The following is a 55,537-nucleotide window of genomic DNA, read 5'->3' on the forward strand; positions in this document are numbered from 1 at the left end:
TCACCCCTGAGAACCAGCCACGCGCCGTGAGTGTTCAGCGCTCCGCGAGTGGAGCCGGGCCCGGGGTGAACTCCCGGAGGTAGGTCTGGCCGGCCATCGCCGCTCCGAAGATGTGCTGCGGCTCTTCCTTGATCAGCTGGAATCCGCGCCGCAGGTAGATGTGCCGGGCGCCGACCAGGGGGTCCGTCGTCCACAGCCGCATCCGCTCGTACCCGGCGTTCACCGCGAACTCCATGCAGGTGTCGGCGAGGCGGCCGCCCAGCCCGAGCCCGCGCGCGTCCGGATGCACCAGTAGCACCCGCAGCAGCGCGGTGCCCGGCTCGTCCGCCGCCGTGCACATCACCGACCCGACCCGGCGGCCGTCCCGCTCGGCGATCCACCCGGCCTCCCGCCCGGGGTCGTGCCGGTCGGCGAAGTCCGCGACGATCCGGACGACCATCCGCTCGAAGCCGGCGTCCCACCCGTACTCCGCGGCGTAGAGCTCGCCGTGCGCCTGCACCACCCAGCCGAGGTCACCGGGCACCCCGAGCCGCCGAATCGTCGTGTCCATCACGCCACCTCCGCCACTGAAACACTCGTTTCAGTCGGATACTAGCCCGATGGCGGACACCACGGCAGCGCCCTCGGCACGCCACACCGAACTGCTCGAACTCGCCTACGCGTACGTCCGCGGGCACGGCCTGACCGACCTGTCGCTGCGCCCGCTGGCCGCCGCGATCGGGTCCAGTCCGCGGGTGCTGCTGTTCCTCTTCGGCAGCAAGGACGGGCTGGTCCGGGCTCTGCTCGCGCGGGCCCGGGCCGACGAGCTGGATCTGCTGCGCCGGGTGCGCGAACAGACTCCGCCGCTGTCCGGGTTGCCGGCTGCCGGCGTACGGATCTGGGCCTGGCTCAGCGATCCGGTCCACCGCACGCTGCTGGTCCTGTGGCTGGAGGCCTACGCCCGGTCCCTGGTCGAGCCGTCCGGCCCGTGGTCCCGGTTCGCCGCGGACACCGTCACCGACTGGCTCGACGTCCTGGCCGCGGCCCAGCCCGCCGCGGACCGCGACACCCCGGCGGCGCTGGCCCGTCGCACCGCCGTGCTGGCCGTGCTCCGCGGCGCGCTGCTCGACCTCCTGGCCACCGGCGACCTCGCCCGCACCACCGCCGCCGTCCACCAGCAGCTCCACGACTGATCCGGGCGGCGATCGACCGGCCCGCCGAGCCTCCGCCCGGCCGGGCGCGGGCTCTCAGAGCAGCTCCGCGTCGTGCACCAGCAGGGCGATCTGGACCCGGTTGTTCAGGTCCAGCTTGGTCAGCAGCCGGGACACGTGCCCCTTCACCGTCGGCAGGCTCATCCGCAGCCCGGTGGCGATCTCCGCGTTGGACCGGCCGCCGCCGACCAGCACGGCGACCTCGGTCTCCCGGTCGGTCAGGGCGGCCAGCCTGGTCCGGGCGCCGGCCCGGCGGGTGCTCGCGGCCGGGTCGGCGACGTGGTCGATCAGCCGCCGGATCGCGGTGGGGGAGAGGATCGCGGCGCCGGCGGCGACCGTCCGGACCGCTGCCAGGATCTCCAGCGGCGGGGTGTCCTTGAGCAGGAACCCGCTGGCGCCGCCGCGCAGCGCCTCCAGCACATACTCGTCGACGTCGAACGTGGTCAGCACGATCACCTGCGGCGCGTGCGGCCGCTCGCGGATCCGCCGGGTGGCGACGAGCCCGTCGACGCGCGGCATCCGCACGTCCATCAGCATCACGTCCGGCCAGTGCGCCTCGGCGACCCGGACCGCCTCGGCGCCGTCGCCGGCCTCGGCCACCACCTCGATGTCCGGCGACCCACCGGTCAGGATCCGCAACCCGGCCCGCACCAGCGGATCGTCATCCACGACCGCCAGCCGAATCGGCCGCCCCGGCCGCACCGGATCGCTCCCCGAACCCCCGGCACCCGAGGTGAGCCGTGGATCCGAGGCGGCTCCGGCACCCGAGGCGGCTCCGGCACTCGAGGCCGGCCCGGTCACCGCTGCTCCGCGGGCAGATCGGCGGGATCCGCCGGCCAGGGCAGCGCCGCCTCCAGGCGGAACACGCCGTGCTCCGCGCCGTACCGGTACGTGCCTCCCGCCAGTGCCACCCGTTCCCCGATCCCGACCAGGCCCAGGCCACCGGCACCGGCGGCGGGCCCGCCGGACACCGGGTTGCTGATCGTGATCCGCAGGTCCCGGCCCGGAACGCCCTCCACCCGCACCGTCGCGGCCGGCGCCGAACCGTGCTTGCCCGCGTTGGTCAGACCCTCCTGGACGATCCGGTAGACCGCCCGTCCCACCACCACCGGCGGCCCGCCGCCCGGCAGCACGCTGTCGAAATCCACCGCCATCCCCGCCGCCCGCACACTGCCGACCAGGTCGTCCAGATCGCCGATCCCCGGCTGCGGCGGCTCCACCAACCCAGCCGGCATCCCCGACCCGGACAACTCACCCGGGCCGCCCGGCGCGCCGAGCCCAGCCGACTGTCCCGCCCCAAGGCCCGCCCCCGCATCCCGGCCGGATCCCGCGCCCACCACCGCCCGCAGCTCCTCCAGCGCCTCCCGGGCACTCCGCCGGATCGCCCCCGCCGCCACCGCCAACTCGTCCGCCCCCAAAGAAGCCGCCCCCGATGAAGCCGTCCCGAATGAAGCCGCCCCCGATGAAGCCGGCCCCACCGCGGCCCGCACCTCCAGCGCCCCCGCGTGCAGGCTGATCAGCGACATCCGGTGCGCGATCACGTCGTGCATCTCCCGGGCGATCCGCGCCCGTTCCCCCAACCGGGCCTGCTCCTCGCGCAGTTCCTGCTCCGCCTCCAGCCGCGCCGCGTGCTCACGCAGCGACGTGGTCAGCCGTCGATACGCCCGCACGAACGACCCCCACCCCAGCGCGGCCATCGTGACCACGCCCCGGACCACGAAGTCGACCCAGATATCCCGGGCCGGCCGGTCCTGCAGCAGGAAGTAGATCCCGCCGGTGGCCACGTTGACCGCGCCGAGCAGCAGCACCGGCCGGAACGGGAGCCGGATCGCCGCGGTGAACAGCGCGACCAGGATCGGCCCGGTCACCGCCACCGAGATCGCCCCGAACGGCAGCAGCAGCCCGGTCACCAGCAGCGGATGCCGCCGGCGGACCAGCAGCGCGCCGGCGCCGGCCACCCCGAGCGCCAGGTCGGCCTGCCACGGTATCGCCGCGTCCGGCCGGGCCGCGTCACCGAGCGTCATCATGACCGTGCCGTAGCCGAGAGCCAGGACGATCGCGATCGTGTCCGCGAGGCCCCGGGGGCTGCCGGCCTCCGGGACGAGCAGGCGCAGGAGCATGCCCGCGAGCCTAGGACGCACCGCCCGCCGCACGGAACCTTCCAAAGTAGGGTCGCCGCGCCTCCCTGAGCCGGATGCCCGGTCCCTCCCGCGTGGACGACCGTCGGCGGCATGCTGAAAATCGTCGTCGCCCTGCTTCCCGCGGCAGTCTGGGGCGCGCTCGCCGCGCTGTGGACCCCGCGCGGCCCCCTGACCGCCACCCAGGCTCTCTGCTCGATCGTGATCAGCGCCGGCGTCGGCTTCGGCGCCGGGCGGCTGCTGCGCTCCCGGTGGCCGATTCTGACAACCCCACTTGTGTACGTCGTGAGCCTCGAACTGACGCGCCTCCCGGTCACCGGTCCCTCCGTCGACCTGCCGCACGCCAGCCTCTTCGGCGTGCTCGCGCTGATCACCGGCCGGGGTGTGCACGCGCTGCTCGCGGTGGCCCCGATGGCGCTCGCCGCGGCGTACGGATGCGGTCTTCGCCGGCGACGCGGCCGGATCCTGGGCCGCGTGGCGATCCTGGCGCTGCTGCTTCTCGCGGTGGGGGTGGCCCTCCCGGCGCGCACCGCGGCCATCCCCGGGGGCATCGCCGAACTGACCCGGGTGGAGGTGAACGGGCACCGCCTCGGCCTGATGATCCGCGGTCGTGATCTGAACCGGCCGGTGCTGCTGTTCGTGCCGGGCGCCCCGGGCGGCTCGGAGGCCGTCGCGATGCGGGCCCACCTGCCCGCCCTGGAGTCGCACTTCGTGGTGGCCACCCTGGACCGGCGGGGTGGCGGCGCGTCCTACCCGGCCCTCGACCCGACCTCGACCGTCTCCCCGCAGGACGAGGTCGCGGACATCCTGGCGGTCACCGATCATTTACGGACCCGCTTCGCCCGCGACAGGATCGTGCTGCTGGCGCACTCCGGTGGTTCGCTGCTCGGCGCGCTCGCGGTCCGGCAGCACCCGGAGAAGTATTCCGCCTACGTCGGCACCGGCCAGGGCGTCGACGTCGAGGCCAGCGACCAGCTCTTCTACGACGACATCCTGGCCTGGGCGAAGTCCACCGGGGACTCCGGCACGGTGCGGACGCTTCAGCGGCAGGGCCGGCCGCCGTACCGGGACTTCTGGTCCTACGAGCCGTTCCTGCTGCACGAGAACGAGGTCTACGGTCAGCGGTCCGCGCCCCTGGAGATCGCCGGCCCGGAGTTCACGCTGCTGCAGAAGGTGCACACGCTGACCGCGATGATGGACACCTGGTCGGCGCTGTATCCCCGGGAGCAGGGCCTGGACCTGCGGCGGGACGTGCCCGAGCTGGCGGTGCCGGCCTATTTCGTCCAGGGCGAGCGGGAGATGCGCGGCCTGACCGTGCTCTTCGACCAGTGGTATGCCGCGCTGCGGGCACCCGCCAAGCGGCTGGTGGTGATCCCGGGCGCGGGCCACCGGGTGATGTTCGAGGAGCCGGACCGCTTCGTGACCGCCCTGACCGGCCTGCTGGCCGCGTGACGCTCACCCCGCGCCCGCGCCCGGGCGCGGCCCTGACCAGAGCCGCTCCGGGCGCGGGGTGAGCGGCCGGGCGCGGCTGGTCAGACCAGGGCGAGACCCGGATCCGGGTCGGGCTCCGGGGTCGGGCCCGGGATCTTGTACTCCTCGGTCAGCGTGGTCATCGGCCCGGGCCAGGTCGCCTGGGCCACCTCGATCGGCTTGCGGGTCTCGTCGAACGCGACGTGCAGCAGGTGCAGGACCGGGGTGTCCGGGCGGATCTGCAGGATCTCCGCCTCCTCACGACTGGGCTGCCGCGCGGTGATCGTGTCGGTCGCGGACGCGTAGCGCCGGTCGAGCACGTCCTCGGCCTCCTGGTAGAGCGGCCGGCCGAACGACTCCGGGCGTTCCAGGCTGGTGCCGCTCGCGTCGGTGACCCGGAACCAGGACGCGCCGAGCTCCACGGTGGCGTCGTCGGCCCGGACGATGTGCCGCCGGACCAGCAGTTCGGTGCCGTCCCGGACGCCGAACGCGTCGGCGACCTCCGGCGGCGCGGGCTCCCGGCCGACGCCGACGAGCTGCTGGCGGTACCGGGCGGCCAGGTCGGCGTGGTAGCCGCGGTGGGCGCCGTACCGGCCGCGGGACAGGCGGTTGAGGCGGCGGCGGGTGCCCCGGACGTACGTGCCGGAGCCCGGTTTGGTGATCAGGACGCCCTCGACCCGGAGCTGGTCGACGGCGCGTTGCACGGTCTGCTTGGCGACGCCGAACATCTCGGCGATACCGGGGATGGACGGCAGCCGCTCACCCGGCTGCCACTCGCCCCGGCGGACGCGCTCACGCAGCTGAGATGCGATCTGCCGATGCGGGAACTCGGCAGCGCCCGGATTGATCGTCATGAGGAACCTCCAGCGGCAAGCGGCTAGGTTCCTAGGATGCCTCACGGGTGGCGGCGTGGCGAGCGCGACACGCATGAGCGTGCCGGGGCATCGGCATCGGGACCGCGGCACGCGTGGGCGTGCCGGGCGTCGGCGTCGCGGGCGCGACACGCGCGGGCCGGAAATGAAGTGGGCCGCCCCGGCCGGGGCGGCCCACTTCAGAAGATCACCAGGAGCCGGCGGTGGGGCCGGCCGAGCCGCCCCGGCGGCGCAGGTACTTCTCGAACTCGCTGGCGATCTCGTCGCCGGTCAGCGGCTGGATCCCCTCGTCGCCGACCCGTTCCTCCAGCTCACGAACGTATTCGCCGAGCTCGGCGTCCTGCTCGGCCGCGGTGCGGACCCGCTTCTCCCACTCGTCGGCCTGCTCGGCCAGGTCGGCCATCGGCACCGGCAGGTCGAGCACGTCCTCGATCCGGCTGAGCAGCGAGAGCGTCGCCTTCGGGCACGGCGGGTTGTTGGCGTAGTGCGGCACGTGCACCCAGAACGACAGCGCGTCCAGCTCGGCGCGGGACGACGCCTCCTGCAGCACGCCGACGATGCCGGTCGGCCCGTCGTAGCGGGTCGGCACCACCTTGTACTTGTCGGCGATGTCCCGGTCGGTGGCGCTGCCGCTGATCGGCAGCGGCCGGGTGTACGGCACGTCGGCCAGCAGCGCGCCGAGCAGCACGATCTGGGTGACCTCGAGGCTGTGGCAGATCTCCAGCACCGACTCGCAGAACGTGCGCCAGCGCATGCTCGGCTCGATGCCGCGGATCAGCACCACGTCCCGGTCGCTGCCGGGCGGGCTGGCCACGGTGAACCGGGTGGTCGGCCACTCGATCTTCCGGGTCTCGCCCTCGGCCATCGTGATCGTCGGGCGGCTCACCTGGAAGTCGTAGAAGTCCTCCGGGTCGATGGAGGTGACCTCGCGGGCCTCCCACACCGTCTCGAGATGTTCCACGGCCGCGGTGGAAGCATCCGCAGCATCGTTCCAGCCCTCGAAGGCGGCGATGGCCACGGGGGAGCGGAGCAGCGGTAGGCCGTCGAACTCAGTCATGAGAGACAGCCTACGTGCGGTGCCGGAAGCGCACCCGGCGGCCGCGCCGTGACGCGGGTCCGTCGCGTCCCAGCTCGTGACGGGTTTTCGGCATGAAGCCGGGTGAATCCGCGCATAATTCCGGGCATGACCAGCCACGTGGATCAGGTGCTCGGTCCGGCCGACGACACCGTCTCGTTCATCCAGCCGCGCGGCATGGTCTACGTGACCACTCTCTGGGTGGCGGCCGCAGGGTGGACCGTGGTGCTCGCCGTCTACCTGCTCTGTTCGCTGCTCTTCGGGGCCCGTCCGGGCGCCGCCGACATCGCCTTCTACGCCGAGTCGGCACTGATCGTCCCGGTGATCGTGGCGGCGGCGGTGCTGCTGGTGCTCTATCGGCGGCTGGGCTGGCTGCACACCTCGGTGCACGGCATCGACTTCGCGGCGACCGGGCGCAAGGCGGTGCATCTGCCCTGGTCCGGGATCGCGTCGGTGGGCCTGCACGGGTGGGGGCCGTTCACCGAGCTGGTGATCACACCGATCGATGCGGACTACGCCCAGGTGATCGAGGGCCCGGGGCTGGCCGTGCGGATGCGGCACCGGGGCGCGGAGACGTCGTACGTGATCGATGTCGGCCTGATGTCGCCGGGACCGGAAGTCCTTCTCGCGGAGCTGCACCGCCGGATTCCCTCGAAGGTTTGACGCGCGCCGCAGGCGCCGTCTAAGGTCATTAACCGCTCCGTTAATTAACGGGAGGGTTAAATGACCGACCGGCTCAGCGTGATCTTCGCGGCCCTGGCCGATCCGACGCGTCGCGCCATCCTGGCCCGGCTCGCCGAGGGTGAGGCGACCGTGACCGAGCTCGCCGAGCCGTTCGACATCAGCCTCCCGGCGATCTCCCGTCACCTCAAGGTCCTGGAGAACGCCGGTCTGATCTCGCGCAGCCGTTCCGCGCAGTGGCGCTCCAGCCGCCTCGAGGCCGAGCCGTTGCGCGAGGCGACGGCCTGGATGGAGCGGTACCGCCGGTTCTGGGACGCGAACTTCGCACGCCTGGACGCCCATCTCAAGCGCCTGCAGGAGGAGAAACCATGAGCGAGCTAGTGATCACCCGGATCTTCGACGCCCCCCGCCCGATGGTCTACCGCGCCTTCACCGACCCGGACCAGCTCGCCGCGTGGTTCGGCCCGGTCGGCTGGTCGGTGCCCCGCGACACCGTCGACGTGGATGCCCGGGTCGGTGGCAAGCAGGTCTTCACCATGGTCAACGACGCGGACCCGTCGATGGCCTCGCCGGTCAACGCGGTCTTCACCGCGGTGGTCGAGAACGAGCTGCTGGTCGGCGAGGAGGACGTCAGCCACATCCCGGACTTCGGCGCCGCCAAGCTGGTCATGCGCCTGGAGTTCCACGACGAGGAGGGCGGCCGCACCCGCCTGGTGCTCACCCAGAGCCCGTTCCCGGCCGAGATGGAGACCGGCGCCCGCGAAGGCTGGGGCAGCAGCTTCACCAAGCTCGACAAGCTCCTCGCCTAAATCCAACCCTGTGTGGGGAGTAAGGGCGCGCTCCGCACCCAAACTCCCCACGCTCGCGGTGTGACCCCCTTGCGTGGGGACTTGGGGTGCGGAGCGCGCCGTAACTTCACACGCTCGTGGTTGACGCCCGTTGCGTGGGGAGTTGGGGTGCGGAGCGCGCCGCAACTTCACACGCTCGCGGGTCAGTCGTGGGCGATGGCGGCCAGGACGTTGAGGCGGGCGGCTCGGATGGCCGGTACCACCGCGGCGATGATGCCGACCAGGGCGGCCAGCGCCAGGTAGGTGCCCATCCGGCCCCACGGCAGCACCAGGGCGGTGATGCCGTCGTCCTTCAGGGCCCGGGTGACCGCCGCGCCCATGCCGGCGCCGACCACGACGCCGAGCAGTGCGCCGAAGACCGAGATCACCACGGCCTCCACGGTGATCATCCGCATGGTCTGTGCCCGGCCCAGGCCGACCGCGCGGAGCAGGCCCAGCTCGCGGGTGCGCTCCAGCACCGACAGGGCCAGGGTGTTGACCACGCCGAGGACCGCGATCAGGATGGCCAGTCCGAGCAGGATCTGGATCATCGTGATGATCTGGTCGAACTGTGCGGCCTGCTGGTCCACGAACGTCGCCGAGTCGGTCGCGGACACCTCAGGGCTGTCCGCCAGCAGCGCCTTGACCTGCGGCAGCACCGCCGAGACCGCGACACCGTCGTCGAGCCGGACGAAACCGACGGTCGGCTGCGCGATGCCGAAGTCCTTGATCGCCGCGGTCGGCAGGAACAGGTTGCCGGGCAGCGCGTCGTCCGGGTAGACGACCGCGACCGTGTAGGTGTGCGGCTCACCGCGCGAGGTCTGCACGGTCACCTGGGAGCCCGTGTGCCAGCCGTGCTCGGTGGCGTTCGGCTCGCCGATCGCGATCTGGTCGGCGCGCAGGTCGGTCAGGGTCGCGGCGGCCCCGGTGGTCCGGTACGCCTCGGTCAGCCCGTGGAAGTCGTCGGTGGCGCTGGCGTACTCCTGCTTGCCGTCGGCCAGCACCAGGTCGCGGTAGAGGCCGGCCGCCGCCCGTACCCCGGGGATGGTCTTGGTCTTGTCGAGGACCGCCGGATCGTACGTCGGCGGCCGCGCCCCGTTGTCGTCCCCGCTGATCATGATCTCGGCCTTGAGGATCTCCGAGGCGGACGCCTTGAGGCTGCTCTTCGCCGAGTCCATCACCACTGTCACGCCGGTGACCAGGGCGATGCCGACCATCAGCGCGGCTGCCGTGATCGCGGTCCGGCGCGGGTTGCGCCCCGAGTTGAGCCGTCCCAGCCGGCCCGGCACCGACCAGGCGAACACCCGGCCGAGCGCGCTGATCACCGGCTTGCTGATCAGCGGGGTGAGCAGGGCGACCCCGATGAACGACACCAGCACGCCGCCGAGGATCAGCCACAGGGTCGCGTCGCCGGCGTCGGCGAACAGCCCGACGCCGAGCGCGGCCGCGCCGGCCGACAGCACCAGGCCGCCGGCGACGCTGAGCCGGGTCAGCGGCCGGTCCGGGATGCTGACCTCCTGCATCGCGGCGATCGGGGCGATCCGGGAGGCGCGCAGCGCGGGCAGCACGGCGGCCACCACGGTCACCACCAGGCCGACCACGAACGCGCTGAGCACCGCGGAGAGCGGGACACCGACCGAGGCCAGGGTCAGGTCGGCGAACGCGCCGAACAGCGCGGCCAGCCCGGCGCCCGCGCCGACCCCGGCGGCCAGCCCGAGCACCGCCGCGACCAGGCCGATCGCGACCGCCTCGACGAGCACCGAGCCGATCACCTGGCGGCGGCTGGCGCCCATCGCGCGCAGCAGGGCCAGCTCCTTGGTCCGCTGGGCCACGATGATCGAGAAGGTGTTGAGGATCAGGAAGATCCCGACGAACAGCGCCACCCCGGCGAAGCCGAGCAGGATCTGGTTGAAGAAGCTCAACCCCTCCTGGATGCTGTCGGCGCTCTCCTCGGCGAGCTGCTGACCGGTCTTGACCTGGAAGCCGTCGCCGAGCGCGGCGGCCACCCGGTCCCGCAGGACCTCCGGGCTGACCCCGTCGGCCGCCTCGACGACCACCGACGAGAACGACCCGGTCGCCCCGAGCATCAGCTGCTGCGCGACCGGGGTGGTGAACGCGACCTCCTGGGTGCCGCCGATGCTGCTGCGGCCGCCGGAGTAGCCCCAGATGCCGACCAGGGTGAACTGCTTCTTGGGTTCGAGGGTGAGCACGCCGACCCGGTCGCCGAGTTTCAGGCCGCCCAGCTCCGCCGTCGTCGCGTTGACCGCGATCTCGTCGGCGGCCGTCGGGCCCCGGCCGGAGCGCAGCTCCATCAGCCCGTCCGCGCCGGTCCAGTTGCCGCCGAGGCGGGGCGGGCCCATCGAGGTGAGGACCTTGCCGTCGCTGCCGATGACTCGGGCGCCGTCGGCGTCGACCCGGCCGGTGGCACTGCGTACCCCGGAAAGGTCTTTGATTTTGTCGACGGTCGCGGCCGGGAGCGGTGCGGCGACCTCCTCGCCCTCCATCTCGGAGACCGCGACCTTGGGCGTGGCGCTGACCGAGACGTCGGTCGCCGAGAACGCGTCGGCGAAGATCGCGTCGAACGTGCGGTTGAGCGTGTCGGTGACCACGAACGATCCGGACACGAACATCACGCCCAGCACCACGGCCAGGCCGGACAGCACCAGGCGCAGCTTGCGGGCGAGCAGGCTCTTCAGCGTGGCGCGCAGCATCAGAGCATCACCGGGTCGGCGTGCGTGTCCAGGCGCTTCATGGTGTCCAGGACGGTGTCGGCGGTCGGGTCCAGCAGCTCGTCGACGATGCTGCCGTCGGCCAGGAAGACCACCCGGTCGGCGTAGCTGGCGGCGACCGGGTCGTGGGTGACCATCACGATGGTCTGGCCGTGCTCGCGGACCGAGGAGCGCAGGAACGACAGCACCTCGGCGCCGGACCGGGAGTCCAGGTTGCCGGTCGGCTCGTCCGCGAAGATCACGTCGGGGCGGCCCATCAGCGCCCGGGCGCAGGCGACCCGCTGCTGCTGGCCGCCGGAGAGCTGGCTGGGCCGGTGCCCGAGCCGGTCCCGCAGACCGACCGTGTCGATCACGGTGTCCCACCACTGCGGGTCGGCCTTGCGGCCGGCGATGTCCAGCGGCAGCCGGATGTTCTCCGCCGCGCTCAGCGTCGGCAGCAGGTTGAACTGCTGGAAGATGAAGCCGATCCGGTCGCGGCGCAGCCGGGTCAGCGCCTTGTCGCCGAGCTTGCTCACCTCGGTGCCGCCGACGTGCACGGTGCCCTTGTCGACCGTGTCCAGGCCGGCCAGGCAGTGCATGAGCGTCGACTTGCCACTGCCGGACGGCCCCATGATCGCCGTGTACCGGCCGCGGCCGAACTCGGCGGTCACCCCGCGCAACGCGGTCACCTGGGCCTCACCCGAGCCGTAGACCTTCCAGACCTCTTCCGCGCGTGCCGCCGGGCCGCCGGCATTCGTCGCAGTCACGATCGTCTCCCCCTGTGTCGTTCCGGCCTGCTTCATCGGCCGGCCCGCTCAGTCTCTCGGCGGATCCGGCGGCCGGCGTCCGCCCTGTGGAGTAGTCCGACGCGGAGTTTCCGCTGGGGGAGGCCACTTAGGTCGATTCAGGGTTGTCCCTGAGTGCTAGTGACGTTTTGCCGACCGTCGCTCGGGGGGACTTGGCGTCTACCGTGGAATCCCCGGCCCTCTGGAGGACCGTCATGACCGCTCGGATCGCCGCTTTCCTGGTACTGCTCCTCCTCGCGGGGTGCGGGGCGCTCCCACCCGTCGACGACGACCCGACCTCCGGGCCGGCCCCGGCGACCTCAGCCACTGTCGACCTGGACGGCACCGACACGCCCGAGGAGTTCGCCAAGGACATCAAGTCCGCCCAGGCGGTCGCCGAGCAGTACTGGAAGCAGGTCTTCGACCAGATGGGCGAGACGTTCCAGCCGGTGCGGGAGCTCATTCCGTACGAACGGGAGGGCGAGGTGGCGTGCGGCAGTGACCCGCTGCCGCTGAACAACGCGGCGTACTGCTCCCGTGGTGACTTCATCGCGTACGACGTGAACTGGGCGTTCGGGGTGTTCCGCCAGATCGGTGACGCGTTCCTGTTCTACCTGCTCGGCCACGAGTACGCGCACGGCATCCAGGCCCGGCTCGGCATCAACAAGGAGTTCACCATCCAGCAGGAGCTGCAGGCCGACTGCATGGCCGGGGCGTACATCGGTGACGAGGCGCGCGGCGGGGCGCTGGAACTGGCCAAGGGCGACACCGAGGAACTCGCCTCGGGGCTGGAGTCGGTCGGGGACGCGCCCGGCCAGCCCTGGTTCGCCGAGGGCTCGCACGGCTCGGCGCAGCAGCGGATCAACGCGTTCGCCAACGGGTACAACAACTCGCTCAAGTCCTGTGACCTGTGAAACGTTGCGTCGACCGGTCCGGGCGGCACCCGGAGAATGAGGGCTCATCCGACCCCTCGACCCCGGGAGATTCCGCTGAGCGCGACACGACCCACCGCAGTGCTCTTCGACATGGACGGAACGCTGGTCGACAGCGAGAAGCTGTGGGGTGTGGCGCTGGACGACCTGGCCGCGCGCGCCGGCGGCCGGCTCTCGGCGTCCGCACGGCTCGCGATGGTCGGCACCAGCATGCCGATCAGCATGGCGCTGTTCCGGGACGACCTGGGGCAGCCGGACCGGCCCTACGCCGAGGACGTCGCCTGGCTCACCGATCGGGTCGCCGACCTGTTCGCCGACGGCCTGGAGTGGCGGCCGGGCGCGCGCGAGCTGCTGCACGCGGTGCGGGCGGCCGGCGTGCCGACCGCGCTGGTCACCTCGACCGAGCGGCGGCTGGCCGAGCTGGCGCTCAAGACGCTCGGCGCGGAGAACTTCGACGTGGTGGTCTGCGGTGACGAGGTGGCGCGGCAGAAGCCGGATCCGGAGCCCTATCTGACGGCGGCCGGGCTGCTCGGCGTGCCGATCGGGGAGTGCGTGGTGATCGAGGACTCGCCGAGCGGGGTGGGCAGTGCGGTGGCGGCGGGGGCGATCGTGCTGGCGGTGCCGTCGGATGTCGCGCTGCCGCCGACTGCCGGGGTGCACCTGCGGTCGTCGCTGGGTGGGGTCGACGTGCCGTTCCTCGCTTCGTTGCGCGCCTGACGTTCCTGGGTCATTTCTCCTTCCGCTCCTGGCGTCATTTTCTCCTTGCGTGACGTCATCAATGACGTCATAGTGGAGTCATGGACCTGACGCCGTACCTCGAAGGGTTGCGGGCCGATCTCGCCGCAACCGCCGCGCCAGGCGGCCCGGAGATTCTCCGGGCCGCCGAGCTGCTGAGTCATTCCCTCGAACCGTCCGCGCGGCTGGCGCTGCTCGAAGCGCTCTCCGACGCCGCCGCGGAGATCACCACCCGGCTCACCGACGCCACCGTCGAGGTGCGCCTGCGCGGTCGCGACGCCGACCTGGTCGTCACCCGGATCGCCGCGCCCGCTCCGGATCTCACCGAACCCGCCGTCCCGGATCTGCCGCTGCCGCCGGTCGAGGGTGGCGATCTGGCCCGGCTCACCCTGCGGATGCCCGAGGCGTTGAAGACACACGTCGAGCAGACCGCCGCGGCCGAGGGTGTCTCGGTCAACGCCTGGCTGGTCCGGGCGGTCACCACGGCGATCACCCCACGGCCCGCGACGCCGGTGCCGCCGGTGGGCGGTGCGTGGTCGGGCAAGCGCGTTACCGGCTATTTCCAGGCCTGAGCTGCTCTTTCCTTCCTCGGTTCCACTGTCAGGAGAAGATCATGAACTATGAGTTCGACCGTGCCGAGCCGGTCACCGTCGCCCTGCGCGCCATGGCCGGCACCGTCGAGATCGACGCCGGCCATCACGAGACGATCCGCGTCGAAGTGATCCCGATCGACGACTCCGAAGCGGGTCGCCACGCCGCCGAGAACACCCGGGTCGTCCTGGAGGGCGACACCCTGGTGGTGGCCGTTCCGCACCAGGACCGCTGGCGCCTGCGGCGGACCCCGGCGCTGCGGATCACCGCCCGGATCCCGGCCGGCAGCACCCTGACCGGCGAGAGCGCGGCCGCGGACGTCCGGGCCGCCGGCCGGTTCCACGACGTGAACCTGAAGCTCGCCTCGGCAGCCGGGCACGTCGCCGACGCCGCCGGGGACGTGCGCCTGAGCACGGCCAGCGGTGACCTCTCGGTCGGCCGGGTCGGTGGTTCGGCGTTCCTCAAGTCCGCCTCGGGCCGGATCCGCGCCGGCGACGTCATCGGTGACGTCACCGCGGGCACGGCGAGCGGCGACATCACCGTGGGTTCCGGGGGCGGTTCGCTCGAGGCCGGCACGGCGAGCGGCGCGATCGCTGTCGGCTCGCTGTCTCAGGGGCGGGCCCGCATTCGTACGGCCTCCGGTGACGTCACGGTCGGCGTCGCGCCGGGCACGGGGGTGTGGCTCGACTTGAACACCGCGGCCGGCCGCAGCAGCACGGACCTCCCGTCACACGGCGACACCACCCCGGCAGCCGGCGGCCCGGGCCTGGAACTGCGGGTCCGCACCGCAAGCGGCGACATCCGCATCCACCGCGCCACCACCCCGATCGCAGCCTGACCCCAGTCAGCCCACGCCCACCCGCCCTGGCCCGGGCGACCCCCGCTGTGTCTCGGCCACCACCGACCCGACAGCCAGCGCCGCACCCAAACTCCCCACGCCTCGCGGGCCGGCGGCTTGTGTGTGAAGTAGTGGCGCGCTCCGCACCCAAACTCCCCACGCCTCGCGGGCCGGGCGCTTGTGTGTGAAGTAACGGTGCGCTCCGCACCCGAACTTCACACGCATCGGGGGTCGGGGGTTTGTGTGTGAAGTAGTGGTGCGGTCCGCGCCGAAACTTCACACGTGTCGTGGGTTGGGGGTTTGTGTGTTAAGTAACGGTGCGGTCCGCACCCGAACTTCACACGCATCGGGGGTTGGCGCTTGCGTGGGGGTTTGGGCGCGATGCGTGCTCCTTCCCGGCGGGGAGGGGCGGCATGGGTGCGCGATGACCGATCGCGTGCGTTCGTCGCCCCCGGGCGGGCGGTGGGGGTCCGCGTTGCGGTATCGCGTCCTGCTGCCGTCCCTGTGCGGGCGGCGGACGCACACGTGACCCCGGTCGCGTGCTGCAACCGAATTTGAAGCCGGCCGAGCGTGTGTTTTGCCGCTCTGCCGGTGCGGAGTGAGTGCTTCTGCAGTCCTGCCGGTGCCGAGGGCGGTCTTCCGCCGCCCGGTCCCGATCCCGGCCTGACCGGCACGACGGCCCTCGGTGGCGACATCAGCGCCCCGCCGGCCTGGCGTCCGGCCGGGGCCGACGGCGGCTACGAGCGAACCCGAGCAGCGGCCGGACTGGGCCGGGCTGGACCACGCCGGACTGGGCCGGGCTGGACCACGCCGGACTGGGCCGGGCTGGTTGAGCCGGTTGGGGTTGAGCCGGTTGGGGTTGAGCCGGGTCAGGCTGGGGTGGGGTTGGTCAGGTGCCGGGTTTGATCAGGCCGGTTTCGTAGGCCAGGACGACGGCCTGGGTTCGGTCGCGTAGGCGTAGTTTGGCCAGCATGTGACCCACGTGGGTTTTCACCGTGGTCTCGCTGACCTGCAGCAGTGCGGCGATCTCGGCGTTGGTGCGGCCGCGGGCGACGTGGATCAGCACTTCGCGTTCGCGGCCGGTCAGCGTGCGGAGAGCGACGATGGTGCTGGTGTCGGCGACGGCGGGCAGGGTCGCCGCGAAGCGGGGCAGGACCCGGGCCAGTACCTGCGGGGTGACCACCGCGCCGCCCGCCGCGACCGCCCGGATCGCCGCGATCAGCTCCTCCTGCGGTGCGTCCTTGCAGAGGTAACCGGCGGCGCCCGCGGTGATCGCCTCGAACAGTTGCTCGTCGCTGTCCCGCGCGGTCAGCAGCAGCACCCGCACCGGCAGTCGCGCCCCGGCGATCGCCCGGGCGACCGCGATACCGTCCATCCGGGGCAGCGCCACGTCGGCGATGAGCACGTCCGGCGAGAGCCGCCGGGCGAGTTCCAGCGCTTCCGCCCCGTCGCCGGTCTCACCCGCGACGATCAGTTCGGCCCGGCGCTCGCCATCACCCCAGACCCCACCGTCCGCCGGGCGGCCAACGCCTGCCGGGCTCCCGGCCACCGCCGGGTTGGCAATGCCGGTCAGGTTGCCAACCGCCTCCGGGTTGCCAACCCCTGCCGGGTTGCCGAGGCTCGCTGGGCTGCCAACCCCCGCTGGGCTGCCAACCCCTGCCGGGCTGGTGTCACCCGCCGGGCCACCAGCGCCTGCGCGGCCGCCGCTGCCTGCCGGTTTCGGGTCGATTGTCGGGTTCGTGCGATCGGTCGGGTTGCTGCTGCCGGCCGGGTCGCCGATGCCGGCGGGGTCTCTGCCGCCTGCCGTGGTGCTGCCAGCTGTGTCGACCTTGGTGGCGGTCGGGGGGTTCGGGAGCGGTGTGCCACCGGCGGTGGCTTCGGCGAGGGCGGCTCGCAGCCCGGCTCGCTGCAGGGCCGAGGCGTCTGCGAGCAGCAGCCGAATCGGTCTCATCGAGCGCGGACCAGCCGTGCGACTCGCGGGCGCCCGGCCTGGGGCGGGTGCGGCGCGGGGGTGTGGGTGCCCGGGGGATGAGGGTGCGCCGGGATGTGCCGCCGGGGTGGGGGCGGGGTGCGGGGGTGGGGCGGGTGGTCAGGCAACGGGGTCGTCCGTGGAGGAGGGGGAAGGGGCTGCGGGGGGCAGCGTGGTGGGGGTGGGGGCTGACGGGGGCACGGGGGTGAGGGAGAGGACGGCGGGGGAGAGGCGGTCGGGTTCGGAGTCGGCGGGGAGGCCGGCGGTGGGTGACTGGGGGAACGGCGGTGGGGTGCCGCCGAACTCGGGGCAGAACGCCTGGTGGTTGCACCAGCCGCAGAGGCGGCTGGGTTTGGGGCGGAAGTCCTGGGTGCTCTTGGCGCGTTCGACGGCCTGGGAGAGGGCGACCAGGGTGCGCTCGAAACGCTCCAGCTCGTCGGCCTCCGGGCTGTAGTCGAGGACCTCGGCGTCCTTCAGGTACAGCAGGCGCAGCACGCGGGGGACGACGCCGCGGGTGCGCCAGAGCACCAGGGCGTAGAACTTCAGCTGGAACAGGGCGCGGCCCTCGAACGCCTCGCGCGGGGCGCCGCCGGTCTTGTAGTCGACCACGCGCAGGTCGCCGGCCGGGGAGATGTCGAGGCGGTCGATGTAGCCGCGGATCAGCAGCTCGTCGCCGATCATCGTGGAGATCAGGGTCTCCCGCTCGGCGGGCTCGAGGCGCTGCGGGTCCTCGACGGCGAAATAGCCCGGGAGCAGGTCGCCGGCGCTGGACAGGAAGGCGGCCAGCCGCGCGGCCTCGGCGGCGCCGGGCGGGGCGTCGACGAGCGCGAGCTGCCCGGTCGCGTCCACCTCCGCCGCCACCGCCGCCGGGTCACGGACCAGCGGCGGGACAGCCGTGACGGCACCCTGCGACGCAACGGCCGCCACGTCACCGGCGCTCACCACCCCGGCCGCGGGGCCACCGGCGGGAGCCGCCCCGGCCGCGGGGTCGCCGAGGGGAGACGACACAGCCGCGGGCTCACCGGCGGGGGCTGACGAAGGCGTACCGGAAGCGGCGGCGCCGGAGGACAGCGGACCGGATGCGGGCAGCGGGCCGGAAGCGGAGGAGGTGGGCTGACCGGAAGTGGACAGCGGGCCGGAAGCGGAGGAGGTGGGCTGACCGGAAGTGGACAGCGGGCCGGGAGCGGCGGAGGGGCGTGGGGCGGGCTCGGTGGCGAACAGCGAGACCAGGCGCGGGTCGTGGGCGAGCAGGCGGTCCCACTCCGGCGCGACGAGGGCGGCCGCGGCCTGTGGGGTCCGGTCGGCGGCGGGCAGGTCGAACAGGCGCTCCAGGACGGCGTGCACCAGCGTGCCGCGGACCTGGTCGGCGGAGGGCTGCTCGGGCAGCTTGTCGATGGTGCGGAAGCGGAACAGCAGCGGGCAGGTCTTGAAATCGGCGGCCCGTGACGGTGACAGCGACGGCCCGGCCGGCCGATCTCCCAGGCCCGGACGCCCCGCCGACGTCGCGGGGGAGGGGCCCGGACCGCCGGGGCCGGGCTGTGGGGGAGGGAACACCGTCTGTGCCGTCATGCCAGCCAGGCTAGGCCAGAGGTACGACGAAAACCTCGCACGCCACCGGGCGCCCGGTGGACGCCGGCATCGTGATCCACACGACAGGCGCGGGATCCGTAGCATTCACCGGATGGACGACAGTGCGACGCAGCGGCCCCCGGCGCCCGGCGGCGGCCGGCCGGTGGGTCACGTGCTGGGCATCCCGGTGCACGCGAACGCCTCGATGCTACTGCTCGCGGCGCTGGTCACGGTGGTCTACGGCAACTACGCGCAGGCCGAGCTGGGTCTCGGGCAGCCCTGGGCCTACCTGGTCGGCCTCGGGTTCGTGGTGTGCCTGCTCGGTTCGGTGCTGCTGCACGAGCTGGGCCACGCGCTGATCGCCCGGCGCAACGGCATCGGCGTGCGGCGGATCACCCTGGAGCTGCTCAGCGGCTGGACCGAAATGGATCGGGACGCGCCGACCCCGCGGGTCGACGCGCTGGTCTCGCTGGCCGGTCCGGCCGTGTCGCTGTTGCTCGGCGGCGTGGCCACCGGTGCGGCGCTGGCGCTGCCGGAGGACACCGTGCCCGGGCAGATCGCGTTCCAGCTGGCGGTCAGCAACGTGCTGGTGGCGGTCTTCAACGTGCTGCCCGGGCTCCCGCTGGACGGCGGGCGGGCGCTGCGTGCCGGGCTGTGGGCGCTGTTCAGGGACCGCAACCGGGCGACGGTGGTGGCCGGCTGGGCCGGCCGGGTGATCGCCTTCAGCACCGCCGTGGTCGTGCTGCTGCTGTTCCAGCTGGGCATCCTCACCCTGTTCGGGATGGTGTTCGTGCTGCTGGTCACGCTGACCCTGTGGCACGGCGCCGGGCAGTCGATCCGGCTCGGCCGGATGACCGGGCGGTTCCCGCTGATCGACCTGGGTGAGCTGGCCCGGCCGCTGCTGTCGGTGCCGGCCGGCACGCCGCTCGGTGAGGCGCAGCGGCGCCGGGCCGAGGACCCCCGGCCGGACGTGGTGCTCGCGGTCGCCGACTCGGCGGGTAGCCTCACCGCGCTGGTCGACCCGGTCGCCGCCGAGCGCGTGCCGGTCGACCGGCGGCCCTGGGTGAGCGTGGACAGCGTGTCGCGCTCCCGTGACGCGCTGACCACCCTGCCGGTGGGACTCACCGGTGAACAGGTGGTCCGCGCGCTGCAGGCCCACCCGGGTGCGCAGTACCTGGTGACGGCAGGCGAGGATGTCATCGGCGTCCTGCGGGTCGCCGACGTCGCGGCCGTCCTCGAACCGCGACGGGCGCAACGGACCTGAACTGAGAGAGAGTCATTGACCACGATCCCCGACACCGCTGCCGTCGACGAGCAGGTGCCGGCACACGGCGGCCCGTTCCGTACGGGTGACCGCGTCCAGCTCACCGACCCGAAGGGCCGGATGCACACGATCGTGCTCGAGCCCGGCAAGGCGTTCCACACGCACCGCGGCGCGCTGGAGCACGACGCGCTGATCGGCCTGCCGGACGGCAGTGTGATCACCGCGACCAGCGGCACCCAGTACCTGGCGCTGCGCCCGCTGCTCAGCGACTACGTGCTGAGCATGCCGCGCGGCGCACAGGTGATCTACCCGAAGGACGCGGCGCAGATCGTCGCGATGGGCGACATCTTCCCGGGTGCCAAGGTGCTCGAGGCCGGCGCCGGCTCCGGCGCGCTGACCTGCTCGCTGCTGCGCGCGGTCGGCGCCGGCGGCGAGGTGCACAGCTACGAGCTGCGCCCGGACTTCGCGGCGATCGCCCGCAAGAACGTGGAAGCGTTCTTCGGCGGCCCGCACCCGGCCTGGCACCTGCACGACGGCGACGTCGCGGACAACGACATCACCGGCTTCGACCGGATCGTGCTGGACATGCTGACCCCGTGGGAGGCGCTCGCGATGGTCGAGCGCTCGCTGATCCCCGGTGGCGTGTTCCTCGGCTACGTGGCCACCACGCCGCAGCTGTCCGAGCTGGTCGAGGCGCTGCGCGAGCGCGGTGGCTGGACCGAGCCGCGGGCCTGGGAGTCGCTGATCCGGGACTGGCACGCCGACGGCCTGGCGGTCCGCCCGGACCACCGGATGATCGCGCACACCGCGTTCCTGGTGTCGTCGCGCAAGCTGGCACCCGGTGTCACCGCGCCGGTGCGGCGCCGCAAGCCGAGCAAGGGCGCCGAGGCGTACCAGCTGAAGCGGGCCGCGCAGGCCGCGCTCGCCGCGACCGCCGAGCGCGAGGCGGCGAAGGCGGACGAGGAACCGCAGGCAGTGGCAGGCGTGGATCAGGACGACACCTCCGGGGAGTGACCGGGCTCGCCGAGTCCGGTAACTTCCTCCGAGGACGTCGATGGGAGGACAGGGGAGTGGGCGCGATGAGTTCTCCGCCGTTCGGTGGCAGCAACGAGATGCCGGCGGTGTTCCCGGACTGGTCGCCCTATCCCGATCTGGACTCGGCGGCACGCGCCTACCTGCGCGACCCCGAGGTGGCTCTGGAGGCGCTGTTCGGGGTGCTGCGCGGGGCCTCGGTGCTCTGTTTCACGCTGGAACGCTTCGTCAACGAGGTGAACGGGGTCTGGCAGGAGGTCGTCGTCTGCGACGGCAGCCGGCTGGTGCTCTGGCACGGTGAGGACGTGGCGCCCGGCGACGGGCCGGTCGGCTCGATGACCTCGTCGCTGCGGGTGGTGCCGCTGTCCACGATCACCGAGGTGGGCTGCCGGCGGCGGCTCACCCGGACCACCACCGGGCAGGCCCGGGTCGACAGCATCGACGTCTACCTGCTGCTCAGCTCGGTGGACGACGCGGTGCCGCCGCCCGGGCTGGCCGAGGACGACGGCCGGGCCCCGCTGCGGCACGACGCGCTGCGGTTCGGCAAGACCCTGGACGACGGAGGGCCGGGTCAGATCGCCCGGTTGGAGGAATTCTCCCGGGTGGTGGCGTCCCTCGTGGGCCGCCCCACCCTCTGAGAATCATTCACTTTCATTCATCGGCGGCGATGTGCTTCACACCGCCTCAGGGCCGGCGACTTCCACGTCGTCCGCGGTGCGGACGACGTGGATGCAATCACCCGGGCATTCCTTCGCGGAGTCGATGACTTCGAGAAGCAAATGGCGCGGAACGCCGGCCCGCACGCCCGTGGTTTGCAACAACTCACCGGTGTCGTCTTTGACATACGCCAGGCCGTCGATGTCCAGCTCGAAGACCTCCGGAGCGTATTGGACGCAGAGTCCGTCACCGGTGCACAAGTCCTGATCGATCCAGACCTGCAGCTCATCAGTGTCTGCTGACACTCCTACCTCCCACAACTGGTTGCCCGGAAACGTACCCGAACCCTGGCCGACCGGCTCATGGGTGGTCGCACCAATCGATCAAGAGTCGGTGACGAGGGTGTTGCATGGGATGAAATCCGCTCCGCAACAGCTAGTGTTGAGCCATAACGTTCGAGCCCCCCGGGGAGGTGGGACGTGGCACGTAGCGACGAAGCGGACTCCCGCGCCGCACGATGGGAGAAGGAAGCCAACGATCTCTCAAGTCAGGTCGCGTTCCTGCAAGAGGAACTCGCTCTGGTGCGGAGGAAGTTGACCGAGAGCCCCCGACACGTCCGGCAGCTCGAGGAACGGCTCGCGGCAACGCAGGCGCAGCTCTCCCGAGTGACCGAGAACAACGAGCGGCTCGTGGCGACCCTCAAGGAAGCCCGAGCTCAGATCGTCACTCTCAAGGAAGAGATTGACCGGCTCGCCCAGCCGCCCAGCGGCTACGGCGTGTTCCTGTCGGCCCACGAGGACGGCACGGTGGACGTGTTCACCGGCGGCCGTAAGTTGCGGGTGGCGGTCTCGCCGTCGCTCGCGACCGACGAGTTGCAGCGGGGCCAGGAGGTCCTGCTGAACGACGCGCTCAACGTCGTCGACGCGTTCGGGTTCGAACGCACCGGCGAGGTCGTCCTGCTCAAGGAGGTCCTGGACAACCCGTCCGGTGGCATCCGCGACCGGGCGCTGGTGGTCTCGCACGCCGACGAGGAACGGATCGTCTTCCTCGCCGACTCGCTCGAGGTCGCCAAGTTGCGCGCCGGTGACTCGCTCATGATCGAGCCCCGTTCGGCGTACGCGTACGAGCGGATCCCGAAGAGTGAGGTCGAGGAGCTCGTCCTGGAGGAGGTCCCCGACGTCGACTACTCCGACATCGGTGGCCTGCACTCGCAGATCGAGCAGATCCGCGACGCGGTGGAGCTGCCCTTCCTGCACGCCGATCTGTTCCGGGAGCACCAGCTGCGCCCGCCGAAGGGCATCCTGCTCTACGGCCCGCCCGGCTGCGGCAAGACCCTGATCGCGAAGGCGGTGGCCAACTCGTTGGCCAAGAAGATCGCCGAGCGGCGTGGCGAGGAGAAGCACACCAGCTACTTCCTCAACATCAAGGGCCCGGAGCTGCTGAACAAGTACGTGGGTGAGACCGAGCGGCACATCCGCCTGGTCTTCCAGCGGGCCCGGGAGAAGGCCAGCGAGGGCACCCCGGTGATCGTGTTCTTCGACGAGATGGACTCGATCTTCCGGACTCGTGGCTCCGGCGTCTCCAGCGACGTGGAGAACACCATCGTTCCCCAGTTGCTCAGCGAGATCGACGGTGTCGAGGGCCTGGAGAACGTGATCGTCATCGGCGCGTCGAACCGGGAAGACATGATCGACCCGGCGATCCTGCGCCCCGGCCGTCTCGATGTGAAGATCAAGATCGAGCGTCCGGACGCCGAGGCGGCGAAGGACATCTTCGCCAAGTACATCCTGGCGGAGCTGCCGCTCAGTGAGGACGACCTCAAGGAGCACGACAACAACCGGGCTGCGACCGTCGCCGCGATGATCGAGGCGACCGTGCTGCGGATGTACACGGAGACCGAGGAGAACCGCTTCCTCGAGGTCACCTACGCCAACGGTGACAAGGAGGTCCTGTACTTCAAGGACTTCAACTCCGGCGCGATGATCCAGAACATCGTGGACCGCGGCAAGAAGATGGCGATCAAGGAGTTCCTCACCTCCGGGACGAAGGGCCTGCGACTCCAGCACCTGCTGGACAGCTGCGTCGACGAGTTCCGGGAGAACGAGGACCTGCCGAACACCACCAACCCGGACGACTGGGCCCGCATCTCCGGCAAGAAGGGCGAGCGGATCGTCTACATCCGCACGCTCGTCTCCGGCGGCAAGGGCGCGGAGGCCGGACGGTCGATCGAGACCGCGAGCAACACCGGCCAGTATCTGTAACGGTCATTTTGTAGTCAGAAAGTGATCGGCGGGGGCGGGCGAGTATTCGCCCGCCCCCGGTTACTGTGTGTCGGCTATGACTTCAACGATCATGAACGCGCCGGTGAACACTCCCCCTGCGGCGCCGCGTCTGGGCTGGTTGGACGCTCTCCGTGGTTTCGCTGCCCTCGTCGTCGTGCTGTTCCACGTCAGCCCGTACGCGATCGGCGCGGCGAACCACGCGGTCCTGGGCCACTACTTCGACATGGGCAAGTTCGGCGTCCTGCTGTTCTTTCTGGTCAGTGGCTACGTCATCCCGATGTCGCTGGAGCGGCACGGCTCACCGCGCCGGTTCTGGGTCGGCCGGGTGTTCCGGATCTACCCGGCGTACCTGCTGAGCATCGTGGTCTTCGCCGGCTTCGTGCTGGCCGGGATGACCACCGTGCCGGGCGCGTTGCGCCGGGAGACGGTCACCGGGGTGCTCGGGCACGCCACCATGCTGCAGGAGTTCGTCGGCGGGCGTGGCCTGCTCCGGCCGTTCTGGACGCTGTCCTACGAGATGACGTTCTACCTGGTCGTGGTCGGCCTGTTCGTCTGGGGTCTGCACCGGCTCAGCGCCCTGTGGGCGGCCGGGCTGCTGCTGACGTCGGTGCTGGTCGGCACGGCGCTGCCGAAGAACCTGTTCGGGTCCGGCATGGCCGACCACCGGATGCTGGCCCTGGTGCTGGCCCTGCTGGTCGGCGCGAGCCTGGTGGCGTACCTCTCCGGGCTGCGCTGGGCGGTCCTGGCGGCCGGTCTGGCCGGGCTCTGCTTCGTGGCGCTGCCGCTGCTCAACGGCCACCCGTCGAAGGGCGCCTCGACGAACTCGTCGTGGCAGGCCGCCTTCATGCTCGCGGTGATGTTCGCCGGCACCGTCATCTACCGCACCCAGCACGGGCAGATCAGCCGGTGGGTGGCGTTCCCGCTGCTCACGGCGATCACCGTCGGCGTCGGGCTGAACACCTGGCTGCAGGTCGGCGGACGGTTCGAATTGTACAAATGGTGCACCACCGCGGTGGCGGTCGCGGTCGCCTTCGGCATCGCGTTCGCGGTGCGGCACCGGCCGGTGCCGCACGTGATGACCTGGCTCGGCGCGGTCAGCTACTCGCTCTACCTGCTGCACAAGCTCGCGGTGAACGCGGTCGTGAACGTGCTGCCGGACACGGCGCTGGACAGTCTGCCGGGAAGGGCCGGCACGGTCGTCCTGATTCTCGCGGTCGCGCTCGGTGCGGCGTGGCTGTCCTATCGGTACGTCGAACTGCCCGGTCAGCAGCTCGGCCGACGGGTACAGCGCTACCTGGACGCCCGGCTCGGCCCGGAGCAGTGGCGCCGGCCCCCGGCGAGCCCGGCGGTGCCCGCGCCCCGGGCGGAGAGCACGGCCCCGGTCCCCGCGGCGACCTGACGTTGCCCGCCGGGGCGGTCCTCGTTTGACCGGTTGTGATCCGAAACCGCCTGACCTGGCTCGACGCGCTCCGGGGTTACGCCGCCGCGGTGGTCGCCCTGTTCCACCTCAGTCCCGTGCTGATCGGGCAGGACCGGCACATGGCGGTCTTCCGGCACTTCGACCTCGGCCGGTACGGCGTCCTGCTGTTCTTCCTGGTCAGCGGGTACGTCATCCCGATGTCGCTGGAACGGCACGGGTCGCTGCGCCGGTTCTGGGTCGGCCGGGTGTTCCGGATCTACCCGGCGTACCTGCTGGCCATCGGGATCGGGCTGCTCCTGGCGGCGTGCGGCTGGCAGCGGCTGCACGCCACCGTGCACGACGAGACCGTCGCGTCGGCGCTCGGGCACGCCACCATGCTGACCGACCTGCTCGGGCTGCGCGGGGTGGTGCGTCCGTTCTGGACACTCTCGTACGAGATGGTGTTCTACCTGATCGTGGCGGGTCTGTTCGCCTGGCGGCGGCACCGGGACAGCGCGGGGTGGGCCGCCGGGCTGGCGCTGACCGTGCTGGTGCTCGGCGGGCACCTGCCGGCCGGCCTGCTGACCGGTGGATTCCACGAGCGCCGGATCGCCGCCGGGCTGCTCGTGCTGGTGCTGGCCGGCAGCCTGCTGGCGTACCTCCGGGGTCGTCGCTCGCCGGTTTTGATCGTCGGCGTGGCCGGGGTGGCGACGGTGCTGCTGCCGCTGCTCAACGGCCAGCCGACGAAGTGGGCGAGCGCCGGCAGCTCCGGCGGTGCGGTGCTGCTGCTGGCGGTGATGTTCGCCGGCACGGTCGTGTACCGGGTGCAGTACGGGCAGATCGGCCGCCCGGGCGCCGCGGCCGCGCTGACCCTGGTGCTGGTCACCGTCGGGATCGACCAGTGGCTGCGGGACGGGACGTCGCTGCTGCGCAACGGTACGGTCGCGGCCGCCGTCGCCGCCACCTTCGCGATCGCCTTCCTGCTCCGGAACCGGGCCGCGCCGAGCTTCCTGACCTGGCTCGGCGTGGTGAGTTTTCCGGTCTACCTCTTGCACATGCCGGTGCTCGTGGTGGCGTCCCGGCTGCTGCCCGGTCACCCGGCGGCGATCGGCGGCGTGTTCGTCGCGGGCACCCTGGTGGTCGCCTGGACCGCCCACCACCTCGTCGAACGTCCCGGGCAGGAGCTGGGCCGACGGGTGCAGCGACACCTGGACACCCGGTTCGGCCCGGACACTCCGATGATCGACACGACCACGGAAGGTGGCATTCCGCGCACGGGCAGCTTCGGAATGCAACGTGAGAGCGTCTAGTCTCGATTCATGAGCAGGCGTAGCTTCGTGGCGGACAGGGTGGTCGCATGAGCGTTCGACGGATTATGGGCACCGAGGTCGAGTACGGTATTTCGGTGCCCGGCCAGCCCGGCGCCAACCCGATGGTCACGTCCTCCCAGGTGGTCAACGCCTACGGCGCCCGTCCGGAGCTCAACCGGAACGGCCGGGCCCGCTGGGACTACGAGGAGGAGTCCCCGCTGCGCGACGCGCGCGGGTTCACCTATTCCGGCGCCGCCTACGATCCGGCCGAGGCCCTGGCCGACGAGGATCTGGGCCTGGCCAACGTGATACTGACCAACGGCGCGCGGCTCTACGTGGACCACGCGCACCCGGAGTACAGCACTCCCGAGTGCACCAACCCGCTCGACGTGGTCAAGTGGGACAAGGCCGGCGAGCGGGTGATGGCCGAGGCGTCCCGGCGGGCCGCCACCATCCCCGGCGCGCACCGGATCCAGCTCTACAAGAACAACACCGACAACAAGGGCGCGTCGTACGGGTCGCACGAGAACTACCTGATGCGCCGGCAGACCGCGTTCGCCGACATCGTCTCGCACCTGACCCCGTTCTTCGTCACCCGGACGATCTTCACCGGGGTCGGCCGGGTCGGCCTGGGCCAGGACGGCAGCGGCTCGGGCTTCCAGATGTCGTCGCGCGCCGACTTCTTCGAGGTCGAGGTCGGCCTGGAGACCACGCTCAAGCGCCCGATCATCAACACCCGCGACGAGCCGCACGCCGACGCCGACAAGTACCGCCGCCTGCACGTGATCATCGGCGACGCGAACCTGTCGGAGATCGCCTCCTACCTCAAGATGGGCACCACCGCGCTGGTGCTCAACATGATCGAGGAGAAGGTGTTCACCGGCGAGCTGGGCATCGCCGACCCGGTCAGCGAGCTCAAGGCGGTCAGCCACGACCCGTCGCTCAAGCACCTGATGCGGCTGCGCGACGGCCGCAAGCTCACCGCGCTGGACCTGCAGTGGGCGTACTACGAGCGGGCCCACGCGTTCGTCCAGGAGCGGTACGGCGACGACGCCGACGAGCAGACCGTCGACGTGCTGCAGCGCTGGGAGGACGTGCTCGACAAGCTCGGCCGCGACCCGATGCTGCTCTCCGACCAGCTCGACTGGGTGGCCAAGCTGCGCCTGCTGGAGGGGTACCGGGACCGCGAGAGCCTGACCTGGTCCTCGCCGAAACTGCAGCTCGTCGACCTGCAGTACGCCGACGTCCGGCCGGAGAAGGGCCTCTACCACCGCCTGGTGGCCCGGGGCTCGATGCAGACCCTGCTCGACCCGGACGACACCCAGCGCGCGATGTACGAGCCGCCGGAGGACACCCGGGCCTACTTCCGCGGCCGCTGCCTGGCGCAGTACGCCTCCGAGGTGGTCGCGGCCAGCTGGGACTCGGTGATCTTCGATATCGGCCGGGAGTCGCTGGTCCGGGTGCCGATGATGGAACCGGAGCGTGGCACCAAGAAGCACGTCGGCGGGCTCTTCGACACCTGTGAGAGTGCGAAGGACCTGCTCGAGGTGATCACGAGTCGGTAATAAAACACCCGTTGCGGCGGCGCGTTTCGTCACAGGGGCGAGGTAGGTTTTTCGTACCCGATGTTGCAGGACTTCGGGTGGCTTGAGCCGTTGGCCGGCATTGAAGGGGGACACCCATGGCAACCCGCGACACAGGTGGTCAGTCGCAGAGCAACCGGAGCTCTGGCGATCAGGAGATCGAGGACGTCACCGTTGAGGCCAACCCCGAGGTAGCCGAGCGGCACGCGGAGATCACCGAGGACGTCGACGATCTGCTGGACGAGATCGACTCCGTGCTCGAGGAGAACGCGGAAGAATTCGTCAGGGGCTATGTCCAAAAGGGCGGCCAGTGACGGTTGTGTCCGTTTAGCCACACCCTGCCGGGCGCCTGCGAGGGCGCCCGTTGCAGCATTGCGGACGACATCCAAGATCGCGATAAGGTGCTGTAACCCGCATGCGGCGGTCTTCCGCGCCGCGGCGATGACGCATTTGAAAGGAACCACGTGGCGACGGGTTTTGATCCATCCGGGCGGCTACCGGATATCTTTCTGAACACGGGGACGTCCTCCTTCGTGCAATTCCTGAGCGCGGCCGCCCCGGAGCTGTTGCCCGGCCGGCGCCCGTTGCCGCCGGGCCTGTCCGCCGGCGACGTCGCGCCGCACGGCACCACGATCGTCGCCATCGCGACGGCCGAGGGCGTCGTGATGGCCGGTGACCGCCGGGCGACCATGGGCAACCTGATCGCCAGCCGGGACATCAAGAAGGTCCACCCCGCGGATGCCTACTCCCTGATCGGCATCGCCGGGACGGCCGGCATCGGCATCGAGCTGATCCGGTTGTTCCAGGTCGAGCTGGAGCACTACGAGAAGACCGAGGGCGCCATGCTCTCGCTCGACGGCAAGGCGAACCGGCTGGCCTCGATGGTCCGCGGCAACCTGGGCGCGGCCATGCAGGGCCTGGCCGTGGTCCCGCTGTTCGCCGGCTTCGACCTCGCGCCGGCCGACGGGATCGCCCCCGGCCGGATCTTCAGCTTCGACGTGGCCGGTGGCCTCTACGAGGAGACCGGCTACGAGGCGATCGGCTCCGGCTCGCTGTTCGCCAAGTCCGCGCTGAAGAAGAAGTACCGCGTGGGCGTCAGCACCGAGGACGCGGTCCGGCTCGCGGTCGAGGCGCTCTACGACGCCGCGGACGACGACACCGCCACCGGTGGCCCCGACCTGATCCGCAAGATCTTCCCAGTGGTCATGTCGGCGACCGCGAACGGCACCACCCGGCTCAGCGACGCGGAGATCGGTGCGGTGGCCGAGCAGGTCGTCACCGGACGCATGGAGAACCCGGGCGGTTGATCCGCTCTACGGACGAGAAGGAGTAGCCACCCGTGGCCATGCAGTTCTACGCATCGCCCGAGCAGGTCCAGCGGGACCGCTCGGAGTACGCCCGCAAGGGCATCGCCCGCGGCCGCTCGGCCGTGGTGCTCTCCTACGAGGGCGGCATCCTGCTGGTCGCCGAGAACATCACCACCCTTCGCAAGATCAGCGAGATCTACGACCGGATCGCGTTCGCCGCGGTCGGCCGGTACAACGAGTTCGAGAACCTGCGCCGGGCCGGCGTGCGGATGGCGGACATGACCGGTCTGACCTACGACCGGCGCGACGTCACCGGGCGGGCGCTGGCGAACGCGTACACCCAGACGCTCGGTGCGATCTTCTCGGAGACGCAGAAGCCGTACGAGGTGGAGATCTGCATCGCGCAGGTCGGCGCGGCCCCGGAGCAGGACGAGCTCTACCGGATCATGTACGACGGCTCGGCGCTCGACGAGCCCGGCTTCATGGCCATGGGCGGGCAGGCCGAGGCGATCTCCACCGTGCTGAAGGAACGGCACGACGTCAACGCCGACCTGCCCACCGCGCTCGCCCTGGCCGCCGAGGCCCTGGGCAGTGTCGGCGGGGAGAACGGGCAGACCCGCACCCTCGGGGCCTCCTCGCTCGAGGTCGCGGTGCTGGACCGGCGGCGGACCGGCCGGACGTTCCGGCGGCTCGCCGACTCGGTGCTGACCACGCTGCTCGGGCACGAGCAGGTGCCCGAGGCCGACCTCGGCGAGACCGACGCGGCACCGCCCGCGCACGGCGACAGCAAGCCGACCGAGTCGGCCGCCTCGGAAGACACCGAGTAACGATTCAGGCGACGGGCGCGGCCGCAAAAGCCGCGCCCACCGCCGTTTCGCCCGGCAGGGAACCGCTGACGTCCGCGGGTCTCGATCGTGGCTATCGGTGTGCCCGCGCGTACCACCCGTGATGCCGGGCCCGATTACTGAGGCCCCGTGGTGGCTGCCAATGCGACTCGGATGCGGCTAGTGTTTCGTCATGGAACGGCGAATTTTCGGCCTCGAGACCGAGTACGGAGTCACGTGTACCTATAAGGGCCAGCGGCGGCTGTCCCCGGACGAGGTGGCCCGCTACCTGTTCCGCCGAGTGGTGTCCTGGGGACGCAGCAGCAATGTGTTCCTCCGCAACGGCGCCCGCCTCTACCTCGATGTCGGCTCCCACCCGGAGTACGCCACCCCCGAATGTGACTCGGTCACCGACCTGGTCGCCCACGACCGGGCCGGCGAGCGGATCCTGGAGGGCCTGCTCGTCGACGCGGAGAAGCGTCTGCACGACGAGGGCATCGCGGGCGAGATCTACCTCTTCAAGAACAACACCGACTCCGCCGGCAACTCCTACGGCTGCCACGAGAACTACCTGGTCAGTCGCCACGGTGAGTTCGGCCGCCTGGCCGACGTGCTCATCCCGTTCCTGGTGACCCGGCAACTCATCTGCGGGGCCGGCAAGGTGCTGCAGACCCCGCGCGGCGCGGTCTTCTGCCTCTCGCAGCGTGCCGAGCACATCTGGGAGGGCGTCTCCAGCGCGACCACCCGCAGCCGCCCGATCATCAACACCCGCGACGAGCCGCACGCCGACGCCGAGCGGTACCGCCGCCTGCACGTGATCGTCGGCGACTCGAACATGAACGAGGTCACCACGCTGCTCAAGGTCGGCGCCGCCGACATCGTGCTGCGGATGATCGAGGCGGGCGTGGTGATGCGCGACCTGACCCTGGAGAACCCGATCCGGGCGATCCGCGAGGTCAGCCACGACATCACCGGGCGCCGCAAGATCCGCCTGGCGAACAACAAGGAGGTCTCCGCGCTGGAGATCCAGCAGGAGTACCTGTCGAAGGCCACCGAGTTCGTCGAGCGCCGCGGCGGTGACCCGGTCGCCAAGCGGGTCGTCGAGCTGTGGGGCCGGGTGCTCAACGCGGTCGAGTCCGGCAACCTGGACGCGGTCTCCCGGGAGATCGACTGGGTGTCGAAGTACAAGCTGATCGAGCGCTACCAGGCGAAACACGACATCCCGATGTCGCACCCGCGGGTCGCCCAGCTGGACCTGGCCTACCACGACGTCCGCCGCGGCCGCGGCCTCTACGCGCTGATGGAGAAGCGTAAGCAGGTCGACCGGATCGCCAACGACCTGCAGATCTACGAGGCCAAGGAGACCCCGCCGCAGACCACGCGGGCGCGGCTGCGCGGCGAGTTCATCAAGCACGCCCAGGAGAAGCGCCGCGACTTCACCGTCGACTGGGTGCACCTGAAGCTCAACGACCAGGCGCAGCGCACGGTCCTCTGCAAGGACCCGTTCCGCGCCTACGACGAGCGGGTGGAACGCCTGATCGCCAGCATGTGACGGGAGTGGCCCGCCGATCATCTCGTCGGCGGGCCCCGACCGGCTGATCGTCCGGCGGCCGGTGAGAGCTACGCTGGCCGGGCTATGACATCGACCCACCCTGACCAGTCCGGCCCGCCCGGCCCCGGGAGCGGCGCCCGCCCGAACCGTGCCGACCGCCGCCGGGAACGCATCCGCTACGGCGTCCAGCAGGCCCGCCGCGGCCGGCACATCGTCCCGACCTGGCTGATGGCCACGGTGCTCGGCCTGCTCGTGGCCGGTTGGCTGTACCTGATCATCACGACGTAGCACGACCAAGATCAAATTCAGGATGTCGTGCGTCCGCTGTGGTGCGGACCGCCGCTCCCGCCGGGACCCCTGCGGGCTTCGCTGGCCGCTGGCGCGTCCAGAACGCGAAGCCCTCCGGGGCGACGTCCGCGGGTGGTTGCGGTCACCCCCGGTAGCCGCATGACGACCCGGAGCTCCGAAACGCGCATCGGATTACCCCCGGGCTGCAACTCCGATGCCGTCTGCTGGACCGGTGAGCATCACCCGGGGGCGGTTCGCCCTGCTGGCTGCCGTCGCGATCGTGGCCTACCAGTTCCTGCCGGACACCGGCTGGTGGTCGGCCGGCTGGCAGGTCGGCGTCGGCTGGTCCGCCGCCGCCGCGATCCTGCTCGGCGCGCGCCGGCTGTCGCGCCGCGACCGTACGCCGTGGTGGTTCTTCGCCGCCGGCGTGTTCTGCAACGCCACCGGCATCGGGGTGGCCCGGGTCGCCCAGGACGTCTGGGGCCTGGTCTCGCTGCCCACCCCGGCCGACCCGTTCTTCCTCGGGCTCTACCCGGCCTGCGCCGCCGGGATCGCCCTGCTGATCCGCCGCCGCGACGAGTGGCGCAACTGGACCGCGGTGATCGACGCGGCCACCATCACCACCGGGGTCGGCCTGCTCGCCTGGGTCTACGTGATCGAGCCGGTGCACATCGGGTCGCAGATGGACCGGCTGGCGCACGCCACCCAGGCCGCCTACCCGCTCGGTGACCTGCTGCTGATCGCCCTGATGGCGCGGCTGCTGCGCGGCGGGGGCGGCCGTGGCACGGCGCTCTGGACGATGGCCGCCGCGCTGGGCGTGCTGCTGATCGGCGACAGCTCGTGGGTGGTGCTGGACAACCTGGGTGGCGCCGACTCCATCCTGGCCGAACTGCCCTGGCTCGGCCGGGTCCTCGAATCGGTGTTCCTGACGTCGTTCGCGCTGTTCGCGGTCGCCGCGCTCGACCCGGACGCGGCCCGCCTGGGCCGGACCGCGCAGGACCAGCCGGCCGCCCGGCTCGGCCCCGGGCTGCTGGTCCTGCTCACCGGCGCCGCCCTGATCGCGCCGGCCCTGCTCGCGAGCCAGGTCCAGGCCGGTCACGTGGTCAACGGCTGGAGCATCGTGCTCTGCTCCACCTCGGTGTTCCTGCTGGTGGTGGCGCGGATGTCCGGGCTGGTCCGGGAGGTGGAGCGGCAGGCCAGCCAGGTCCGGGCGCTGGCCCGCTCGGACGAGCTGACCGGGCTGCCGAACCGCCGGGCCTGGAACGACGAACTGCCCCGCGCCCTGGAACGCGCCCGCCGCGACCAGCAGGTGATCGCCGTCGGGATCGTCGACCTGGACCGCTTCAAGCTGTTCAACGACACGTACGGTCACCCGGCCGGGGACCGGCTGCTCAAGGCGGCCAGCGCGGCCTGGCACGGCACGCTGCGCGACGTGGACCTGATCGCCCGGTTCGGCGGCGAGGAGTTCGTGGTGCTGCTGCCCGGCGCGGACGGGGCGGAGGGCCACGCGGTGCTGGGCCGGATGCTGGCGGTGACCCCGCAGGAGCAGACGTTCTCGGCCGGGCTGGCGGTGTGGGACGGCGAGGAGACCTCGGACGAGCTGCTGCAACGGGCCGACGATGCGCTCTACCGCGCGAAGGCCGGCGGCCGCAACCGGATCGAGTCCGCCGAGGAGCATCACACGGCCGCGTGACGGGCGGCTCGGCCTAGATCAGGTCACGGACCCGGCGGCGCTGCGGGACCGAGACGTCCGGGTCCAGGCACAGCCGGTCCCGGCCGTCGTGCTTGGCCTGGTAGAGGGCCGCGTCGGCGCGGGCCAGCAGGGCCACCTGGGTGATCTCGGTGACCGTCGCCGAGACACCCACGCTGACCGTCACCGGCAGCTCCCCGGTGACCGGCCGCCACGGGTGCCCGCCGACCGCCTGCCGCAGCTCGTCCAGCCGGAACGCCGCCTCGGCCACCCCCACCCCGGTCACCACCAGCAGGAACTCCTCGCCACCGAGGCGCGCCGCGAAGCCGGCCGCGTCCCGTACCCCGGGATGGAAACCCGCCAGCAGACCGGCCACCGCGACCAGCACCCGGTCCCCGGCCTCGTGCGACAGCGTGTCGTTGATCCGTTTGAAGTGGTCCAGGTCGAGCATCGCCACGGTCACCGGGGAGCCCTCCGCGGCGGCCCGGCGCAGCAGCGGTGGCAGGTGCTCGTCCACGTAACGGCGGTTGCGCAGCCCGGTCAGCGGATCCCGGTACGCCTGTTCCCGGAACCACTCGGCCTGCCGCCGCGCCTCGGCCACCTCGAACAGCGCCTGCCGGTTGCGGGCCTGCGCGTCCCGCTGCGCCGACCGCAGCCGCTCCTGCGCGTCCTGGAAGTCGCGCAGCGCGTGGTAGGCCCGCTCGAAGTCCGCGCCGTCGGCGTACAGCTCGGCCTGCTCGAGCCGGGCCTGCACCCCGACCAGGACCAGGCTCCGCTCCGCGCACAGCTCCCGGACCTTGTCCAGCGATCCCTGCGCGGCCGTCCGGTCACCGGCCCGGCGCTGCACGAACGCCAGCGTGAGCAGCAGGTCGGCGAGGGCGTCCGCCTCGTCCGCGCTGTCGGTGTCGTACGCCCGCAGCGCCTCCCGGGCCGCCGTCTCGGCCGCGTGGTGCTCGCCCAGCAGCGACTCCACCCGGGCCACCGTGTCCAGGGCGGAGAAGTCCAGTGTGCCGCCGGCGCTGCGCAGCCGGGCCAGCACGGCCCGGGACAGTTCCGGCTCGCCGCGGTCGTACTCGGCGTACGCGTAGTTGTTCAGCGCCATCAGCAGCCGGCGGGTCGAGCCGTTTGCCTGCGCCAGCGCGACCGCCTGCTCGTAGCGTTCCCGGGCGGCCGGCATCGAGCCGGTCTCGGCGTACGCGTCGGCCAGCTTGATCACGCAGGCGATCCGCCCGGACACCGGCGTGGTGTCGTCGAGCGCGGTCACGCACTGCAGCATGTGGTCGAGGTTCGCGGCCAGGTCACCCATCGCGCGGTAGAGCCGGGCCAGGATCCGGTGGGTGCGCGCCACCACCCGGCGGCACTCGTGCAGGGTCGCCCAGTCCAGGATCTCGGAGAGCGTCCGGGCGGCCACGGCCAGCTCGCCGCGCCGTTCGATCACGTCGGCCCGCAGCAGCCGGGCGCGCCAGCCCAGCTCGGTCGCCCCGGCCGCGTCCTCGATCGCGGCCGCCTGCCGTCCGGCCGCGTCGACGTCGAAGGTGAGCGCGTCCTCGTACTCGTCGAGGACGAGGGCCATCGCGTCGAGATCCGCCATACCGGTCCTATCGGCGCCGGCCCGGAATGTCTGTGCGGTTCCGGCCCGGGAGCTACCGGTCGAGCAGGGCCGCGGCGTGCCGGCCGGCGGCCGCGGCGGCCAGGAAGTAGCCGTGGTCCTCGTCCAGCTTGCGGCCCATCGTGGAGAGCGGCACCGGGCTGGCCCGCAGCGCCGCGTCCAGGCCGTCCACCGGGACGCGGACCAGGTGGTGGCGCGCGGCGAGCGGCACCAGCGCCGCGTCGACCTCGGCGGCCAGGGCCGCTTCGAGACCCTCCGGCACCGGCAGGTCCGCCCGGGTCAGGGCGACTTTCCCGTACGCGGTGAGGCTGTGGTGCGACACGCCGCGGTGCCGCGCCCGCCCGTCGCCGTCGGAGATCCGCAGCGAGCCGACCGGGCGCCCGCCGAGCACCCCGATCGCGTTGACCGCCTCGCCCAGCGCCACCCCGGAGAACCCCCAGGTGGTGCCGGTGCCCAGATTGCCCGGCCCCTGCGCCACGATCGTGACGTCCGCGCCGAGCACGTGCCGCGCGGCGAGCAGCCCGACGTGCACCGTGCTCGCCTCCAGGTCCCCGCCGAACGCCTGCCCGGTGGTGACCGTCCCGGCCAGCCGCCCGGCCAGCCCGTCCAGCGTGCGGGAGAACCAGGCCGGCAGCGCCCCGCCGTCGGTCATCACGTACGCCACCCGGGCCGACGGCCGGTCGGCGTGCACCCCGGCCAGGATCGCCGGCAGCGCCGAGTGCAGGTCCGCGGTGACCACCGGCATGCCGTCCAGGGACTCGGCGGTTTCCATGACTTCTCTGAAAACCGAGGCTTCCTCGTCGACACCGAGCAGGATCGGCTGCAGCGGGGTGTACCGGGCCTTGACCAGGTGACCGGCGTCGCGGGTGGCGCCGTCGTCGGCCGGGTCCGGGGGCAGCCGGTCCGGCAGGGCGACCACCAGGGCGTACCCGCCGGTGCCCAGGCCCATCACCAGCGCGCCGACGTTGAGCAGCACCCGGTCGCCGGGCGCCGGGTCACCGACCAGCGCCGGGTAGGCGAGCGCGCGCAGCAGCCCGTCACCGGTCTCGACGTCGAGTTCGATGGCTCCGCGCCAGCTGCGCCGTACCGACAGAACCGTCCCCGACCGCCACCGCACCATGCAGGCGACCCTATCGGTCCAGGCCACCGTCGACGTGGTCGCGTCCCGGCACGCCGCGGGTCGGGTCGAGGAAGACGTACCGGATCTCCGGGAACCGCTCCCGCAGCCGGCGCTCGGCCTCGTCCGACGCGGCCTCGATCTCGCGCCCCGGCGCGTTGTCGTCGAAGTCGACCTTGGCGGCGACCAGGATGTCGCCCGGCCCGATCTGCATGGTCAGCAGCGTCGGCACCGCGGTGACCACCGGGATCGACCGCAGGTCGGCGGCGATCTGGTTGTGGATCTTGCGGGGCACCGCGCGGCCGACCAGCAGCGACACGTTGCTGCGGGCCAGCACGAACGCGACCACCAGCAGCAGCAGGCCGATCACGATCGAGGCCAGCCCGTCCCAGACCTCCGAGCCGGTCAGCTGGGCCAGGCCCAGCCCGGCCGCCGCGACGAGCAGGCCGATCAGGGCGGCCGCGTCCTCGAAGTACACCGCCTTGACCGTGGTGTCCGGGGTGAGGCGCAGGAAGCGGGCCGAGCTGACCTTCCACCGGCGGGACTCGTCGCGGACCTGGCGGCGGGCCTTCAGGAACGAGGTGCCCTCGGCCAGGAACGAGACCGCCAGCACGGCGTAGGCGATCAGGTAGTGGCCGCTGTGCTCGCCGCTGACGATGGTGGCCACGCCGTGGTAGACGGAGAAGCCGGCGCCGCCGACGAAGGTGAACAGGGCGGCGATGAACGCCCAGACGTAGCTCTCCTTGCCGTACCCGAACGGGTGTTCCTCGTCCGCCGGTTTTCCTCCCCGGCGCAACGCCACGTAGAGGAACACCTCGGTGACCGTGTCGGCGAACGAGTGGGCGGCCTCGGAGAGCATCGCCGCGGACCCGGAGAGCATGCCCGCCACCAGCTTGGCGACCGCGATCACCAGGTTCGCCGCACCGGCCAGGACCACGGTGCCGACACTCTCGGTCTCGGCGGGCGGCCCGGTGTCGGGCAGGCCGGTGGGTGCGGTCTCGGGTTCGGGTGCGATCGTCACGACGGCATCGTTCCCCGCACCGGTCACGAATAACAGTCGGCGGGTGCGGGCTGCTAGGTTTCCTGTCGTGTCGCGCACTCGTACCGAGCGCCTGGTGAACCTGGTGATCTGCCTCCTGTCCACGCGGCGGTTCCTGACCGCCGCGCAGATCGCTGCGACCGTGCCCGGTTACGAGCACGACCCGTCGGACCCCCGGGACCACGAAGCCTTCCAACGCAAGTTCGAACGGGACAAGGCCGAGCTGCGTGAGCTCGGCGTGCCCCTGGAGACCGGCACCGCGAGCATCTTCGACCAGGAGCCGGGGTACCGGATCGCGCAGCGCGAGTACGCGCTGCCCGACATCCTGCTCGAACCGGACGAGGCCGCCGCGGTCGGCATCGCCGCGCGGCTCTGGCAGCACGCCGGTCTGGCCGCCGCCGCGTCGTCCGGGCTGGCCAAGCTGCGCGCCGCCGGTGTCGAGGTGGATCCGCAGGCCACCCTCGGGGTGGAGCCGGTGGTCACCGTCGACCCGTCGTTCGGCCCGCTGACCACGGCTGCCCGGGACCGCCGCGCGGTCAGCTTCAAGTACCGCGTCCCCGAGGTCGACGAGCCCAGCGCCCGCCGGCTGGAACCGTGGGGCGTGGTCTGCTGGCGCGGCCGGTGGTATGTGGTCGGCCACGACAAGGACCGCAACGCGGCGCGCTGCTTCCGGCTGTCCCGGATCGTCGGTGACGTCCGCGCGGTCGGCCGCCCGGAGGCGTTCACCCCGCCCGCCGACCTCGACCTGATCAAGCACGTGGCCCGCAGCTCCGGGCCGATCGCCCGCAACGGCCGCGCCACGGTCACCGTCCGCCAGGGCCGGGCCGCCGGCCTGCGCCGGCTGGCCAGCGCCGTGGTCACCGCTCCGGAGGGCGACATCTTGACCATTTCGTACGGCGATCCGGAGTGGCTCGCCGCTCGCATCGCCGGGTACGGCCCGGACGCCCGCGCGGACAGCCCGCCGGAGCTGCGCGACGCCGTGATCCAGCAGCTCAAGGAGCTGGCGTCCCGGCACGACCGCAGCGTCGCGGAGGTGACGCGATGAGCACCCTGCGCACTCCGTCGGCGGACCGGCTCGGCCGGCTGCTCAACCTGGTGCCCTACCTGCTGGCCCGGCCCGGTATCCGGGTCGCCGAGGCGGCCGCCGACCTGGCCGTCACCGAGCGCCAGCTCCGCGAGGACCTGGAGCTGCTCTGGGTGTGCGGGCTGCCCGGGTACGGCCCCGGCGACCTGATCGACATGGCGTTCGACGGCGACACCGTGACGATCAGCCACGACGCCGGCATCGACAAGCCGCTGCGTCTCAACCCGGACGAGGCGCTCGCCCTGGTGGTGGCGCTGCGGATGCTCGCCGAGACCCCCGGGATCGGCTCCCGGGACGCCATCGAGCGGGCCCTCGCCAAGATCGAGAGCGCCGCCGGTGACCTGGCCGGCGCCCCGGTGGCGGTCAAGCTGCCGGCCAACCAGGAGCGGCTCACCGCGGTCCGGGCGGCGGTCGACTCCGGCAACGCGCTGCGGCTGACGTATTACACGGCCGCCCGGGACGAGACCACCGAGCGGGTGGTCGACCCGATGCGGATGCTGACCGTGGGCACGTTCGCGTACCTGGAGGCGTGGTGCCGGCGGGCCGAGGCGACCCGGATGTTCCGGATCGACCGGATCGACGCGTTCACCGTGCTCGACGAGCCGTCCCGGCCGCCGGTCGGGGCGGTGCCGCACGACATGAGCGACGGCGTCTTCCGGCCCGGACCGGAGCTTCCCCTGGTCACCCTGCGGGTCAGCCGCGGCGGCCGGTGGATCACCGAGTACTACCCGGTCGAGGACGTGGTCGAGGAGCCCGGCGAGTGGCTGGTCACCATGCGGGTCACCGACCTGGGCTGGGCGCAGCGGTTCCTGGTCGGCCTGGGCCGCGACGTGACCGTCACCGGCCCGCCCGAGCTGGTCGAACAGATCCGCGCGGCGGCACACGCGGCCCTCGGCCAGTACGCCGCGCCGCATGCCCTCGAAGCGGACCCGGCCACCGGCCGATAGGGTGACGCGGTGCTGATGTGGGTCTGGATCGCCGTCGTGGTCATCGCTGTGCTCGTGCTCGTCCTCGCCGGTCTGCGGCTGCTCGGCCGGCTGTCCGGGCTGAACCGGGCGGCTCGCCGGTTGCAGCTGCGTCAGGAGGAGGCGCTGCGCGTGCAGTCCGGCGCGGAGAAACTGCAGCAGACCGTGCTCGGCCTGCAGCAGCGCGCTGAGCAGGCACAGGACCACCTCGAACAGATCAAGGCCAACCGCGGCAAGTGAAGTGCGTCGTTAGCGCCCCGTTGTCCGGGCCGCAAAGCGGATCCGTAAGAATCTCGCAGGTTCCGGCATGCCGGATCGCCGGAATTGACACGTACGATGGACCCCGCAACCTGATCCGACCGACTTGGAGTCAATCCCATGGGCGCCCTCAAGCCATGGCACATCATCATTCTCGTCGTCGTGCTTGTGCTGCTGTTCGGCGCGAAGCGGCTGCCGGATGCGGCGCGTTCCCTCGGGCGCTCGCTGCGGATCATCAAGGCGGAGACCAAGGGTCTCGTTGATGACGGCAGCACCGACAACCTGGCGGAGAAGGCCGACGCGCAGTATTCGCGCCAGCCGATCCAGGGTGATGTGCAGCAGCCCGGTTACCAGCCGGGGTACCAGCAGCCGGGGTACCAGCAGCAGCCCCCGCCGGCGCCGCAGGGTTACCAGCCGCCGCAGCCGCCGCCGGCACAGCCCTACGTCGACCCGGTGCAGCGCACCAACGACCGCTGACCCCGGGCGATGGCTTCTCTGAGCCTGCGCCGTAACAAGGGGCCGAGCAAGTTCGAGCAGGCTTCCGACGGCTCGATGACGCTCATCGAGCACGTCCGGGAGCTGCGCAACCGGCTCTTCATCGCCTCGATCGCGGTGGTGCTCGGCCTGATCGTCGGCTTCCTCGTCTCCGATCATGTTTTCCATCTGCTCAGCGGGCCGTACTGTGCGCTCGACAGCTCCTACGTGCTCAACACCGAGGGCGTCCGCGAGTGCAAGTTCCTGACGCTCGCTGCCACTGACGGTCTGATCATCCGACTGAAGATCGCACTCTGGGTCGGTCTGATCTGTGGCGCCCCGGTCTGGCTCTATCAGCTCTGGGCGTTCATCGCGCCGGGTCTGCACCGGCACGAGCGCAAGTGGGCCTACGTCTTCGTCGGCATCGCCGCCCCCCTGTTCGCCGGCGGCGCTGTGCTGGCCTACTTCGTGGTCCAGCACAGCCTGGAATTCATCATGAAGTCCGGCGTGCTGCAGGATTCTCAGCAGCTCGAGGTCACCGCGTACATCGGGTTCGTCACCACGATGATCCTGCTGTTCGGTGTGGCGTTCGAGTTCCCGCTGGTCCTGCTGATGCTGAACTTCACCGGCGTGGTGTCGGCCAAGCGCCTGCTCAGCTGGTGGCGCGCGGTGGTCTTCTTGTCGTTCGCGTTCGCCGCGATCGCGACCCCCGACCCGGGCCCGTTCGGTATGACGCTGCTGGCCGGTTGCATGGTGTTCCTCTACTTCATCGCGGTCGGCGTCGCGTTCCTGAACGACAAGCGCAAGGGTGTCGGTAAGGAGATCTACGCGGGCCTCGACGACGACGCGATCTCCACCCTCGAGGAGGAGCGTGTCCCGGTCGGCGCCTCCGACCCGATCGAGACGCCCACGCCGGTCGAGGGTCCCACCCCGGTGGAACGCCCTGCCTCGCTGGAGCGCCGCTTCGACGACATGACCTAGCCAGCTGGCTCCGCTTCGCTTCGCAAGAAAACGCCGCCGGCTGTTACCTTCTCGGCTGTGAGTAGCAAGTTCATCGCGGTGCTGGCCAACCCCCATGCGGGGCGCGGCCGGCACCGCGGTGTGCTTCCCGGGGTGGTGCAGGCGCTCGGGGCGGCCGGGCATCCGGTGCGGCTCCTCGAGGCGGACAGCGGGACCGCTGCCGAGCAGGCCTGCCACCGGGCCGTGGACGGCGGGGCGGTGGCGCTGGTCGCGGTCGGCGGGGACGGCACCGTGCACCGGGTGCTGCAGGCCGTCGCGGGACGGGCGGTCGGGTTCGGGGTGGTGCCGGGCGGGACCGGGAACGACTTCGCGAGCGCTGTGGGCGTACCAAATGATCCGCTGCAATCTGCGGAGGGGATCGCCGCGGCCCTGGTCGCGGACCGGGACCACCGGATCGACGCGGTCCGGACCGCCGACGCCGCCGGACGCGAACGCTGGTTCTGCGCGGTCCTGGCGGCCGGCTTCGACGCCCTGGTCAACGACCGCGCCAACCGGATGGTCTGGCCCCGCGGCCCGCGCCGCTACGACCTGGCGATCCTCCTCGAGCTCGCCCGGCTGCGGGCCCGCACCTACACCCTCGAGGTCGACGGCGAGGTGCGGACCGTGCGGGCCGAGATCGTCGCGGTCGGTAACGCGGCCAGCTACGGCGGCGGGATGCGGATCCTGCCGGACGCCGACCCGGCCGACGGGCTGCTCGACGTGATCTGGGCGAGCCCGCTCGGGCGCACCGGGCTGACCCGGCTCAAACCCCGCCTGCGCGGCGGCACCCACGTCACCGATCCACGGGTCCACCTGCTGCGCGGCCGGCACGTGCGGGTCGCGGCCGAGGGGATCATCGGGTACGCGGACGGCGAACGGCTCGGCCCGCTGCCGCTGGACATGAAAGTTGTCCCGGGTGCGATCCGGTTGCTCTGTTGACGTCGGGGTCAGGTTCCCCGGGGACGACCCGAATCTGAGGGCATGACGACGAACACGATCGCCCGCAGCGGCAACTCCTCGATGTCGGCCATGGCGAACTCGGTGCTCGGCAGCGCCCGCGAGGCGCTCAAGGCGATGGCCACCGCGGCGACCAACGCGGAGTCCGGCACCGACGCGGCCACCCCGGTGACGGGCGGCAAGGGCCGCCGCGGCACCGTCCTCGACCGCTACCTCTGACGACGGGACACAACTACCTCTGACGGCTAGACACAACCGGCGAGCGCGAGCGACGCGCCCAGCCCGTTGCTGCGGCCCGGCTCCGCGGCCGGCAGCACGAGGGTGGCGCAGCCGGCCTGGACCGCACCGGCGTCCGCCGCCGAATCGCCCACCATCAGTGTCCGGTCCGGATCAGCGCCGAGCAGACCGCAGGCGCGCAGGAAGATCGCCGGGTCCGGTTTCGTCCGGCCCACCTCATAGCTCAGCACGAACGTGTCGACCAGCGAGTCCAGGCCCCAGTGCGCGAAGTGCGGCCGGATGTCGAACCCGACGTTGCTGACCACCGCCACCTTGATCCCGGCGCCGTGCAGCGTGCGCAGTGTGGGCTCGGTGTCCGCATACGGCAACCAGCCGTCGGCGACCAGCAGCCGGGCGTAGAGCGCCTCGGCGAGGCCCACGACGTCGGTCTGCACGGTCGAGGCCAGCCCGGTGTACGCGGCCCGGTGGCTGTGCTCGTAGAGATCACGATCGGCCCAGTGCTCGGCCAGGTGCGGCGGGACCCGATAGGGCAGCGGCCCACCGGCGCGCCCGGCGGTCACCAGACGGTCGGCCAGGATGGTGGCCTTCGCTCGTTCGAGCTGCGCGCCACAGGCCGCGGCAGCCGCGACGACCCAGGTCACCGCGTCTTCCACCTGGGCGAGAGTGCCGTGGAAGTCGAACAGCACGGCCTCCACGAGCCGCGCGGACTGGGGAGGTTCGGTGGCATGCGGCACTCGTGCACCTTACCGATGCCCGGATCTCCGCCCGACGGCCACCACCGTGCTGCACTTTGTCATACGGGCGAACTAACCTGGTGTTCATGACTAGTCCCGCCGAACGGTATGCGGAATCCAAGCGGCGGGCGGCGCGAGTCGCCGAATTCCCGGAGCTCACCGACTTCATGCTCGATGTCGGCTTCGACCTCGACGACTTCCAGCGGGCGGCCTGTGAGGTGCTCGAGCGCGGCAACGGCGTGCTGGTCTGCGCGCCGACCGGCGCCGGCAAGACGGTCGTCGGCGAGTTCGCGGTGCACCTGGCGCTCGCCTCGGGGCAGCGCAAGTGCTTCTACACCACGCCGATCAAAGCGCTCTCCAACCAGAAATACCACGACCTGGTCGACCGCTACGGCGCCGACAAGGTCGGCCTGCTCACCGGCGACAACGCGATCAACGGTGACGCCCCGGTGGTGGTGATGACCACCGAGGTGCTGCGCAACATGCTCTACTCGGGCTCGTCGGCGCTGAAGAATCTGGCGTATGTGGTGATGGACGAGGTGCACTACCTCGCCGACCGGTTCCGCGGCGCGGTCTGGGAAGAGGTGATCATCCACCTGCCGTCCTCGGTCACCCTGGTGTCGCTCTCCGCCACGGTGAGCAACTACGAGGAGTTCGCCGACTGGCTGGTCACCGTCCGCGGCGAGACCGAGGTGGTGGTCAGCGAGCACCGGCCGGTCCCGCTCTGGCAGCACATGCTCGTCGGCCGGCGGATGTTCGACCTGTTCCACGACGCCGACGCGGCGAAGAAACACGACGTGCACCCGGAGCTGCTGCGCTACACCCGCGAGATGGAACGCCGGATGGAGCTCGGCGAGCGCGCCAACACCGGGTGGAAGGGCGGCGGCAACCGGGGCCGCCGCTGGCAGCCGCCGCCGCGCCACGAGGTGGTCGACCGGCTGGACAAGGCCGGGTTGCTGCCGGCCATCCTGTTCATCTTCAGCCGGGCCGGCTGTGACGCCGCGGTCCAGCAGTGCCTCAACGCCGGCATGCGCCTGACCAACAACGAGGAGCGCGCCGCGATCCGGCAGATCGCCCAGGCCAAGGTGGCCAGCATCCCGGCCGAGGACCTGTCGGTGCTGGGCTATTGGGAGTGGCTCGACGGCCTCGAGCGGGGTGTCGCCGCGCACCACGCCGGCATGCTGCCCGCCTTCAAGGAGGCGGTCGAGGAGTGCTTCCTCAACGGCCTGGTCAAGGCGGTCTTCGCCACCGAGACGCTGGCGCTGGGCATCAACATGCCGGCCCGCTGCGTGGTGCTGGAGCGCCTGGTCAAGTTCAACGGCGAGGCGCACGTCGACCTGACCCCTGGGGAGTACACCCAGCTCACCGGCCGGGCCGGGCGTCGCGGCATCGACATCGAGGGTCACGCCGTGGTGCTCTGGAGCCCCGAGGTCGACCCGCGGCACGTGGCCGGGCTGGCCTCCACGCGCACCTATCCGCTGCGGTCCTCGTTCCGCCCGTCCTACAACATGGCGGTCAACCTGGTCGGCACGGTCGGCGCGGACAAGTCCCGCGAGCTGCTCGAGTCGTCGTTCGCCCAGTTCCAGGCGGACCGCTCGGTGGTCGGCCTGGCGCGGCAGGTGCAGCGCAACGTCGAGACCATGCAGACGTACGGCGAGGACGCCGCCTGCCACCACGGCGACTTCGACGAGTATTTCGGGCTCCGGGTCGCGATCGCCGACCGGGAGAAGTCGATGGCCCGGCAGGGTGTGGCGCAACGCCGCTCGGCCGCCGTCGACTCGCTGGAGAAACTCCGCGCCGGCGACGTCATCCGGGTGCCGAACGGCCGCCGGGCCGGGCTGGCCGTCGTGCTCGAGCCGGCCGCCAGCGGGTTCGGCGAGCCCCGCCCGCTGGTGCTCACCCAGGACCGCTGGGCCGGCCGGGTCAGCCCGGCCGAGTTCGGCGGCGAGGCCGAGGTGCTGGCCCGGCTCCGGGTGCCGAAGAACTTCAACCACCGCTCCCCGGGCGCCCGCCGCGACCTGGCCGCCCAGATCAGCGCGACCGGCCTGGACCGGCACACCGACCGCCGCAGGGGCGGCCGCAACCGTCCGGCCCCGGGCGAGGACGCCGAGATCGCGCTGCTGCGGGTGCAGATGCGCCAGCACCCGTGCCACGGCTGCCCGGAGCGGGAGGACCACGCCCGCTGGGCCGAGCGCCGGCACCGCCTGCTGCGTGACACCGACGCGCTGCGTGACAAGGTGGCCGGGCGGACCGGTTCGCTGGCCCGCACGTTCGACCAGGTCTGCGCGGTGCTCGCGGCCCGGGGCTATCTCTCCGCCGACGGCGAGGTCACCGAGGCCGGCCGGATGCTGGGCCGGATCTGGTCCGAGGCCGACCTGCTGGTCGCCGAGTGCCTGCGCCAGGGCGCCTGGGACGGCCTCGAGCCCGACGAGCTGGCCGCCGCGGTGTCCATGGTGCTCTACGAGTCCCGCCGCGAGGGTGAGGACCGCGCCTCGGTGCCGAAGGGCCCGATCGCCGCGGCCGTCGACGCCTGCGCCAAGCTGTGGGGCGAGATCGCGGCCGACGAGGCCGAGCACGGGCTGACCCTGACCCGTGAGCCCGACCCGGGCTTCGTCTGGCCGATCGTCCGCTGGGCCCGGGGCGAGCCGCTCGCCAAGGTCCTGGCCAGTGGCCACCAGTACGACGCGGACATGCCGGCCGGTGACTTCGTCCGGTGGGCGCGCCAGGTGCTCGACCTGCTCGGCCAGATCCGGGAGGCGTCCGCGGCGTCGCCGAGCGTCAAGGACACCGCCCGCAAGGCGATCACCGCGATCAACCGGGGCGTGCTGGCGTACCACAGCGGCCTCTGACGATCCGGGGGCCCGGAGCCGGACCGGGCCCCAGGATCATCCGCGCATGATGAATCTGCGTTGACGGGGTCTTTGGGACAAATCAAGAATAGCGGGCGACAGTGATGGATGTCGTTGGAGCGCGTCTGCCGGAAGAAGGTGACATGGCAGCGGACTCGCCACATCTGATCGGGTGGTCCGAGCCCGTGACCGACACGTCGGTGATGGCCGTCATCGACCCGGACACCGCGATCATCGAGGTGACGCTGGACGGGCACTGGGACCGGCAACTGTCCTGGAAGGCCCGTACCGTGCTGGACAAGTGCCTGGCCGAACACCCGACCGGCATGATCGTCGACCTGCACCGGCTCGCCGACCCGCGCGCGGTCAGCGTGCCGCTCTGGCTCACCCTGTGCGCGCAGGGCGCCGCCATGCAGCCGCCGATCGCGATCGCGGTGTGCCTGCCGGCGCCGATCCCGCTCGCCCGCCGGCTGCGGCGTCTCGGCGCCCGCGACTTCCTGGTGACGTACGCGTCGGTCCAGCAGGCCCACGCCGCGCTGGCCGACCGGCGCCCGCTGATCGACCGGATGCACCTGGCCCTGCCGCCCGACCCGGCCGCCGCGGCCCTGGCCCGGTCCCTGGTCAGCGACGCCTGCCGGGGCTGGGACCTCGCCCACCTGCGCCAGCGCGGCCTGCTGGTGGCGTCCGAGCTGGTGGTCAACGCCGCCGAACACGCCGGCACCGACATCGAGGTGATCGTGTCGCCGCGAGGCACCGGCGGCACGGCGGCCCTGCACCTCGCGATCTACGACGGTCACCCGGCGCTGCCAGAGATCCGCGACCCGGTGCCGGGCCCACTCGGGCCGTCGCTCACCGACCGCGGTCTCGGCTTGCGGATCGTGGGAGCGGCGGCCTCGGCGTGGGGCGCGATGCCGGCCCGTGGCGGCAAACTGGTCTGGGCGATCCTCCGCGACCGCTCGGAGGGAGGGCGACATGAGCCCTGATCCGCCCGCTTTCGCGGGCACCCGGATCGCCGGCGCCCGCCAGGGCGACCGGTTGATGATCCAGTTGCAGGGCAGTCTGGACGCCATGTCGGTGACCGCCCTGCAGACCCAGCTCTACGATCTGACCAGGGTTTACGACGTGCTCGGCCTGGCCGCCCCGGTCCGCCAGGTCCACATCGACGTGGCCGAGGTGGACTTCTGCGACGCGGCCGGCCTGCGGATGCTGGTGGCGGCCCGCTGCGTGGCCGGCGCCCGCAACGCCACCTGCCACCTGCGCAACCCCCAGCCACACCTGCGCTGGCTGCTCCGCGCCACCCAGGCCACCGACCTCTTCCGCCTCGACTGACCCCTTTCCGGTACGCCGGCGGAGCGCCCGTTCGAGCCGTGCCCCGGGCTGGTCCCGCGCGACCGTCGCGGGTGGCCCGGACCGCCGCGCTTCTCGCCGCCGCCGGCTGGTCTCCAGGGGTGTCTCAGAGGGTGTGAAGCACCCCTGAGCACCAGCCGGGACCCGAACGCGCGCCGCGGTCCGGGGCGGCCGCGGTCCCGCGCGAGACCAGCCCGGGACCCGGCTCGTAGCCTGCGGTCGGGCGCTCCGCGTGCGTACCGGAAAAAATGGGGTTGTCGGGCAGCTGACGGAGGTTTCGCGGGCCGGCTTCTAGCGTGGGGGAATGGCGGCATCGCAGGAGCACATCACCGCCGGCACGCCGCGCGGTGCGACCTTGGTGGACGGTGGCGCGGCGTTCCGGTTCTGGGCGCCGGCCGCGCAGCGGGTGTACGTGGCGCTCGACGGCGTCTTCACCTACCTGCCCGACCCGGACGACGAGCTGGTCAAGGATCCGGCGACCGGTGACTGGACCGGGTTCTTCCCCGGCGTGGAGGCCGGCACGAAATACCGCTTCTACGTGCTCGGCACCGGCGGCGAGGGCTTCAAACGCGACCCGCAGGCCCGTGAGCTGGAGTTGTACGGCTACCCCGAGTGCGACGCCCTCGTCGTCGACGACCGCGTCTACCCGTGGCACGACCGGGACTGGCGGCCGCCGGACTTCGCCGACCTGATCGTCTACCAGTTCCATGTCGGCGTGTTCGCGGCGAGTGACCGGTCCGGGCGCGACCGGCGGGCGCACCGCACCGCGAAGCTGCTCGACGCGGTGCAGCGGGTGCCCTACCTCGCCGACCTCGGGGTGACCGCGGTGCAGCCGCTGCCGGTCAACGAGTTCCAGGGGGAGTGGAGCCTCGGCTACAACGGCACCGACCTGTTCTCCCCGGAGATGGACTACTGCGTCGACCCGCAGGCGCTGGCGCCCTACCTGGACGTGGTCAACGAGCTGCTCGCCGCCCGCGGCGCCGGGCCGCTCAAGCACGAGCAGCTCGCCGGGCAGGCCAGCCAGCTCAAGGCGTTCGTCGACATCTGCCACCTCTACGGACTCGCGGTGATCTTCGACGTGGTCTACAACCACGCCGGTGGCGGCCTCGACCCGCAGAGCCTGGACTACATCGACCTGCCGGCCGGGCCGGGGCCGGACAACAACGCGTACTTCTCCGCGCGGGACTGGGCCGGTGGGCGGGTGTTCGCCTTCGACCGGGCGCCGGTGCGCGAGTTCCTGACCGCCAACGCGCTGATGTTCCTCGACGAGTACCACGGCGACGGGCTGCGCTTCGACGAGGTCACGGTGATCGACGCGATGGGCGGCTGGGGGTTCTGCCAGGAGCTGACCGGGACGCTGCGGGCGGCCAAACCGCAGGCCGTGCAGATCGCCGAGTACTGGGGGCAGTACCGCCGGTTGGCCGTGCAGCCGCCGCCCGGCGGGATGGGCTTCGACGTGCACTACGCCGACCGGCTGCGGGACGCGGTGCGCGGCGTGGTCGCCGACCGGGGCGCCGGGGTCGGGCGGATCGCGGACGGGCTGCGCGTCGAGGGGGAGACCTGGCGCTCGTACAACTGCCTGGAGAACCACGATCTGGTGCTGGACATGGACGATCACCGGGCGCCGCGGATCGCCCGGCTCGCCGACGGGTCGAATCCGCGGTCCTGGTATGCCCGCAGCCGCTCCCGGGTCGCCACCGGCCTGCTGCTGACCGCGCCCGGCCTCCCGATGATCTTCATGGGCCAGGAGTTCCTCGAGGACAAGCTCTGGTCGGACAGCCCGGGCCGCAGCGACCGGCTGATCTGGTGGGACGGCGCGCTCGGCGCGGACCGGCACATGGCCGACTTCCTGCGCTGCACCCGCGAGCTGATCCGGCTGCGGCGCGCGCTGCCCGCCCTGCGCTCCGAGGGCCTGGAGATCCTGCACGTCGACGAGGCGAACCGGGTCCTGGCCTTCCGCCGCGGCTTCCTCCGCGGCGAGGAGGTGACGGTGGTGCTGACGTTCAGCGAGTCGACGCTGTATGACTACCGGCTCGCCTTCCCGCGCCCGGGCCGCTGGCGGGAGGTCTTCAACAGCGACTACTTCGACCACTTCCCGAACCCGCAGGTCGCCGGCAACGCCGGGATGATCACGGCCGATCCGTGGGCCGCCATGACCATCCCCGCCAACGGTCTGCTGATCTTCAAGGTCGACTGACCGTTGTCGCTCGGGAGCCCGTGGTGGTCTCGCGCGTCACCGCCGTCCCGGCTACGGCCAGGTCTTCGCCTCGGTGGCGAACAGATCACCCGAGCTCTGCACCGGCACCACGCAGAGCAGGTGCCCGCCCGGCGCCCGCAGGATCTTGTGGCCGCCGTGGTCGGTGGAGAGCTCGGCGCCCAGGCTCAGCAGCCGGGCGGTCTCCGCGTCGACGTCGTCGGTCTCGATGTCGACGTGGTAGCGGGCCGTGTCGTGCACCGCCTGCACGTCCACCGCCAGGCCCGGGAACACCCCGGCGATCCGGGTGAACTCCGGCTCCTCGGGGATCGGCTCGACGGCGCCACCGAGCGCCGAGGCCCAGAAGGTGCTCGCGGCGGCCGCCTCGCCCTCCGGGGTGTCCATGAACAGTCCGTACAACCGGCTTCGATGCATGCCGTCGACCTTAGTTGTAGAGACTGTCCAATTCGGCCTGGTACTGCTCCTCGACCACCCGGCGGCGCAGCTTCAGCGACGACGTCAACTCGCCGGTCTCGACGGTCAGATTGCGGTCCAACACGGCGAACTTCTTGATCGTCTCCCAGGAGTTGAGCGTCTCGTTCAACCGGTCGACACATGTTTGAAGATCCGCGCGGAGTGCGGCGGACCCGGCGATCTCGGCGTAGGGCGCGTCGGCGAGGCCGTGCGCGGCGGCCCACGTCGTGGCCTCGTCCGGGTCCAGGTCGATCAGCGCGGTGATGAACTTGCGCTTCTCGCCGTGCACCACGAACTGGCCGGCCAGGGGGCAGATCGCCTTGAACCGGGCCTCGATCGCCTGGGGTGCGACGTACTTGCCGTTCGACGTCTTGATCAGGTCTTTCTTACGGTCGGTGATGCGCAGCGAGCCACGCTCGGTGATCTCGCCGATGTCCCCGGTGTGCAGCCAGCCGTCGCTGAGCACGCCTTTCGTGTCGAGGCCGTGGTAGCCCTGCATGATGCCGGGGCCGTTGAGCAGGATCTCGCCGTCCTCGGCGATCTTCACCCGGGTGCCGGGCAGCGGCATGCCGACCGTGCCGTACTCCGGGCGGTCCGGCCGGTTGAAGATGGTCGTCGCACACGACTCGGTGAGGCCGTAACCCTCCGCGATCGGCAGGCCGATCGCGTCGAACCAGCGGGCGATGTCCGGCGAGAGCGCGGCGGCGCCGGAGATGAAGTAGCGCATCCGGCCGCCGAACCGCGCCCGGACCTTCGCCAGGACCAGGCGGTCCGCCACCCGGAACCGGAGGCCGGATTTCTTGCGGTCCGCGACCCCGACGGCCCAGTTCAAGAGCAGTTTTTGTACGCCGGTGGACGCGCTGACCGCGGCGTACACCTTCTCGAAGATCCGCGGGACGGCCGGCATGATGGTCGGCCGGACCTCGCCCAGCCGCTGCACGATCCTGCTGACGTCACCGTCCACCGCGAACGGGAAGCCGACCGACAGCTGGCAGCTCAGCAGCGCCTTGCCGAACGCGTGCGACAGCGGCAGCCAGAGGTAACCCAGGTCGTCCGGGTGCACGATGCCCATCGCCTCGATCGCCAGGCCCTGGTAGATCCACGCGGAGTGGGCGACCCGGACACCCTTGGGCAGGCCGGTGGTGCCGGACGTGTAGATCAGGGTGGCCAGGTCGTCAGGTCGTACCCGAGAGGTTGTCGATGTGACCCGGTCCGGATCGCCCTCCAGGAGCGTGCGGCCGAGCGCGCGCAGCGCGGCGAGGGTCTGCACCCGCGGATCGTCCGCGTCGCCGTCGATCAGCACCACCCGCTCGACCGGCGTGCCCTCGAAGAGGATCTTCGGGAGGTGCGCGGCGCTCTCGACGATCGCGAACCGGCTGCCGGAATCGGTCAGGATGTGGGCGACCTCCTCGGCCGACGACGACGGGTAGACCGTGGTGGTCGCGCCTCCGGCGCACATCACGCCGAAGTCCGCCTCGATCCACTCGACCCGGGTGCCGCTGGCGATCGCGACCCGGTCCTCCGGCTGCAGTCCGAGATCGATCAGGCCGGCGGCGATCTCGGTGACCGTCTGCGCGGTCTGTGACCAGCTCTGCGGCTGCCAGCCGTCCGGGCCGGGGCGCAGGTAGGCGACGGCTTGCGGCTGCGCGGCGGCCCGCTCCAGGAACATGGCGCCGAACGAGGCGGGCTCGTGCTCGCGCAGCCGCTTCAGCAGGTCCTGCTCGGCGGCCGGCGCGGTGCAGGTCTCGGTCATCTGGGCTCCTCCACCATCCGGGTCAGCCAGATCGTCAGTTCCGGTGCCAGGGCTAGTAGGTCTGTGGTGTCTTGGTGGTCGCTTCCGGTCGCCCTGTCGTCGGGCGCGGCGTCGTTTCCGCGCGGGTCGCCGCCGTTTCTGTCGTCGCTTCCGCTCGTGCCGTTTCGGGTCGTGCTGTTTCCGGTCGTGCTGTTTCCGGTCGTGCTGTTTCCGGTCGCGCTGTCGCTGCTTCCGGTCGTGCTGCTTCCACTGTCCAAGGCGTCCGAGGCGATCTGGCGGAGGGCGTAGATCGCGCCGACGAAGGCGCTCAGCGGTGCGGCCGGACCGTCGCCGGGGAACTGTTGTTCCCGCAGGTCACGGATGAATCCGGCGAGACGCTCGACGGCTTGGCGACGGCGCTGCCGCGCCGGCCGCCCGAGGGCGTCCATCTCCACCTGGAACGCCCGGGCCGCGACCCGATCCCATTCCAGCGTCCCGAGGTAGGCCGTGACGAACCCGCCCACCACCCCGGCCCAGTCCCGGGCGGTCCCGGCGTCCGCGGCGAGCCGGGCCAGGAACACCTCGATGAACCGGTCGTAGGCCGCGTAGACGCAGGCGTCCTTGTCGGCGAAGCTCTCGTAGAAAGCGGCCCGTGACACCGCCGCCCGCGCGCAGATCTCCCGGACGCCGAAGCCCCGGTAGCCCTCGCCGGCCAGCAGCTCGGTCGCGGCGATCAGCATCTTCTCGCGCTGCGCGGTGCTGACCTGCTCGCGGGTGAGCTCGTGCCGGCCCCGGGGCAGCGACGGCGGGGTCGTGAAGACGACGCCACTGGCGATCCGGTCCGGCATGCTGGGTCCCATCTGAGTACGCGTTGTTACTCCAACCTTCCCACGCCGTTCTGCCGTCACCCGACAAGTCCTGCTCCGGACCCGGCAGGATGGGCTGGTGGAGACGGACCTGGAACTGGCCCAGCGGGCCGCACTGATCGGCGCGACCGAGGCGCTCCGCCACTTCGCGGTGATCGCCGACCTGCCGCAGGAGCGCAAGAAGGACGGCAGCGTGGTGACCATGGCCGACCGTGCCGTCGAGGACACCATCCGTGCCGTGCTGACCGCCGCCCGCCCGGCCGACGCGATCCTCGGCGAGGAACACGGCGAGACGGCGAGCGGCAACGGCCGCCGCTGGATCATCGACCCGATCGACGGAACGGCACTGTTCGTCCGCGGCGACAACCGCTGGCTGGTGCTGATCGCCCTCGAGGTGGACGGTGAGGTCACGGTGGGGGTCCAGGTGGTCCCAGCGCAGGGCCTCGCCTGGTGGGCGGAGCGCGGCCGAGGCGCCTTCCGCGCCCGAGCCCTGTTCAACACCGCAGCCCCTTCCTCCCCTGCCGCCTCTGGCGCTGCCCACCTCGCTCCCGCCGTTGCTGCGGCCGGGTCCCTTACCCCTTTCATCCCTTCTTCGATTTCTGCCGATTCCCATTCCTCCTCGCCGGGCGTTCCTCCCGCGGGTTGGGGCGGGGTTGGTGCTGCCGAGCGGCTGGTCGACGTGGAGCGGATCCACGTGGCGGCCGCGCGCGACGGGGTGGCCGGGAGCCGGCTCGGGGTGGTGCCGCTGGACTGGGGGCGGGAGGTGGCCGAGCCGCTGCTCGGGGTGGCCGCCGAGCAGCCGTGGCCGGTGCACCCGCCGCTGCTGGTGGCGCAGGGTGACCTGGACGTGGCGGTGCAGACCAGTGGGCAGATCTGGGACTTCGCGGCCAGCTCGGTGATCATCCCGGAGGCGGGCGGGGTGTACCGCGGGCTCAACGGCCAGGAACGACCGGGCGCGGGGGCCTTCGTGTTCGCCAGCAGTCCGCAACTGCTGGACGAGTCGCTGCGTCTCCTTCGTGGAGAAAGCGCTGATATTCCAGTTTAATAGGCTTTTGAGCGACTTAACGTGACCTCCTTCGGTGAACGGAGTGATCACGTGACCCCCTCTCTTGCCTGCCGTTGCTGGGCCGGTCTCGCCGGCGCCACGGTGCTGGTGCTCGGCGCGGTGACGGCCTGCGGCTGGCCCTGAGCCTGCTCGGCTTCAACCTGGGCATCGAAGAGCCATCCAACTGCTCCTGGTCACTCTGGCCCTGCCGGCCCTGCTGCTGTCCGCCATGCTCCTGTCCAGCCCTTCCTGCGCCTGACCGGCGCCCTGTTGGCCGCCCTGACCTCCGGAGGTTGGCTGGCCGACCGCCTGGGCCACCCCAACCCGGCTGCCGCCGCCGACAACCTCGGTTCCCATACCTTCCTCATCCTGATCGGCCTGATCCTGGTAGCGGTCCTCGCCGGGGTGGCGGTCCTCGCCGGCGCCTGGGCCCTGACAACCACCCGCCACCTGACACCCCTCCGGTCTCCGCTTCCCGCGGCTGCAGCTCGTTCGCAGGTCTGTCGTCAACACACCCGTTGCTGGCGGCAGACTTGCTTTTATCCACAGCTGCCCGCGATCTTCGCCACCCACCATTCTCGCGGCGGCGCACAAGTGGTGAAGCTGCTTCCCTTATCTCCTGTGTAACCCGGTGACGAGCGACGCCTCTGAATGTCAAATCCGCAAATATGAAAAAGGCAGAGTCGGTCACCGAAAGGCGGACTCGTGCCGCCCACCTGCCTTTCATGTCCTGGCCCGGCAGCCTGAAGAACCTGCTCGACTGGCCGGTCGACGGCGGCGAGCTGAGGGGAGGCGGCGGCGAGCTGACGGGGAAGGCGGCGGCGGCGAGCTGACGGGGAAGGCGGCGGCCTGGCTGTCCGTTGTTGCGCCGGGTCGCGACGGCGGCACCGGGTCGGCCCGCGACATTTCGGCTGGAACCGGACCTGACAGATGCTTGCCGGGCCGAGGCGTCCAGGATCGGGGCGCTGCCGGTGGGTCCGAGCTGGTCGGAATGTGTTGAGTGGTGGTCTGGGATGAGCCGGAACCGAGGCCGGGTCGGTGGGCGCAGGCCGGTGAGAGGAGGCGTGGTTTCCTTCGTCGATCGTGTCTGCCGGCATGCCGATCGCGTCGGGCGGCATGCCGATCGCGTCGGGCGGCAGCGTCGGGTCAGGCTCGCTTGTGCGCGGGCGGTCGTGGTCGCCCGCGCAGGTGCGGCCGTGGGAGCGGGGCCGGGCGCGGGGTTTCTCGGTGCGGGGGACTGGCCGGTCTTCCGCCGGTCGGGGAGCCCGAAGCTGTGTGGTGCCCGGTGATGGAGGGGACGGCGGTCGAGTTGGAGCCGGCCTTGACGTGGCCGCTGGGCCGGGCGCGGCGCGGGACAGCTCTATGAGGCGCAGGCGCTCGGCGTGGCGGCGCTGCAGACCCCACTCGCGGTGTCGCTCGTGGTCGCGCCGGAACTTCTCGCTGGCAGCTGAGTAGTTGCGCGAGGCGGTGCGGTCGCGCATCTCGGTGATTTCGGCCCTGGTGAACAACGATAGCTGTGTCATGCGTTCATTCTTCCGGACCGTCAATGCGTCATGTCAGTATTCGATCATGCCATTCTCTAGGTTTCCGCAATCATGTTCCGCGTCTTAGGGGCGGCAAGAGTACGCATTATTTGGCAGTGCGATTTAATGGCGATCATGATGCGGTTCTGCAAGTATTCGATTGTCATTGAAATCGCGGTTCGTCCGGTGGGCTAGGGGCGCGGCGACCGCGGAAGGCTGGGCTGGCGATGGATGAGGCCAGCGTGCGCCTGGCCGGTGGGGCAGGTGCCGTGCTGGTGGGCAGTCCGGGCGCTGATGGCCGGGCGGCGGGTCGGGTGCTGATGGCCGGGCGCGCGCCAGGATCAGCGCTGCGCTGGGATCAAAGGTGCGCCGCGTTCAGGGCAGTGCCGGAGCCAGGACGGCGGGGGCACGGCGGCGCCGGGGAAAGGCTGCTCCAGAGCCTGGGCTGCGCTGGGGGCTAAAGGTC

At 71.6% G+C, this 55,537-nt stretch carries 52 protein-coding genes and 1 pseudogene; 35 read left to right on the forward strand and 18 right to left on the reverse strand.

Features of this window, described 5'->3' with window-relative positions:
• Positions 1-34 precede the first annotated feature (34 nt).
• On the reverse strand, positions 35-550 hold the full coding sequence (locus Apa02nite_RS44865) for a GNAT family N-acetyltransferase (RefSeq protein ID WP_203830587.1): 516 nt from the start codon (positions 548-550) through the stop codon (positions 35-37).
• Between the two features lie 49 nt (positions 551-599).
• Here Apa02nite_RS44865 and Apa02nite_RS44870 point away from each other — a divergent pair, with 49 nt between their 5' ends.
• Positions 600-1,172 carry a TetR/AcrR family transcriptional regulator gene (locus Apa02nite_RS44870; RefSeq protein ID WP_203830588.1) on the forward strand — a complete coding sequence of 191 codons (573 nt, stop codon included), beginning with the start codon at positions 600-602 and terminating at the stop codon, positions 1,170-1,172.
• 54 nt (positions 1,173-1,226) lie between these two features.
• Here Apa02nite_RS44870 and Apa02nite_RS44875 read toward each other — a convergent pair whose 3' ends face one another.
• Positions 1,227-2,030 carry a response regulator gene (locus tag Apa02nite_RS44875; RefSeq protein WP_486303511.1) on the reverse strand — a complete coding sequence of 268 codons (804 nt, stop codon included), beginning with the start codon at positions 2,028-2,030 and terminating at the stop codon, positions 1,227-1,229.
• Positions 1,988-3,310, reverse strand: coding sequence for a sensor histidine kinase (locus Apa02nite_RS44880; RefSeq protein WP_203830590.1), 1,323 nt, complete (start codon positions 3,308-3,310; stop codon positions 1,988-1,990). The genes Apa02nite_RS44875 and Apa02nite_RS44880 overlap by 43 nt, the downstream gene beginning before the upstream one ends.
• 111 nt (positions 3,311-3,421) lie before the next feature.
• Between Apa02nite_RS44880 and Apa02nite_RS44885 the strand changes: the two genes are divergently transcribed.
• Positions 3,422-4,780 carry an alpha/beta fold hydrolase gene (locus tag Apa02nite_RS44885; protein WP_203830591.1) on the forward strand — a complete coding sequence of 453 codons (1,359 nt, stop codon included), beginning with the start codon at positions 3,422-3,424 and terminating at the stop codon, positions 4,778-4,780.
• Positions 4,781-4,860: 80 nt separating this feature from the next.
• Here Apa02nite_RS44885 and Apa02nite_RS44890 read toward each other — a convergent pair whose 3' ends face one another.
• Together Apa02nite_RS44890 and Apa02nite_RS44895 are read right to left on the reverse strand one after the other, a co-directional pair.
• Complete coding sequence (locus Apa02nite_RS44890; RefSeq protein WP_203830592.1) at positions 4,861-5,652, reverse strand: GntR family transcriptional regulator; 792 nt, start codon at positions 5,650-5,652, stop codon at positions 4,861-4,863.
• A 205-nt stretch (positions 5,653-5,857) separates the two neighbouring features.
• Entirely contained in the window at positions 5,858-6,727 is an 870-nt protein-coding gene (locus Apa02nite_RS44895; RefSeq protein WP_067687120.1) for a PAC2 family protein, read from the reverse strand.
• Positions 6,728-6,853: 126 nt separating this feature from the next.
• On the opposite strand from Apa02nite_RS44895, the gene Apa02nite_RS44900 reads away from it, so the two are divergent.
• The 3 genes from Apa02nite_RS44900 to Apa02nite_RS44910 are packed head-to-tail and all read left to right on the forward strand — an operon-like array spanning position 6,854 to position 8,235.
• Entirely contained in the window at positions 6,854-7,408 is a 555-nt protein-coding gene (locus Apa02nite_RS44900; protein WP_067687117.1) for a hypothetical protein, read from the forward strand.
• A gap of 60 nt (positions 7,409-7,468) precedes the next feature.
• Entirely contained in the window at positions 7,469-7,798 is a 330-nt protein-coding gene (locus Apa02nite_RS44905) for an ArsR/SmtB family transcription factor (RefSeq protein WP_067687114.1), read from the forward strand.
• On the forward strand, positions 7,795-8,235 hold the full coding sequence (locus Apa02nite_RS44910; protein ID WP_067687111.1) for an SRPBCC family protein: 441 nt from the start codon (positions 7,795-7,797) through the stop codon (positions 8,233-8,235). Before Apa02nite_RS44905 ends, Apa02nite_RS44910 begins: the two co-directional genes overlap by 4 nt.
• Positions 8,236-8,417: 182 nt before the next feature.
• Here Apa02nite_RS44910 and Apa02nite_RS44915 read toward each other — a convergent pair whose 3' ends face one another.
• The gene (locus Apa02nite_RS44915) at positions 8,418-10,964 is read right to left on the reverse strand and encodes an ABC transporter permease (protein ID WP_203830593.1); all 2,547 of its coding nucleotides are present in this window, start codon (positions 10,962-10,964) and stop codon (positions 8,418-8,420) included.
• Complete coding sequence (locus Apa02nite_RS44920; RefSeq protein ID WP_067687105.1) at positions 10,964-11,728, reverse strand: ABC transporter ATP-binding protein; 765 nt, start codon at positions 11,726-11,728, stop codon at positions 10,964-10,966. Before Apa02nite_RS44920 ends, Apa02nite_RS44915 begins: the two co-directional genes overlap by 1 nt.
• A gap of 233 nt (positions 11,729-11,961) precedes the next feature.
• On the opposite strand from Apa02nite_RS44920, the gene Apa02nite_RS44925 reads away from it, so the two are divergent.
• The 4 genes from Apa02nite_RS44925 (at position 11,962) to Apa02nite_RS44940 (ending at position 14,842) form a co-directional block, all read left to right on the forward strand.
• Positions 11,962-12,660, forward strand: coding sequence for a neutral zinc metallopeptidase (locus Apa02nite_RS44925; RefSeq protein ID WP_203830594.1), 699 nt, complete (start codon positions 11,962-11,964; stop codon positions 12,658-12,660).
• Positions 12,661-12,759: 99 nt separating this feature from the next.
• The gene (locus tag Apa02nite_RS44930; RefSeq protein ID WP_203830595.1) at positions 12,760-13,395 is read left to right on the forward strand and encodes an HAD family hydrolase; all 636 of its coding nucleotides are present in this window, start codon (positions 12,760-12,762) and stop codon (positions 13,393-13,395) included.
• An 80-nt stretch (positions 13,396-13,475) separates the two neighbouring features.
• Positions 13,476-13,985: a hypothetical protein gene (locus Apa02nite_RS44935; RefSeq protein ID WP_203830596.1), complete on the forward strand. Its 510-nt coding sequence runs from the start codon at positions 13,476-13,478 to the stop codon at positions 13,983-13,985.
• 41 nt (positions 13,986-14,026) lie between these two features.
• Positions 14,027-14,842 carry a DUF4097 family beta strand repeat-containing protein gene (locus Apa02nite_RS44940; RefSeq protein WP_203830597.1) on the forward strand — a complete coding sequence of 272 codons (816 nt, stop codon included), beginning with the start codon at positions 14,027-14,029 and terminating at the stop codon, positions 14,840-14,842.
• 889 nt (positions 14,843-15,731) lie between these two features.
• Here the strand turns inward: Apa02nite_RS44940 and Apa02nite_RS51655 are convergent.
• The 3 genes and pseudogenes from Apa02nite_RS51655 to Apa02nite_RS51665 all read right to left on the reverse strand — a co-directional run.
• A complete protein-coding gene (locus Apa02nite_RS51655) occupies positions 15,732-16,391 on the reverse strand; it encodes a response regulator (RefSeq protein ID WP_239165011.1) in 660 nt (219 codons plus the stop codon).
• Between the two features lie 540 nt (positions 16,392-16,931).
• Entirely contained in the window at positions 16,932-17,942 is a 1,011-nt protein-coding gene (locus tag Apa02nite_RS51660) for a RecB family exonuclease (RefSeq protein WP_373873096.1), read from the reverse strand.
• Between the two features lie 81 nt (positions 17,943-18,023).
• Positions 18,024-18,380 (reverse strand): annotated as a pseudogene (locus tag Apa02nite_RS51665) (RecB family exonuclease); the annotation flags it as partial.
• 112 nt (positions 18,381-18,492) lie between these two features.
• Between Apa02nite_RS51665 and Apa02nite_RS44955 the strand changes: the two are divergent.
• From Apa02nite_RS44955 to Apa02nite_RS44965, 3 genes are all read left to right on the forward strand, one after another.
• Positions 18,493-19,644, forward strand: a complete 1,152-nt coding sequence (locus tag Apa02nite_RS44955) for a site-2 protease family protein (protein WP_203830600.1) — start codon at positions 18,493-18,495, stop codon at positions 19,642-19,644.
• A gap of 15 nt (positions 19,645-19,659) precedes the next feature.
• Positions 19,660-20,658: a tRNA (adenine-N1)-methyltransferase gene (locus Apa02nite_RS44960; RefSeq protein WP_067699492.1), complete on the forward strand. Its 999-nt coding sequence runs from the start codon at positions 19,660-19,662 to the stop codon at positions 20,656-20,658.
• Between the two features lie 65 nt (positions 20,659-20,723).
• A complete protein-coding gene (locus Apa02nite_RS44965) occupies positions 20,724-21,314 on the forward strand; it encodes a hypothetical protein (protein WP_067699516.1) in 591 nt (196 codons plus the stop codon).
• 36 nt (positions 21,315-21,350) lie between these two features.
• Here the strand turns inward: Apa02nite_RS44965 and Apa02nite_RS44970 are convergent, their stop codons facing one another.
• The gene (locus Apa02nite_RS44970) at positions 21,351-21,638 is read right to left on the reverse strand and encodes a ferredoxin (protein ID WP_203830601.1); all 288 of its coding nucleotides are present in this window, start codon (positions 21,636-21,638) and stop codon (positions 21,351-21,353) included.
• Positions 21,639-21,812: 174 nt separating this feature from the next.
• Here Apa02nite_RS44970 and arc point away from each other — a divergent pair, with 174 nt between their 5' ends.
• The 10 genes from arc (at position 21,813) to Apa02nite_RS45020 (ending at position 33,571) form a co-directional block, all read left to right on the forward strand.
• On the forward strand, positions 21,813-23,594 hold the full coding sequence (gene arc / locus Apa02nite_RS44975) for a proteasome ATPase (protein ID WP_203830602.1): 1,782 nt from the start codon (positions 21,813-21,815) through the stop codon (positions 23,592-23,594).
• Positions 23,595-23,670: 76 nt separating this feature from the next.
• The gene (locus tag Apa02nite_RS44980; RefSeq protein ID WP_203830603.1) at positions 23,671-25,014 is read left to right on the forward strand and encodes an acyltransferase family protein; all 1,344 of its coding nucleotides are present in this window, start codon (positions 23,671-23,673) and stop codon (positions 25,012-25,014) included.
• A gap of 35 nt (positions 25,015-25,049) precedes the next feature.
• The gene (locus Apa02nite_RS44985) at positions 25,050-26,324 is read left to right on the forward strand and encodes an acyltransferase family protein (RefSeq protein WP_203830604.1); all 1,275 of its coding nucleotides are present in this window, start codon (positions 25,050-25,052) and stop codon (positions 26,322-26,324) included.
• A gap of 47 nt (positions 26,325-26,371) precedes the next feature.
• Positions 26,372-27,889: a depupylase/deamidase Dop gene (gene dop / locus Apa02nite_RS44990; RefSeq protein ID WP_067699482.1), complete on the forward strand. Its 1,518-nt coding sequence runs from the start codon at positions 26,372-26,374 to the stop codon at positions 27,887-27,889.
• Positions 27,890-28,005: 116 nt separating this feature from the next.
• Positions 28,006-28,221: a ubiquitin-like protein Pup gene (locus tag Apa02nite_RS44995; RefSeq protein ID WP_067699480.1), complete on the forward strand. Its 216-nt coding sequence runs from the start codon at positions 28,006-28,008 to the stop codon at positions 28,219-28,221.
• A 150-nt stretch (positions 28,222-28,371) separates the two neighbouring features.
• Entirely contained in the window at positions 28,372-29,214 is an 843-nt protein-coding gene (prcB, locus tag Apa02nite_RS45000; protein ID WP_067699479.1) for a proteasome subunit beta, read from the forward strand.
• Between the two features lie 32 nt (positions 29,215-29,246).
• Positions 29,247-30,041 carry a proteasome subunit alpha gene (prcA, locus tag Apa02nite_RS45005; RefSeq protein ID WP_203830605.1) on the forward strand — a complete coding sequence of 265 codons (795 nt, stop codon included), beginning with the start codon at positions 29,247-29,249 and terminating at the stop codon, positions 30,039-30,041.
• A gap of 190 nt (positions 30,042-30,231) precedes the next feature.
• Positions 30,232-31,590 carry a Pup--protein ligase gene (gene pafA, locus Apa02nite_RS45010; protein ID WP_067699475.1) on the forward strand — a complete coding sequence of 453 codons (1,359 nt, stop codon included), beginning with the start codon at positions 30,232-30,234 and terminating at the stop codon, positions 31,588-31,590.
• Positions 31,591-31,674: 84 nt separating this feature from the next.
• Positions 31,675-31,878, forward strand: a complete 204-nt coding sequence (locus Apa02nite_RS45015) for a hypothetical protein (protein ID WP_203830606.1) — start codon at positions 31,675-31,677, stop codon at positions 31,876-31,878.
• Between the two features lie 232 nt (positions 31,879-32,110).
• Complete coding sequence (locus Apa02nite_RS45020) at positions 32,111-33,571, forward strand: GGDEF domain-containing protein (protein WP_239165012.1); 1,461 nt, start codon at positions 32,111-32,113, stop codon at positions 33,569-33,571.
• Positions 33,572-33,584: 13 nt separating this feature from the next.
• On the opposite strand, the gene Apa02nite_RS45025 is transcribed toward Apa02nite_RS45020, so the two are convergent.
• The 3 genes from Apa02nite_RS45025 to Apa02nite_RS45035 are packed head-to-tail and all read right to left on the reverse strand — an operon-like array spanning position 33,585 to position 37,315.
• Entirely contained in the window at positions 33,585-35,159 is a 1,575-nt protein-coding gene (locus Apa02nite_RS45025; RefSeq protein ID WP_203830608.1) for a GGDEF domain-containing protein, read from the reverse strand.
• A 52-nt stretch (positions 35,160-35,211) separates the two neighbouring features.
• On the reverse strand, positions 35,212-36,297 hold the full coding sequence (locus Apa02nite_RS45030; protein ID WP_203830609.1) for a DUF3866 family protein: 1,086 nt from the start codon (positions 36,295-36,297) through the stop codon (positions 35,212-35,214).
• Positions 36,298-36,307: 10 nt separating this feature from the next.
• Complete coding sequence (locus Apa02nite_RS45035; protein ID WP_203830610.1) at positions 36,308-37,315, reverse strand: cation diffusion facilitator family transporter; 1,008 nt, start codon at positions 37,313-37,315, stop codon at positions 36,308-36,310.
• A 67-nt stretch (positions 37,316-37,382) separates the two neighbouring features.
• Between Apa02nite_RS45035 and Apa02nite_RS45040 the strand changes: the two genes are divergently transcribed.
• The 7 genes from Apa02nite_RS45040 to Apa02nite_RS45070 all read left to right on the forward strand — a co-directional run bounded on the left by Apa02nite_RS45040 (position 37,383) and on the right by Apa02nite_RS45070 (position 42,289).
• Positions 37,383-38,378, forward strand: coding sequence for a helix-turn-helix transcriptional regulator (locus Apa02nite_RS45040; RefSeq protein ID WP_203830611.1), 996 nt, complete (start codon positions 37,383-37,385; stop codon positions 38,376-38,378).
• A complete protein-coding gene (locus Apa02nite_RS45045; RefSeq protein WP_203830612.1) occupies positions 38,375-39,364 on the forward strand; it encodes a helix-turn-helix transcriptional regulator in 990 nt (329 codons plus the stop codon). The genes Apa02nite_RS45040 and Apa02nite_RS45045 overlap by 4 nt, the downstream gene beginning before the upstream one ends.
• Before the next feature lie 15 nt (positions 39,365-39,379).
• Positions 39,380-39,622 (forward strand): hypothetical protein, encoded by a 243-nt coding sequence (locus tag Apa02nite_RS45050; protein WP_067699510.1) that lies wholly within the window; start codon positions 39,380-39,382, stop codon positions 39,620-39,622.
• A 138-nt stretch (positions 39,623-39,760) separates the two neighbouring features.
• Positions 39,761-40,117, forward strand: a complete 357-nt coding sequence (tatA, locus tag Apa02nite_RS45055; RefSeq protein WP_203830613.1) for a Sec-independent protein translocase subunit TatA — start codon at positions 39,761-39,763, stop codon at positions 40,115-40,117.
• Positions 40,118-40,126: 9 nt separating this feature from the next.
• Positions 40,127-41,095, forward strand: coding sequence for a twin-arginine translocase subunit TatC (gene tatC / locus Apa02nite_RS45060; protein ID WP_239165013.1), 969 nt, complete (start codon positions 40,127-40,129; stop codon positions 41,093-41,095).
• A 57-nt stretch (positions 41,096-41,152) separates the two neighbouring features.
• Positions 41,153-42,052 carry a diacylglycerol/lipid kinase family protein gene (locus Apa02nite_RS45065; protein ID WP_203830614.1) on the forward strand — a complete coding sequence of 300 codons (900 nt, stop codon included), beginning with the start codon at positions 41,153-41,155 and terminating at the stop codon, positions 42,050-42,052.
• A 42-nt stretch (positions 42,053-42,094) separates the two neighbouring features.
• On the forward strand, positions 42,095-42,289 hold the full coding sequence (locus Apa02nite_RS45070; protein ID WP_203830615.1) for a hypothetical protein: 195 nt from the start codon (positions 42,095-42,097) through the stop codon (positions 42,287-42,289).
• Between the two features lie 26 nt (positions 42,290-42,315).
• Here Apa02nite_RS45070 and Apa02nite_RS45075 read toward each other — a convergent pair whose 3' ends face one another.
• Entirely contained in the window at positions 42,316-43,041 is a 726-nt protein-coding gene (locus Apa02nite_RS45075; protein WP_239165014.1) for an HAD family hydrolase, read from the reverse strand.
• Positions 43,042-43,127: 86 nt separating this feature from the next.
• On the opposite strand from Apa02nite_RS45075, the gene Apa02nite_RS45080 reads away from it, so the two are divergent.
• The 4 genes from Apa02nite_RS45080 (at position 43,128) to Apa02nite_RS45095 (ending at position 49,434) form a co-directional block, all read left to right on the forward strand.
• Positions 43,128-45,890 (forward strand): DEAD/DEAH box helicase, encoded by a 2,763-nt coding sequence (locus Apa02nite_RS45080; protein ID WP_203830616.1) that lies wholly within the window; start codon positions 43,128-43,130, stop codon positions 45,888-45,890.
• Between the two features lie 143 nt (positions 45,891-46,033).
• Positions 46,034-46,873, forward strand: coding sequence for an ATP-binding protein (locus tag Apa02nite_RS52150; protein WP_203830617.1), 840 nt, complete (start codon positions 46,034-46,036; stop codon positions 46,871-46,873).
• On the forward strand, positions 46,863-47,219 hold the full coding sequence (locus tag Apa02nite_RS45090; RefSeq protein ID WP_203830618.1) for an STAS domain-containing protein: 357 nt from the start codon (positions 46,863-46,865) through the stop codon (positions 47,217-47,219). The genes Apa02nite_RS52150 and Apa02nite_RS45090 overlap by 11 nt, the downstream gene beginning before the upstream one ends.
• 322 nt (positions 47,220-47,541) lie before the next feature.
• On the forward strand, positions 47,542-49,434 hold the full coding sequence (locus Apa02nite_RS45095) for an alpha amylase C-terminal domain-containing protein (protein ID WP_203830619.1): 1,893 nt from the start codon (positions 47,542-47,544) through the stop codon (positions 49,432-49,434).
• Positions 49,435-49,485: 51 nt separating this feature from the next.
• Here Apa02nite_RS45095 and Apa02nite_RS45100 read toward each other — a convergent pair whose 3' ends face one another.
• From Apa02nite_RS45100 to Apa02nite_RS45110, 3 genes are read right to left on the reverse strand one after another with little or no spacing between them, the layout of a single operon-like run.
• Entirely contained in the window at positions 49,486-49,866 is a 381-nt protein-coding gene (locus tag Apa02nite_RS45100) for a VOC family protein (protein WP_067699448.1), read from the reverse strand.
• A 10-nt stretch (positions 49,867-49,876) separates the two neighbouring features.
• Positions 49,877-51,658, reverse strand: coding sequence for an AMP-dependent synthetase/ligase (locus Apa02nite_RS45105; protein ID WP_203830620.1), 1,782 nt, complete (start codon positions 51,656-51,658; stop codon positions 49,877-49,879).
• Positions 51,655-52,485, reverse strand: coding sequence for a TetR/AcrR family transcriptional regulator (locus Apa02nite_RS45110; RefSeq protein ID WP_239165015.1), 831 nt, complete (start codon positions 52,483-52,485; stop codon positions 51,655-51,657). The genes Apa02nite_RS45105 and Apa02nite_RS45110 overlap by 4 nt, the downstream gene beginning before the upstream one ends.
• A 97-nt stretch (positions 52,486-52,582) precedes the next feature.
• Between Apa02nite_RS45110 and Apa02nite_RS45115 the strand changes: the two genes are divergently transcribed.
• Together Apa02nite_RS45115 and Apa02nite_RS45120 are read left to right on the forward strand one after the other, a co-directional pair.
• A complete protein-coding gene (locus Apa02nite_RS45115) occupies positions 52,583-53,548 on the forward strand; it encodes an inositol monophosphatase family protein (RefSeq protein WP_239165016.1) in 966 nt (321 codons plus the stop codon).
• A gap of 668 nt (positions 53,549-54,216) precedes the next feature.
• On the forward strand, positions 54,217-54,381 hold the full coding sequence (locus Apa02nite_RS45120; RefSeq protein ID WP_203830622.1) for a hypothetical protein: 165 nt from the start codon (positions 54,217-54,219) through the stop codon (positions 54,379-54,381).
• Positions 54,382-55,537 lie beyond the last annotated feature (1,156 nt).

This window comes from Actinoplanes palleronii, assembly GCF_016862315.1.
GTDB classification, from domain to species: Bacteria; Actinomycetota; Actinomycetes; order Mycobacteriales; family Micromonosporaceae; genus Actinoplanes; species Actinoplanes palleronii.

What these genes read in the sequence shown, in the direction of transcription:
- Apa02nite_RS44865 (WP_203830587.1), bottom strand. Translation starts at nt 550, where the DNA reads ATGGACACGACGATTCGGCGGCTCGGGGTGCCCGGTGACCTCGGCTGG.
- Apa02nite_RS44870 (WP_203830588.1), top strand. Translation starts at nt 600, where the DNA reads ATGGCGGACACCACGGCAGCGCCCTCGGCACGCCACACCGAACTGCTC.
- Apa02nite_RS44880 (WP_203830590.1), bottom strand. Translation starts at nt 3,310, where the DNA reads ATGCTCCTGCGCCTGCTCGTCCCGGAGGCCGGCAGCCCCCGGGGCCTC.
- Apa02nite_RS44885 (WP_203830591.1), top strand. Translation starts at nt 3,422, where the DNA reads ATGCTGAAAATCGTCGTCGCCCTGCTTCCCGCGGCAGTCTGGGGCGCG.
- Apa02nite_RS44890 (WP_203830592.1), bottom strand. Translation starts at nt 5,652, where the DNA reads ATGACGATCAATCCGGGCGCTGCCGAGTTCCCGCATCGGCAGATCGCA.
- Apa02nite_RS44895 (WP_067687120.1), bottom strand. Translation starts at nt 6,727, where the DNA reads ATGACTGAGTTCGACGGCCTACCGCTGCTCCGCTCCCCCGTGGCCATC.
- Apa02nite_RS44900 (WP_067687117.1), top strand. Translation starts at nt 6,854, where the DNA reads ATGACCAGCCACGTGGATCAGGTGCTCGGTCCGGCCGACGACACCGTC.
- Apa02nite_RS44905 (WP_067687114.1), top strand. Translation starts at nt 7,469, where the DNA reads ATGACCGACCGGCTCAGCGTGATCTTCGCGGCCCTGGCCGATCCGACG.
- Apa02nite_RS44910 (WP_067687111.1), top strand. Translation starts at nt 7,795, where the DNA reads ATGAGCGAGCTAGTGATCACCCGGATCTTCGACGCCCCCCGCCCGATG.
- Apa02nite_RS44915 (WP_203830593.1), bottom strand. Translation starts at nt 10,964, where the DNA reads ATGCTGCGCGCCACGCTGAAGAGCCTGCTCGCCCGCAAGCTGCGCCTG.
- Apa02nite_RS44925 (WP_203830594.1), top strand. Translation starts at nt 11,962, where the DNA reads ATGACCGCTCGGATCGCCGCTTTCCTGGTACTGCTCCTCCTCGCGGGG.
- Apa02nite_RS44935 (WP_203830596.1), top strand. Translation starts at nt 13,476, where the DNA reads ATGGACCTGACGCCGTACCTCGAAGGGTTGCGGGCCGATCTCGCCGCA.
- Apa02nite_RS44940 (WP_203830597.1), top strand. Translation starts at nt 14,027, where the DNA reads ATGAACTATGAGTTCGACCGTGCCGAGCCGGTCACCGTCGCCCTGCGC.
- Apa02nite_RS44955 (WP_203830600.1), top strand. Translation starts at nt 18,493, where the DNA reads ATGGACGACAGTGCGACGCAGCGGCCCCCGGCGCCCGGCGGCGGCCGG.
- Apa02nite_RS44965 (WP_067699516.1), top strand. Translation starts at nt 20,724, where the DNA reads ATGAGTTCTCCGCCGTTCGGTGGCAGCAACGAGATGCCGGCGGTGTTC.
- Apa02nite_RS44980 (WP_203830603.1), top strand. Translation starts at nt 23,671, where the DNA reads ATGACTTCAACGATCATGAACGCGCCGGTGAACACTCCCCCTGCGGCG.
- dop (WP_067699482.1), top strand. Translation starts at nt 26,372, where the DNA reads ATGAGCGTTCGACGGATTATGGGCACCGAGGTCGAGTACGGTATTTCG.
- Apa02nite_RS44995 (WP_067699480.1), top strand. Translation starts at nt 28,006, where the DNA reads ATGGCAACCCGCGACACAGGTGGTCAGTCGCAGAGCAACCGGAGCTCT.
- pafA (WP_067699475.1), top strand. Translation starts at nt 30,232, where the DNA reads ATGGAACGGCGAATTTTCGGCCTCGAGACCGAGTACGGAGTCACGTGT.
- Apa02nite_RS45015 (WP_203830606.1), top strand. Translation starts at nt 31,675, where the DNA reads ATGACATCGACCCACCCTGACCAGTCCGGCCCGCCCGGCCCCGGGAGC.
- Apa02nite_RS45025 (WP_203830608.1), bottom strand. Translation starts at nt 35,159, where the DNA reads ATGGCGGATCTCGACGCGATGGCCCTCGTCCTCGACGAGTACGAGGAC.
- Apa02nite_RS45030 (WP_203830609.1), bottom strand. Translation starts at nt 36,297, where the DNA reads ATGGTGCGGTGGCGGTCGGGGACGGTTCTGTCGGTACGGCGCAGCTGG.
- Apa02nite_RS45045 (WP_203830612.1), top strand. Translation starts at nt 38,375, where the DNA reads ATGAGCACCCTGCGCACTCCGTCGGCGGACCGGCTCGGCCGGCTGCTC.
- Apa02nite_RS45050 (WP_067699510.1), top strand. Translation starts at nt 39,380, where the DNA reads ATGTGGGTCTGGATCGCCGTCGTGGTCATCGCTGTGCTCGTGCTCGTC.
- tatA (WP_203830613.1), top strand. Translation starts at nt 39,761, where the DNA reads ATGGGCGCCCTCAAGCCATGGCACATCATCATTCTCGTCGTCGTGCTT.
- tatC (WP_239165013.1), top strand. Translation starts at nt 40,127, where the DNA reads ATGGCTTCTCTGAGCCTGCGCCGTAACAAGGGGCCGAGCAAGTTCGAG.
- Apa02nite_RS45070 (WP_203830615.1), top strand. Translation starts at nt 42,095, where the DNA reads ATGACGACGAACACGATCGCCCGCAGCGGCAACTCCTCGATGTCGGCC.
- Apa02nite_RS45080 (WP_203830616.1), top strand. Translation starts at nt 43,128, where the DNA reads ATGACTAGTCCCGCCGAACGGTATGCGGAATCCAAGCGGCGGGCGGCG.
- Apa02nite_RS52150 (WP_203830617.1), top strand. Translation starts at nt 46,034, where the DNA reads ATGGCAGCGGACTCGCCACATCTGATCGGGTGGTCCGAGCCCGTGACC.
- Apa02nite_RS45090 (WP_203830618.1), top strand. Translation starts at nt 46,863, where the DNA reads ATGAGCCCTGATCCGCCCGCTTTCGCGGGCACCCGGATCGCCGGCGCC.
- Apa02nite_RS45095 (WP_203830619.1), top strand. Translation starts at nt 47,542, where the DNA reads ATGGCGGCATCGCAGGAGCACATCACCGCCGGCACGCCGCGCGGTGCG.
- Apa02nite_RS45100 (WP_067699448.1), bottom strand. Translation starts at nt 49,866, where the DNA reads ATGCATCGAAGCCGGTTGTACGGACTGTTCATGGACACCCCGGAGGGC.
- Apa02nite_RS45105 (WP_203830620.1), bottom strand. Translation starts at nt 51,658, where the DNA reads ATGACCGAGACCTGCACCGCGCCGGCCGCCGAGCAGGACCTGCTGAAG.
- Apa02nite_RS45110 (WP_239165015.1), bottom strand. Translation starts at nt 52,485, where the DNA reads ATGCCGGACCGGATCGCCAGTGGCGTCGTCTTCACGACCCCGCCGTCG.
- Apa02nite_RS45120 (WP_203830622.1), top strand. Translation starts at nt 54,217, where the DNA reads ATGAAAAAGGCAGAGTCGGTCACCGAAAGGCGGACTCGTGCCGCCCAC.